Genomic DNA, 57,671 nt, shown 5'->3' with positions numbered 1-57,671 from the left:
GTCCTTTCTAGTGAAGCGAAGGAAATCATCCGGATATGCGACAGAGTCATAGTGATGTATCACGGGACAATCCAGGGCGAAATAATCGGTGAAGAAATGAACGAACATGCGATCATGACACTTGCTACCGGCGGCCGGCTGTCTCAGTAGGAGGGGAGAAGGGGGAATATGGAGTACGCGGGTGAGAAAGCGAAATGGGGCTTTATCGGGTGGTTCAGACAGAAGTGGTCAAGCGATCCGCTGTTCAGCATTGCCATTGCCCTAGTCATAATGGTCATCTTACAGACATTGGTGCTCGGATTTGATTATGATTCATTTGGCAGCTGGTTTCAGTCCTGGATTAACAATTGGATAAATATTTTGCGGAACAATGCGGGGATCGGAATCATTGCGCTCGGCATGACACTCGTCATTATGACGGGAGGAATCGATCTTGCAGTCGGCTCGACACTTGTTCTTACAGGCGCATTCGCCATGATGCTCTTGGACGAAGGAGCGAAAGGGATTTTGGCCGCTGCTGGAATCGCAGGGGCTCCGGCTTTTTTGGTAACGATCGTCCTTGTACTCCTATTCGGGAGCCTGCTCGGTGCGTTGATCGGCGGTACTGTGACAAAGGGGAATGTCCCCCCATTTATCGCCACGCTTGGCGCGATGATGATATTCAGGAGTATTACCCAGCATTTCATGCAAGGCTATAATCCAAAAGTGCCGATTGAATTCTTACAGATTGCCAGCTTCAAAATCGGAAATTATATGATTTTGCCGATCCTTTATTGGGCGGTTATCGCTTATCTGCTTTACTTTATGTCGAAGCGGACAACGTTCGGCAGGCAAATTATCGCCGTCGGTTCGAATGAGAAAGCCGCAAAGCTGTCAGGTGTGAACGTGCAAAAAGTGAAAGTACGTGTCTATGCCTTGATGGGCTTGCTCGTTTCCATCGCGGCGATCATTCAGGTATCCCGGATTGGTTCCATGGATTTCTCGAATGCCGGCAGGGGGATGGAGATGGATGCAATCGCGGCAGCTGTTGTCGGCGGTACGAGCATGATGGGGGGGAGAGGATTTATCCTCGGAACAGTTTACGGCATGCTGATCATTGCGGTCATGAATAATCTTCTAAATTTGTTTGGTGTGCCGCCATTTTTGCGGGAGGCATTTAAAGGGTTTATAGTCATCGCTGCGGTACTGCTGCAGAGAAAGGAAAAAGCTGCTTGAGGATTCACTGCATCATCTTCGAAATCCCGCAGGGGAAACGGCCCAGGCGGGCTTTTTTTTATCCCTATAACTACAACTCTTGGACCAGTCAATCCAGGTTTCAACGGCCAGCAGAGCGGGTATGTGTTTCGTTAGGTGATAGTGAAGGGGGAGCATTTGGATGGGGGATCGAAATCTCACTCGAGAACAGATGAAGAAAGAAAAAAAACAAAAGAAACAAAGCAAAGGGAAGAGACGGCAAGGAATCCTTTACCGGTTACTGATGACGGTGCTGATCATTGGTTTCTTTATCGTTGCCGGTGTCGGAATTACGGTGCTCGCGTATGTAAATGGGGCGCCTACCTTGGATACCGAACAGCTTGAGACACCGCAATCATCGACCCTCTATGATATGGATGGACAGGCCGTCGTTGACTTATCCGGAACGGAATACCGAAAGGCGGTCAAATTGGAGGAAGTTCCGAAACATGTCCAGGATGCGTTCATTGCTGTGGAGGATGTTAGGTTTTGGGAACACAGCGGTATCGATGTAAAGCGGATTGCCGGTGCGGTCGCCGCCAATTTCAAGGATGGGTTCGGTGCCGAAGGGGCAAGCACGATTACGCAGCAACTCGTAAAGCGATCCTTCCTTACTCCGGAAAAATCGATCAAGCGGAAGGTGAACGAAGCGTACCTTGCACTCCAGCTTGAAAAGAAATATACGAAGAAAGAAATACTGGAAATGTACTTGAACAATGTCTATTTTGGCAAGGGTGCGTATGGAGTGGAAACGGCGGCACAAGTATTCTTCAATAAATCTGTCGGTGATCTGGATATAAGTGAGGCAGCATTGTTGGCAGGTCTGCCTCAACGGCCAAGTGGCTACAACCCATATGAACATCCGGAATTGGCGGAGGAACGGCGGAATACTGTTCTGGCGCTCATGCACAAACACGGGATTATCTCGGAAACCGAGCGGAAGTCGGCCCAGGCTGTTCATGTGAATGAGATGATCCATGAACAGAAACGGAAAACGGCATATGACGGATTTATCGATGTGGTGCTGCGCGAATTGAAAACGAAAGGCATCTCCGAAACCGAACTATATACATCCGGCCTGCACGTTTATACAACAATGGATGCCGCTGCCCAACAATTGACCGACAACGTGTTGACGACCGATGAATACATAACGTACCCGGATGATGAGTTCCGGGCGGGAGTGGCGCTCCTGGATACGAAAACAGGGGAAATCCGGGCGATCGGAAGCGATAGGATTCCCGGTGAACAAGACGTACAGCGCGGTTATAACTATGCTGTTCAGCTAAAACGCCCGCCAGGCTCCACGGCAAAACCGATCATGGCGTACGGGCCTGCAATTGAAACAATGAAATGGCCGACAGCAAAAGTGATTACCGACGAAGAACTTGAATTGAACGGAAAAAAGTTTAAGAACTGGGACAACCGTTTCCATGGAGATGTGTCGATCCGGACCGCGCTTCAATGGTCGTATAATATACCCGCGATCAAAGCGATGGAAGAAGCAGGCGAAGAAACAGCGCAAGATTTTGCGTCCAAGCTCGGGATAGAACTTGAGGAAGTCTTCCCTCCGTACGCAATCGGCGGCTTTAAATACGGTGTTTCGCCGCTGCAGCTTGCTGGCGCCTATGCCGCTTTCGGCAATAACGGCATGTACAACAAGCCGCATGCTGTCCGTAAAGTCGTGTATCCAGACGGAAAGGAACTTGAATTCGACAGTAAGCCGGTTAAGGCGATGAGCGACTACACCGCCTACATGATTACCGATATGCTGAAAACTGTTGTACAAGAAGGAACGGGAAAGCTCGCAAACATCGAAGGGCTTCCGCTTGCCGGAAAAACAGGGACGAATGAGCTGCCTGAACATTTCAGCGGCGAAGGAGTGAAAGATTCCTGGTTTGCCGGCTATACGACCAAATATTCGGCAGCAGTCTGGACAGGCTATGACAAAACAACCGAGGAAACGTACGTCAAAGAAAAGGACGAAGACATTGCCAAATTGATTTTTAAAACAATCGTTTCGGAAGTATCAGATGGAGAAGAAACGCCTGAATTTAGGAAGCCGGATTCGATCGTAGAAGTAAAATATGACAAGGAGACCGGGCAAAAGGCGACAAGGTACACACCGGAAAGCCGGGTAGTTAAAGAACTATTCGTCAAGGGCACTTCGCTTGATACAGGACGGGATACGCTGAAAGCACGAAAAAGGCCCGCAAAAGTGAAAACGAATGAGCCTGTTGTAAAACCGGAAAACTCTGCTGATGAGGAAGTATCTGAACCAGCCGAGACAGAGGATGACGAAAAGAAAGAGGAGGATAGCGGGAACGAGGAAAAACCTGACGGCCAGGATAACGAGTACGGTATAAAAAAACCAGATCAGCCGCAGCCGCCAAAAGACGAATCGGACCAAAAAGGAGATTCGGAGAAAGAGCCGCCAGAGAGCCCGTCTCCGGGTAACAGCGGCGGTTCGGGCGGGGCGCCTCCTCCTGCTAAGCCTAAACCTGACCAGCCGGAAGGTTCGGGCACAGTCCCGCCGGAAACAGACCAAACGAATCCGGGAGAGGACCAGAAACCACCGGGAGAAGGCCAATAAATCATGTAAAGAGGGGCCTGTTCCCCTGCATTGGTAAAACGTTGCCATGCAGGAGGGACAGGCTCTTTTCTCATGAAAAATGTTATAATGTTTGCAGATTTTGGTTCGGGGGGGCGATTTGGATGGTGAAGGTGCTCGTAGTGGAGGATGATCCGAAGATTGCGGGGTTGCTCGGGGATTTTATAGAGAAGTATGGATATGAGGCGGTCATCGTCTCTGATTTTGACAATGTGATGGACTTGTTCCGGGCGGCAAAGCCGGATTTGGTTTTGCTTGATATCAATTTGCCGAGGTTCGATGGTTATTACTGGTGTCGGCAGATTCGTATTGAGTCTATTTGCCCGGTCATTTTCATTTCTGCCCGAACGGGAGAGATGGATCAGGTAATGGCACTTGATAATGGCGGTGATGATTTTATTACGAAACCGTTCCACTCCGATGTCGTCATGGCAAAAATTCGCAGCCATTTGCGCAGGGCTTACGGCGAATATGCGGCAAAGCAGGAAGAGCGTGTACTGGAGATGCAAGGCCTGAAGCTGTTTACAGAACGTTTCGAGCTTCGCTACAAAGAGAGAGAAACCCGGCTGACGAAGAAAGAAGCAGACATACTCGAAATGTTGATTGAGCGGTACCCAAGGGTTGCGGGCAGGGAGGATCTCCTGGAAAGGCTTTGGGATGAGCAGGCGTATGTCGACGAGAACACATTGAACGTAAATATGGCCCGCGTCCGTAAAAAATTACAGGAACTCGGAATTGAAAATGGAATTGAAACGGTCAGAGGCGCAGGCTACCGGCTCCGTGACGGCTGGGAGGCAGATGGCGAATGAAGTTATTTTTCCGTGAGCATCTCGTTTTGATAGTATTGGAGCTTTTTCAGCTCGGTATCATTTTTACCGTTTTGGCGCTGGGGGGCTTTCGGGAAATGTCCTTACTTTTTTATGGATTCGGACTATGCCTCTTTTTTTTCACGGGCTATCTTGTATATCAATGGGTAAGCCGGCGCCTCTTTTACGAGCGGCTGTCCAACGGACTTGAAAAAATGGATGATGCACTTAAGGCAGCAGGACACGCTCCTGCTCCGGAGGCGCTTGGAGAACTGCTGAAGTCACAATACAAGCTTTATATGGAAAATATGCTTGCTGCGCAAGACCGGCAGGAAGAGCATTTAACGTTCATGGATCGCTGGGTGCATCAGATGAAAACACCGCTTTCTGTCATTGAACTGACGGCACAGGGATTGGATGAACCAGATTCATCGAACATCCGTGAGGAAACGGAGCGGATGCGGACAGGCTTGAATACGGTCCTGTATATGGCACGGCTTCGGACGATTGAACAGGATTTTCACATCCGCCCTGTCAAGCTGGCAAAATTGGTTCAAGAGGTAAATCTTGATAATAGGAGATATTTTATCAGAAATGAAGTCTACCCCCACCTCTTTGAGGAGAAAGAGGGCCTTACTGTACAGACGGATGAGAAATGGTTATTCTTCATTGTCGGCCAGCTTATCCACAATGCGGTGAAATACTCTGCCGGAAAGAGCAGCCGAGTAAACATCGCGCTTTATGAACGGAATGGAGAGGCGGTGCTGGAGGTGGCAGATGAAGGGATCGGCATCCCGGTGACAGATCAAAAAAGGATATATGATAAATTTTTTACTGGAGAAAACGGCCGGAAATATCGTGAGTCGACAGGAATGGGACTATATTTGGCCCGAGAAGTATGCAACAGGCTCGACCATAGACTGGAAATGGTGAGTGATGCCGGGAAAGGCACGACGTTCCGGATCATTTTCAGCAAAACACAAAACCTTACATGAATGTAAGGCAACTGAAAGGAAGTTCGATGGCAGCCTCTCTGCTCAAAAAGGTAAACTGACAGTAGAAATTGAGCGGAAGGAGAAAGAATGATGCTTGAAATAAAAAAAGTCAGTAAGATTTATGAGGGAAAAGTAGCTTACCGTGCGTTGACAGATATCGATCTCCAAGTTGAAGGAGGAGAGTTTGTCGCCATTATGGGGCCGTCGGGCAGCGGAAAAACAACGCTGCTTAATATGATTGCCACAATCGATGAGCCGACAACCGGCGAGGTGCTGATCGGAGGAAAGAATCCGCACCGGTTGAAGAAAAACGAGATTGCCAAATTCCGCCGCCGTGAACTTGGTTTCGTCTTTCAAGACTTTAACTTGCTCCATACATTGACAGTGGAGGAAAACATCGTCTTGCCGCTTACACTTGACGGGAAGAGCGTAAAAGAGATGAAAGCGAAGGCGAAAGAAATAGCTGAGAAGCTCGGAATTTCAGCGATCATGAACAAGCGCACCTTTGAAATCTCGGGCGGACAGGCGCAGCGGGCGGCTGTTGCCCGTGCGATGATACACAGTCCTTCACTGCTTTTAGCCGATGAACCGACAGGAAACCTTGATTCTAAGTCGTCCAAAGATGTAATGGAGCTCTTGACGAAAATCAATGAACAGGAAAGGACGACGATGCTGCTCGTCACCCATGATCCGCAAGCTGCAAGCTATGCCCAACGGGTTGTGTTCATACGGGACGGCAAACTGTTCTCCGAAATTTACCGCGGTGACAGCCAGAAGGGATTTTTCCAGAACATCATTGATACACTTTCCTTGTTGGGAGGGAATGACCATGACTTTTCGTCAGTTCGCGGTTAATAACGTCCTTCGCAACAAGCGTCTTTACACCGCTTATTTTCTAAGCAGCCTGTTCACCGTGATGGTTTTTTTCACCTTTGCGATGTTCGCCTTTCATCCGGCTTTGCATGGGGGATCGGTGAATGAGAGTGTGATGTACGGCATGAGCGTGGCAGGCGGTATTATTTACGTGTTTTCTTTCTTTTTCGTGATGTATTCGATGAGTTCCTTTTTGCAGTCGCGGAAGAAGGAATTCGGACTGTTGATGATGCAGGGGATGAGTTCGGGACAAATCCGCAAAATGGTGTTTATGGAAAATATGCTGATCGGGTTGTTTGCTACGATAAGCGGGATTTTGCTCGGGTTCGTCTTTTCCAAACTGATTCTCCTCGTCGCGGAGAATGTGCTGCTAATCAGCGAGTCGCTTAATTTTTATCTTCCATGGATGGCGATCATCGTGACGTTTTCGTCATTTGTCATCCTGTTCTTGTCCATTTCGTTTTTCGTCTCGCTCATTTTGCGCACAAGCAAGCTGATTGAATTGATCAAAGGGGATAAAAAAGGAGAAACCTGAGCCGAAATCTTCGATATTTTTATCCATCTTAGCAGCCATACTGCTGTTTTCCGGCTATGCCATTGCCCTTTATGTAGAGGGACTCCAAGTGGTCGTAGCGATGGTTCCGGTTATTCTGCTCGTTGTTTTCGGCACCTATTTTCTGTTTTCACAGTTGAGCGTATTCATCATCAGACGTCTGAAAGGAAATCGCTCTGTTTTTTGGCGGAAAACGAATATGATTCTTTTCTCTGATCTTTCGTATAGGATGAAAGACAATGCCCGCTCGTTTTTCATGGTAGCGATCATTTCGACCGTCGCTTTCAGTGCCATCGGTGCTTTATATGGAACACATTCCTATTTGACGAAAGGCGTCACCGAGGCAAACCCATTCACCTTTGCATATACCCCATTCACGTCACCAGAAAAAGGGACTGCAAATGCGGAGACAGCCGACAGGATGATCCGCGAAGCAGGCATAAAGACGAAAAAGGAAGTAATCAAGGAGAACTTTTATTCGGTTGAAGGAGTCGGAGATGCTAGGATTGTCAGCATTTCTGATTACAACCGGGCTGGGGCTCTTCTCGGAAAAAAACCTTTGTCTTTAGACGGGGCCGATGCGATTGTCGGCAAGCAGAGTGTCGCGAATCTGATGGACGGCAGTCGGGATGAGAAGCTTCTGGCATCACCGATAAAATTACAGGACGGAAGTAAGGTTCGGGCGGAACGCATGGTTGTCGCAGAATCTATGCCAAACGTTTACGGCTATTATATCGTCAGTGATGCAGTCTTTGGAAAATTGCCTGAACCTGCTAGCAGCCTTGATAATTATTTTTGGGTTGCCAGTGATGCATCAAAGGATAAGCTGATTGCAACGGGTGAAAAACTGGAGAACAAATTTGATATGGGTACGTTCATGTCGATAGACTACACGTTATATGAGATTGAGAGGGCATTCGGCCCGATCTTGTTCATCGGTTTGTTTATCGGGATTGTGTTCTTTGTTTCAGCTGGAAGTTTCCTATATTTCAGGCTCTATTCAGACCTGGACGATGACAAACAGAAATTCAGGGCGATTGCGAAAATGGGGCTCACTGTTGGGGAAATGAAAAAGGTCATTAACCGGCAGACCGCCATCCTCTTCTTCGCACCAATGATGGTTGCACTTATTCACGGGGCTGTTGCATTAACAGCATTATCCCATATGTTCGATTTCAACCTGTTTCGGGAATCAGCAACCGTGCTGTCAAGCTTCTTGGTAATCCAGATCATTTACTTTACAATAATGCGATATACCTATATTAAACAAATCAAGCAAACGATATGAGGGGCCTGTCCCCCGCCAAGCTAATGCATTAACGCGTTACTGTGGCGGGGGACAGACCCTTTTTTGGGGAGAAAGACCTATGTAATTGGTTTTGTTTTTTGAGTAATAAGAATTGTGTGATTGTCATTTTTATTTTGTTTGTGTAAAGTGGATTCTTGTAATGGTATGGAAGGAGTTTGAGGTTGTTGAAGAAAGTGAAGGCTTTATTCGTAAGTGCATTGCTGCTAGTCGGGCTGGCGGCTTGCGGAAACAACGAAAATGGAGAGAAGGCCGCGGACAAATCCGCTGTTGCCGGAACGGAAAAGAAACGTAATAGCGAGGCTATGGAGACTAATGATCGTTCAAATACATACCTTTCAGAAGAGGATAGAGGCGAAATGCCGGATTTGGAAGATGGCAAAATCGGCTTGACAATGGATGACTTCAAAGACCGGTTCAATGAACTGGCGGGAAAAAACAATCTGGGTTTTCAAGTTGGAGAGTATGAATGGTTTGACCGTGCCAAAGGGGTCAGTACGGCAGAGGTGAAGTTCAACGATAACTATGTCATCAATGGAATGGTCATAACAGGAGAAGAGGAATTAAAAGCACTCCTGCTCGAAGCCGGGGGTGATACCTTTTCCCGCGAAACAGTTTTGGGTCTGATCCGAACGATGATTGGCACGACTAATCCATCACTGAGCAACGGTGATATTGATGGACTGTTGGAAGACTTGAAACTTATCCCTGATGAAAATGAAGAGGAAACGTTTGCGGAGACGGAAAAAGACGGCTTGAAATATATGGTGAATGAAGAAGGAAACAATGACTCAATCGAATTCATTATCGTAAATGAATCCGACCCTGACTTTGAACAATAACTTGTTTGAGGGTCAGCCCACCGGCTATTTAAAAATGTTTTGTTTTGGCACTTTTTCTGTGAATAGAGGGAATACTGTTAGAAAATGCCGGTTGGGAACAGTTGCCGATAGCCTGCCCATAGCGGATCGAGCAGGCTGCCAACAGGCTAAATACGGAGCAAGGATGATGAATGTATGACGAATAAAGATGGGGAAAGGGTTGTGAAAAAATGGTTTGAGGCATCACCCGAAGCGGTCGTCGTTTACCGGTCGGGAAGCATCCGCTACATTAACAAAGCATGTCTCGACCTTCTGGGCGCGACCGAGAAGGATAAAATTATCGGACGGAAGATCATTGAATTTATGCCCGAGAAATCCCATCACGTCGTCAAGAGGCACGCGGAGGAGCTGGATGAGGAAGGGAAATCTGTCGGACCTGATGAGGAACAGATCATACGGTTGGACGGCTCCATCGTTGATGTGGAAGTGTCAGGGATTGCGATTGACGATGAGGGAGAATTGGCATATTTATTTTTGGTTCATGACCTGACCAAGCAGAAAAAAGCAGCGGAGGCACTTCGGAAAAGTGAGGAGGTCTACCGGATCATCACAGAAAATATGACTGATCTCGTTTGTGTCATCACAAAAGAGGGATATTTTTCATACGCATCCCCTTCACACGAGACGATCCTCGGCTACTCCGGAGAATCCTATCAGGGAAAATGGGCGAAAGAGCTGCTGCATCCGGAGGACCGATTGCCTGTCAGGCAGAAAATGGATGAAATGATAGAGACGAAAGAGCGGGGCGTGCTGCATTTCCGGTTCAGAAACAAAGAAGGTAACTGGGTGTGGCTTGAAGGCAAGGCAACGCCAATATTTGATGATGACGGAAGTTTCCGGCATTTTCTTGTCGTTTCCAGGGATATGACGGAAAGGCTTGCATATGAGGAAAGGCTCTCCTATCTCGCGTATCATGATACTTTGACAGAATTGCCGAACCGGAGGCTTTTCACAATCCAATTTGATCAGGCGCTGAACGAAGCAGAGCAATTCGAGAGAAAGATGGCGCTGCTTTTCATGGATATTGATAAATTTAAAGAGATCAATGACACGTTGGGTCATGATGCCGGTGATGAGTTGTTGAGGCAGTATGCTAAAAGGATCCAGTCTTCCTTGCGAAAAAGCGATCTCTTCTCGAGACAGGGCGGGGATGAATTTATCATATTGCTGACTGAAATTGAGACGGAGCAAGACGCGTTTAACATTACGGAACTGATTTTAGGCTCTCTTCAGGAGGATTGGGAAATTTCAGGGCGGCGTCTTCAGGTGACATCAAGCATCGGCATCGCTTTTTATCCGGAAAACGGTACAACGCGGGATTGTCTGTTAAAAAATGCTGACACCGCTCTATATGCGGCTAAGAAGTCAGGACGGAACAATTACAAGTTTTATACGGGGGGCTAACGAGTAGAGCGGTATTCTGGAAAGAATCAATGAGTGATTATATGATAGAGGGGCTGGCCGCCGGTTTTGACGGCTCTCTGAATTGGGGATGCGAGTATGCAAGAGAAAGAGACGATCAAAAAGCTTCGTTGAGGCATTCCAATTTCGGCATGCAACAAGGCATATGATTGGACGAAAAAAATCAATGCTGAGGATTTCCGGTTTATGGAGACAGGCCGGCTGTCGCCAAGCTGAAGAATCCATCCCGTCCGAAAACACGCAGGCCGAAGTTGTGGATGGATCGAGTAACTAAAGGCTGGCATCTTTACTCACTGTCCGGGAACACTATCCCCAATTAATTCATGCGAAAAATTGAAGGAGTTGTTTACTTTGGCACAATCATTGAATGGAAAAGTAGCATTGGTTACAGGTGCAGGCAGAGGGATTGGCCGTGCGGTTGCAATCGCATTGGCAAAAGAAGGCGTGAACGTCGGCCTTCTCGCAAGATCGGAAAACGAGCTGAAGGAAACGGTTCGCAAAGTCGAAGAGGCTGGTGCGCAGGCAGCTTATGCCACAGCGGACGTTTCTTCGCTGGAACAGGTCGAAAAAGCGATTGCCAAGATCAATGGGGAGCTTGGCAAAGTGGACATCGTCATCAATAATGCAGGCATCGGCAAATTTGTCGCGCTTGCTGAGACCGACCCTGAAGAATGGAAACGGACGATCGAAGTGAATCTGCTTGGACCATACTATGTCACCCGCACCGTTCTTCCCCAGCTGATTGAAAAAAATGGCGGAGACATCATCAATATTTCTTCGACAAACGGCCTTAACGGAGCGGCGACTTCAAGTGCCTACAGCGCATCAAAATTTGGCCTGATCGGCATGACTGAATCGCTCGCCCAGGAAGTACGCCGAAACAATATCCGTGTGACGGCACTCGCGCCAAGCACTGTCGCCACTGAGCTTGCAGAGCAAGGAAATCTCATTCAAGGGGATGAGAGTAAATATATGCAGCCTGAAGACATTGCGGAATTTATCGTAAATCAGCTCAAGATGCACCCTCGCATCTACGTTAAAAATGCGACTTTGATCGGAACAAACCCATTCTAAAACACGAAAAGACCGGTGCACTACAAAGCACCGGTCCTTTTTTATTTCCGTAACTTCAAAGAGCTTTCTCCCCGGGTTGTTAACCGGATTTTTTCGCAAACGGCTGTTTCTTGCCGGATAGGTGGAGGAAAAGGCTTGCAATGGCTTTTGAAAGAAGGAAGACGCCAATATAAACAAACAGTATATGTAAATAGTTCTTCCCCTTTCCAAGCTCGACGAGATCGAGTGCAACAAGGACCGGTTTAAAGAAGAAGGCAAGGACTGCCGACAGCAGGGCGGAGTATATATAAAAATTTTTTTTGTTGTTCAACGTCCATTGATAAACAAGCATATATAATACCGGAATAAGCGATGCCTCCAGTTGGTAGGCCGGAAAAGATGGCACGATAAAATAGGGATACTTGATCCATCCTTGCATATTGCTGTACGTATCGGCATAGCCAAACCAGGAATGTACATTAAAGCCATAGAACCCTATAAGGAGAATGTTTCTTCTGTCAATCACCAGGTAGAGAAGGATAAGCGGCAGCACAAGCATTGCGACGGTAACCCAAAACTGCCATGTATCAAAATAAGAGTATTCCTTCCAATACGCGACGAATTTTTCGTTAACCTTTGTATATAAGGAAAAAATCTGCTCAAAAGCCTGCTCTTGCGACATCTGTTTGCTTCACCTTCCCTTCGAGCGGCATTTATTACGGTAGTATACCTAAAAATATGCTGCGTATGCAGGAAAGCGGCGGATCCCCGCCATCTGTTTGCACGGGCCCAATCATGGATATAATATTAAAAAAGCCAAGGGGTGAATGCTGTGGGCAGTAGTAAGATGGAAATGCCGGCAAAAACCTTCTGGGCCGGTTTTTTATTTGGCGTCGGTCTCATTGCCTTCTTGGATGAAGCGGTATTCCATCAGGTCCTTCATTGGCATCATTTTTATGACGGGGCAACGAAGAACGTCGGCTTGGTATCGGACGGTCTGTTTCATGCTTTCAGCTGGTTTGCTACGATCGGGGGTCTCTTTATGCTCGCCGATTTGCGCAGACGCAATGTATTGCATTGGACAAGATGGTGGGGCAGTGTTTTAATCGGTGCCGGAGCGTTTCAACTGTATGACGGTATTGTCCATCATAAGCTCATGGAAATTCATCAAATCCGCTATGTAGAAAACGTGGTCATTTATGATATCGTTTGGAATTTGGCAGCGGTCATTTTAATGGCGGCAGGGGCGCTAATGATTGCAGCAGACCGGAAAAATTCGCAAAGGGGGAGGTCCGCATAAGCTATATATTTGTTGTTGGACTGGCTGCAGCATATGTGTGGGCAGCACTTCGTACAAGCTCATCTTCTAGGCTGAGGACATGGCCGGTTTGGCGCTATTTGTTTTGGCTATCGGGTCTTGCCTGTACATTTCTTGTATTATTGCCGCCAACAGCGGCTTATTTTCATCAGAATTTCATTGCGCATATGCAAGGGCATCTCCTGCTCGGTATGCTGGGTCCGCTTTTGCTGGTGCTCGCAGCCCCGATAACACTCTTATTGCGTACTCTCCCTGTAAGGTCGGCCAGGATTGTTTCTACCCTTTTGAGGAGCCGCTACGTCCGGTTCATCAGTCATCCGGTCACAGCTTCGATCCTGAATATCGGCGGTCTTTGGCTCTTGTACACGACAAACCTGTTTCCAATGACGCATCACTACCCGACAATCAATTTTCTTGTCCATGTTCATGTCTTTCTCGCCGGCTTTCTATTTACGGTTTCATTGATCTATATCGATCCCATTGCACACAGATATTCGTATATGTATAGGTTGGTTGTCTTTCTTCTCGCTTTGGCGGGTCACGGCATTCTCTCAAAGTTCATCTATGCCTATCCGCCCGCTGGTGTGCCGAAGGAAGAAGCGGAGATCGGGGGAATGCTCATGTACTACGGAGGGGATGCTGTGGATGCGATTCTCATCACGATCCTTTGCTACCAATGGTACAGGCATACTGCACCTGAACGTATCGCAACCGCTGGATGAAAAAAGAAAACGCTTACTGTTGCAATTCATTCAGTTCAATGGTACTATTACGTTAGCAGCTTATAAAATGAATCACATGTTACTGATACGATCAGGCATGGCGGTAACTGATAAGGAAGATTCCCTTATTTCAGGCACCTCCATGCCTTTTTACTGTGGAAGGAGGGGAGGATAAATAGGCGGCTGCTTTGTGGTACACTGATAAAAAAACAGTGTGGATGGGGGAGCTGCGAATGAGAATCAAAAAAATACTCAATAACAATGCAGTTGTCGTCGAGGACGGACAGCAAGAGAAAGTCGCTATCGGATCCGGGATCGCTTTTCACAAAAAGAAAAATGATATTATTAACGTTCATAAAATAGAGAAGCTGTTCAGCATGAAAGAAAATGAAAAACTGCAGCAGCTGTTAAGTCGCATTCCGGAAGAACATTTTTCTGTATCCGAAGAGATTATTTCCTATGCTGAAGAGGTTCTTGGCACAAAGCTGAATGAACACATCCACATCGTACTGACCGATCATGTTTCTTTTGCAATCGAGAGGGCGAGTGAAGAAATTCATTTAAAAAATAAGCTGCTGAACGAAATCAAAATTCTTTATAAGAGGGAATTTGAAATCGGATTATGGGCGATTCAGCATATCAAAAATAAGTTCGGGGTCGAAATGCCTGTCGATGAAGCTGCATTTATTGCCCTTCATATCCATACGATGAAGCCGCAGGGCACGGGGCTGCATCAGACGATTAAGCAGACGACGATTGTTAGGGACATGGTTCAATCGATCAAAGATTGCCTGCAGATTACAATCGAGGAAGATGACATCTCCTATCAGAGGCTGATCACCCATCTTCGGTTTGCTCTCGTCCGCCTGAACCATTATGAGCTTCATGCGATGGATGAGGAAATGCTATCGATGATCAAGCGGAAATTCGTAGAATCATATGAATGTGCCGCCACGGTCGCCAAGGAATTACACCTCCGGCATAACGTAGACTTGCCCGCTGAAGAGCTCGGCTATATTACGCTTCACATTGAAAGATTACGGAAACAATAAAACTCCGAACGGGGGAAGAGAATCATGATGAAATATTTACAAAAGCTCGGCCGCTCCTTGATGCTGCCGGTAGCTGTATTGCCTGCGGCAGCCATTCTAATGGGAATTGGATACTGGATCGATCCCGATGGCTGGGGCGGAGGCAACGCATTTGCTGCATTTATGATCAAAGCCGGCGGATCGATTATCGACAATATACCGATTCTGTTCGCTGTCGGTGTCGCACTTGGCATGTCCAAGGGGAAAGACGGCTCATCCGCTCTCAGCGGTCTTGTCGCCTATCTTGTTGTCACAACGCTTCTATCAACTGATACAGTTGCGATGCTCCAAGGGATTGATCCGGGAGACGTTAACGCTGCGTTCGGAAAAATCGGCAACGCATTTATCGGTATTCTTTCCGGTCTCGTAGCTGCAGGTATGTATAACCGGTTCAGCCATGTCCAGCTGCCGGATGCATTCGCGTTTTTCAGCGGTAAACGGCTCGTGCCGATTATGACAGCCGTATCCATGCTCATTGTTTCAGGCATTTTGTTCTTCTTGTGGCCGGTTGTGTACGGAGGGCTTGTTTCCTTCGGTACGGCGATCAGTAAGCTAGGTTTTGTCGGTGCCGGCCTTTACGGTTTCTTCAACCGCCTGCTGATCCCGACGGGACTTCACCATGCGCTGAATGCCGTATTCTGGTTTGATACAATCGGTATCAACGACATCGGGAAATTCCGCGACGGTACTGGAATCAAAGGTGTGACGGGTATGTATCAGGCCGGATTCTTCCCGATCATGATGTTCGGTCTTCCGGCTGCAGCTCTTGCCATGTACCATACAGCAAAAACAAAGAGGAGAAAGCAGGCTGCTTCCCTTATGCTCGCTGCCGGGTTTGCCGCTTTCTTCACAGGGGTTACAGAACCGCTTGAATTCTCATTCATGTTCTTGGCTCCGGCGCTTTACTTCGTTCACGCCTTGCTGACGGGTATTTCACTCGCAATCGCAGCTTTCTTCCACTGGACCGCAGGTTTCAGCTTCAGTGCCGGTCTGGTTGACTTTGTACTGAGTCTGCGGATTCCGACTGCCAATCAGCCGTGGATGCTGATCGTCCAAGGTTTGGTATTCGCGGTGATCTACTACTTCCTGTTCCGCTTCTTGATCACGAAGTTCGACTTGAAGACACCTGGCCGTGAAGACGACGATCTTGTTGAAGAAGATGCGGAGGCCCCTGCAGCAGGGGAAGGCCGTTTCGATTCAATGGCATCCAAAATCTATGATGGTCTCGGCGGAGATGCAAACGTCAAGTCTATCGACTATTGTGCGACACGCCTTCGTGTTGAAGTCCAAGACATGAATTCTGTCGATCAACAGAAGATCAAATCAACTGGGGTGCCGGGCATCAATGTAGTCGGCCCGAACAGCATCCAGGTCATCGTTGGCACAAACGTACAATTTGTTGCCGATGCAATTGAAAAGAACCGTAAATAATGCCAGCAGGCTCTCTTTATGAGAGCCTGCTTTTTTATGTTGTCTTGAAAAAAATTGTCCGCGCCAGGCCTTTTCAGGAGTCATGACTGTTCATTTAGGGTATGGTATCTTTAGAAAAATAAAAGGAAGTAGACTATCGTGGATCTTTTTATTCTCGTCTTGCTGCTCTTGCTTATTATTGGATTATCCAATTTCATCAATCATTTTGTGCCGTACATTCCTGTGCCAATCATCCAGATTGCTCTCGGGATAGGTGCTGCGTTCATCCAGCCGGGCGAGCACATTATGCTTGAACCCGAACTGTTCTTTGTTTTATTTATCGCACCGCTTCTTTTCCACGACGGGAAAAATGTTCCGAGAACCGCATTATGGAAATACAGGAAGCCGATTTTGCTGCTTGCACTGGGGCTCGTTTTCCTCACGGTCTTTGTCTTGGGACATTTCATCCATTGGCTCATTCCTTCAATACCGCTGCCTGCCGCTTACGCTCTTGCAGCTATCTTATCACCGACAGATGTCGTGGCCGTCGGAGCCATTGCCAAGCGGCTGAACATTCCTGGGAACTTGATGCATATACTTGAAGGCGAAGGGCTGATGAACGATGCTTCGGGCCTTGTTGCGTTTAAGTTTGCCGTCGCTGCTGCGGTAACCGGTGTATTTTCATTCACAGAAGCGAGCATAAGTTTTGTTGTCATATCCTTGGGAGGGCTGATTGCTGGAGCGATCCTTGCGTATTTCCTGATCAGGGTTAGAATGTACATAAGAAAGCTGGGCATGGAAGACGTCACCATCCATATGCTCATCCAAATCCTGTCGCCGTTTTTAATCTTTCTCGTAGCCGAGCATTTCCATTTGTCGGGCATTCTCGCTGTTGTTGCGGGCGGCATCGTCCATGCAATTGAGCGGGATCGGGAAGAAACACCATCGATTGAACTGCAAATCGTGTCAAACAGCACCTGGTCTGTCATCTTATACATTTTAAACGGAATGGTATTTGTTCTTCTCGGCCTTCAACTGCCCGATGTGGCAAAGGAAACATTTGAAAACCCCTTTGTCAGCAACCTGGAGGCGCTGCGGCATGTTCTCCTCATCACCGTTGCTCTCTTGCTTATCCGTTTTATTTGGGTTTCGCTTTCCTGGTTCCTCGGGGCCAAAAAGGACCAGGAGCCGTATCCTACCTTCGTCTCGATCAGCATATTGACCATTTCCGGCGTGCGGGGGGCAGTGACACTGGCCGGAGCCTTTACGATTCCTTATGTAATCGGGGATGGGACCTTGTTTCCTGAACGGTCGCTGATCCTCTTCATTGCAGGCGGTGTCATACTCGCCACCTTGACGATTGCGAGTATCGTACTGCCGATTATTGCCAGGCCCGAAGAAACCGGAGCATCAGCGGATGAGGAGAAAGCAGTGCGAGTACGGGTTTATCAAGCAGCCGAAGCAAGGGTAAGGGAATTGATGACTGAGCAGAACAGGGAAGCGGCGATTGCCGTTCTGGCTTCCTATAATCGAATGATCGCCGATTTGCAATTTGGGCGTGAAAACTTGCGCAGTCCTGCTTATCAGAAAGAAGAGAAACGGCTCCGATTCCTCGCTCTTAAGGCGGAATCGCACTGCATCGCAGGTCTAGTGAAAGAGGGCTTTGTTTCCCGGGATCTGGCTTATTTGCTGGAGGAGCATGTGCGGCGGATGGAAACAGCTGTCTCAAGTGGTTTGAAGTACAGGCTCCTCGTCACCTGGGCATTGATGAAAAGGTGGTTCCTCCTCTTCATCCGTTCTTTTTCCGAAAAGCGGGAGGGCAGGATGGGGCGTGCAAGGCTGAACAGGAAACGACAATGGATCTGCAAAATCAAAATGGCCGAAGCGGCGATCTCGGTATTAAAGGAAGAGACAGATGATTGGAATGGAACAATTTCATTGAATATTATCAGCGAGTACAATAAAATGATAACCGCCTTTAAAAATGCTCAAAATGAAGAGGCTGCCGTCCGATATAATCAAGAGAAGCGGGGAATGGAGATCCAAGCTTTCCAGGCTGAACGGAATGAAATTCAGCGGTTGTATGAGGTCGAGGCTGTTCCTCTTGAAACGGTCAGGAAAATCCGCAGGCAAATTGCCATCCGGCAAGTTTATTGGAATGAAGCACATAGTCTCAAGGAATCTACTTCTGCCCATGAATAGGCGGAAACGCTATGAAAGAAATCTAGATAAGGGGTGCTAACATTGAAAAAATGGTTGATAATCGGCATGATCGCATTGATGGCCTGCTTCCAAGTCCAGCCGGCCGAAGCGGCGTCAGAAGCGACTAATCTGGAAAACAGTTTAAAGTCAGCGCTCAAGCAGAAAAATTGGACAAACGCTGCCATATTCAGCAAGAAGCTCGCAGTTTTGTACGACAAGCAGAAATCTTACGATAAAGCAGCAAAATATTATGATGAGTCAGCGGAATACTGGACAAAGGCCGGGCATCCAAGCTGGGGCATTGAAAACAACATTCGCGCCGATCATATTCGGACAGAGGTTAATCTATACGTTGAGCAGCCGCTCCCTGCCAAACAGAAACTAGGAAAGTTTGAGCCGTCAAGCGGAACCTATCTCGGCTTCTACCTTGCAGGTAAGCGCGAGAAGGCAAATCCGGATAACGTGGAGGGAATATACGGCCGCAGCCATGCCATGTATTTGACGTATTCGCATTGGCGGAAAAAATATGCGGACACCGACACCTACTTCCCGATGACTTTTGCCAAAAAAGCGAAAGAGAACGGGGCGGCTATCCAAGTCGCTTGGGAGCCAAGCAACGGGCTGGACGATGTGAAGGATGATGAATACGTCCGCCAATTTGCACGGGAAGCGAAGGAGAGCGGCGTTCCTGTATTCCTGCGTTTTGCCGGAGAAATGAACGGTGAGTGGGTGCCATGGCACGACACTCCGGAAAAATACAAAGCGAAATTCAAACTGATTCATGACATCATGGCAGAAGAAGCGCCGAATGTGGCAATGGTCTGGTCGCCAAACTTCCTTCCGCGCCATAATATCGACCCTTATTACCCTGGTGATGACGCCGTTGACTGGGTCGGCATGTCCTTGTATACAATCCCATTCTCGCATGGCGAAGAAAAGCCTGGTGGAAATCCGATTGACTACCTGGATCCGCTTTACAAGAAATACAGCCATAAGCCGATGATGGTATCAGAAGGTGCCGTTTCCCACGTCTCCTATGAACAGAAGAAGGATTATTCCCAGTGGGCAGCGAGCCAGATTGGCAATATGTACGGCTTCATGCCGCGGATGTATCCGAAGCTGAAGGCCATCACGTATTTCAATCTCGACAAAAAGACAACAACGTACGACAATCAAAACAACAACTACGACTTGGGAGACAGCCCGATCGTCGACAAAGCGTACCAGCGGATGATCAAAAATCCACACTTTATCGACCAGCTTACCCTAAAATCGAACATTGACAAGATCCAGACGCAGTTTGTTCCCGTCAACACGGCAACTGCTGCATCCGGCAAGCAGAACGCCTTCATGTATGTGAAGCTTCCGCTCGGCAAGCAACCATACTATGTGGCGGCTTATCAAGGCAAAAAGAAGCTAGGAGAATCCTATGCCCAGCCATGGGATATGAAAATCGACTTCAGCAAAGTGGATGCAAGCAAACCATTAACGCTGATCGCTTTCGATAAAAACTTCAAACGCCTCGCAACAAAAGAAGTGAAAATGGCGAAACAAAATCCGAAACTTGCAAAATAATAATGAAGCAGGGGAAGAAAAACGGGACGTTTTCTTCCCCTGCTTTTTCTTTTTTCGGCCTGCCTGTGGTGGTAGTGGCGTGGCTTACGCATTTTCAAAGATAGACACGTGAAGATCTGGATTTTTGATTTCTTGAGGTGTCAAAGAGTAGAGAGACACTGGAAATAAGACTTTTACATAAGAAAAGAGGGCTGCCACACTCAGTGACAGCCCCTTTTTTCAAAAGCTCCCGCCCGCATACCGGCGGGAGTTTGCTTGTTTACGACTGATAGGACATCTGATAAATGGGAACGAGGGTTTCAAAAGTTTTCCTTGTCTCTTCTACAAAGGCTTCTCCTTGTTTGAGAAGCGGGTCATCCTTCATATAATGCCGACCGATCAGCAACTCTGCTTTTTTGACATCGCGGAAACGGACAAGGGTTTTTTCTAAATCCAGCTCATCCATTGACACAGCATCCTTTTTCATATGGTCCATGGACACGACATAATCGCCGGGAATGATTTTTTCCAATTCATCGGCATTGCGGAGGAAAGTGTCTGCCATTCCCACTTTGTTAGGCAACTCATAAATAAAGGCAAGCCAGACGAATACACGGTCATCGAACAATCCTACTTGGAAATGAGGATGCTTCTTATACCCCCGTTTATTGTTCGCAATGGCAAGCCAAGTATCTTTCGGCGGATTCACTGTCCGTCTCGCATGTTTGGCGATGTGGAGAAACATTTCCGTCCCAAGCATTGAGGCTAAGTCCGCTGTCAGCAGGCCGCCGATCTCACGGAATTTCGGCTGGATTCTCGTTTGGATCGCTTCCATTCGATTATCCAATCCATTTATTTCAAACGAGGCAAAATCCTCTGAGGAAAAACCGTTAAAATCCATTCTACCCCTTCTTTCTTCGCTTTCTTCTATTAGAGTATACAATCAGGACAGGGAATATCAAGAAAACAGCTGGGAGTAATTATACTGGAAGATATTACTTATGCAAATATGGTTTTCGCAGAGAAACACTGGGTATAGGAGGGAGGATGATGCAAAGGCGGATAAGCGGATTGAACCTCAAATTACATATATTTAGGAAGAAAGTCAGACTTCTCCGAACCGAAAGAGAGCGGATGATAGACAATGATAATCGAAAAGTCTTATAATATGAACATAAGGTGACTAAGAGGTGTATACATTGTCTTTTACCAGAGTACTTACGGGAATTTGGAGAAACAGCGCTGAAACATCTGATCGTGCAACGGATCCGCGGCTGAAGACCCGCTATTACAAGGCTGGTCGGCGTGATTTGATCGAGAAGATCGGTAAGGTCGTCAATGCGGGAATGCCAGGCTGGAAAATTACCCATACAGATGAAGAGCGAGGGGAAATACTCGCAGAGAAAAAGGGGATCCGGCATTTACAGCTCGTTATTACGGTCTATCAGGTTGAGCCGCGCAAGTGTGCAGTTGATTTGGTTGCGGCCTATCGGGAAGGTTATGGGGATTTGGGGTTGAGTTATTTTGCGACGATGAAATTCTTTGAGGCTTTGAACAAAGAAATCGCACCAATCCAGAACTGAAAAGCCGCTGCATGTCCGCTGGTCGATAAACGCTGGGTACGTTCATCGGCCATGTTCCATTTTCTAACCCTTAAATGACGATGTCATTTTTCGTATATGATTCACAAACTAAGCTAAAAAAGGTGGTTGTCATGGAAAAAACACTCAAGGAAAATATGAGGACTTTCTTCGAGGAAAATAAATCGCAATTCGAAGAGGGATTGTTGAATGAAGCGATTAATGTCCGTGAAAAAATTGAAGAGATCCACCGAATCGGCAATATTAACTTATTGGAAAATGCTTATAAGGTCATCATGTATGTCTTGGATAGGCGAGAAGAGGATTTGGTCGATTTTGCGAAGCAAGAAGGCGAAATCTGGGCCAAGCATTCCATGACCCTCGCTTTTAAGCTGGAGTGGGTGCAGGCGATTTCCAGAACCGCCTGGAGGTTCCTCAAGACGTATTTGAACGATCATCCGGAAGTCATGGATTTCAATGACTTTTTTGATATGGAGAAAAGTGTCAATGAGCAGATTGACCAGTTTCTCAATTGCTTTTTTATCAGCTATACAGAGTATAAAGACCGCCTGCTCGAAAAGCAGCGGGAAATTGTTGAAAACCTTTCTGTTCCTATCATTCCGGTCACAGCAAACACTTCTGTCCTGCCATTGATCGGCATGGTTGACGAATATCGTGCCAATACAATTATGGAAAAAGTACTGATGGAAATTTCCAATAAGCGGATCGGTACACTCATTCTTGACCTGTCAGGGGTTGCCCAGATGGAGGCGATCGTCATCGACCCGCTGATGAAAATGATCGACGGGATTACGATGATGGGCTGCAAGCCGGTCATTACGGGATTGAGACCGGATGTGGTCAAAAACATGATCAGCCTTGGCGTATCCTTCGAAAACAAAGCAGAGCTGAAAGGGACATTAGAAGTAGCACTCAGAAAGTATATTACAGAATAACCGGGAACGACCTGTAAAATAGCAAAAGGCCCTCTTCAAAGGAAGAAGGCCTTTTTTTATCCGATCAATTTATCGAAATTAACTTTTTGATTGATTGCCTTCATCAGCGGCACACCGATTGCCATTACGATGAATTCACCCGCTGCGACAGTCAGCCAAGTAAAGAGGAATGGCAAGCCGAGCGCCAGGTTCAATTCAATCGCGATGATGAACATGGTCACCGTAAAAACAATGGTGTTCACAATCATTCTTTCGGTGATCCCCTTGATGAAACGAGCGCTCAAGATCGTGATAGAGAGGGCTATCAAAGACTGCCCGACCCCGAAAACAAGATCATAGAGGCCAAGCGGGGAAAAAAACAGATTGGTCAGGAACACCCCGACAACAATCCCAAAAAGATATTTCTTGTTGAAGACAACAAGATGGTTGAACATTTCGGATAAACGGAATTGGACATTCGTAAAGCCAAATGGCTGAATAAAGAAAGAAACAGCAATATAAAGGCCGGCAATGATCCCGTTTATCGCAATTGTGCGGATATTCATTTTTGTCACTCCTAGTTTTTTATCGTGGGATGGTTTCGAACCACGTTGAACAAGGGCTATCATATCAAGGTTTATCAGCATTTGTAAAGACTGTGTGTATAAAATATGTAATTCCAGTCTTTCCAATCCATTCAACAATATCCATTTCAAGGTCTCCTCGCCTAATTTGGGCCAATGGCAAACCTTTCAGTTTTTTAGCATTCTCTTATTTTTTTCTCCCTAACCCAATTTACAACAAGTAGGTATTTTGCACTTCCGAAATAGTAAGCGGGGCATACCTTACCAGAGGGCTAAGAATATCATTTTCTTTGGGAGGGGTTTTTTAGTGAGAAAAATGGATACGAATCCATCTAGGCTTTGTAGAGAGTTTGCGAGAATACTTGGTTCTACCCCAAGTGTGGTAAATGGCGTATGTACGGCAACCAGGTCTAGAACGAATCTTCATCCTGTCGTATTGGGACGGCCTGCAGAATCTTTCATGTTTGTACCTCAAGCTTTTTCGTTTGAAAATATGAATAGTAGTGGAAAAGCCTTGTGTCTTGGAGAGACGGTTCTTCTTCAGGAGGAAGTAAATCCATTTATGAGCAAGCTCCGTCAGCACGGCATTATTGTAACTGCTACGCATAACCACTGGCTTTTCGATAAGCCCCGACTCATGTACATGCATTTTGAGTCAATTGACGAGCCGCTTACTTTTGCCCGAAAAGTCAGGGATGCCCTGCGGGTGTTGACTACGCAACAAATTATGGTTGAATCCACTCTTCACCAGGCCGAATCCAAACCAAATATGCTTGAACACGGTTCCCACGAAATTGAATCCGGTATGCATGGATCTTATGAAAAAACAGATGATCAATATGCTAATGCACACATGGCTGGGCAATCGGATGGCAGCCTCTGTGATGAATTTAGCCGGATTCTTTCAGGAGAAATGCATACGTTCGAAGATGATATATGTCTCGTAATGAGATCTCGACATAATATCAGACCAGTCGTTCTAGGCAGACAAGGCCGTTCATTCCTGCTGATACCGCAAATGTTTACTTTTGAATCCATGTCTCCGGACGGCCGTGCACTTTGTGCAGGTGAAACAGTTATTTTACAGGAGGAACTGAATCCTTTTATCAGCAGGCTAAGAGAACAAGGAATTCTGGTCACTGCGTTCCATAATCACTGGTTATTTGAACATCCAAGACTCATGTATATCCACTGGTTATCAATCGACCGGCCGCTGGATTTTGCCAGAAAAACTCGGAGGGCATTACGTGTACTGACAAATCGTCAGGTTAGGTTCGGAAGAGGATAATCCTCTTTAAGCTTTCAGTGGTAAACGGAACGATATTCTTCTTCACCAGAGACCGAATCGGATGAAGAGCGCAATATAGCGATAAGAGGGGATGAATGCCGGTTTGCCGGTTTGGATCTTGACTCGTTCGCAGCGCTCTTTTTTTGTATTTTGGCTCCATATCTGATGTCACCTCATTAAACTCCTTCAAAAATCAGGCATCCCTATTCTATTAATGAATCCTGGCTTTATTGAGTAGAGATACAGTCTACTAACCATATGTTATTCAGTTTCAATAAGTGAGAGAGAAATAATGGAAGCACACTTTTCAACTGTATAATAATCGGCAATGTCAGAAATGTAGCAGGCTATCTGTTGTTTTATCTTTAAAAGTGGAAAGTCAGACGATTATTAATCTGACTTTTAAGGAAACTGGTGCGCTACTGTGGTACACTAACGTAAAGAAGCATGGGAGAAGAGGGGGAGAATGGATGTTTACTACAGTTTTGTTTGATGTGGATGGAGTTCTATTGAGTGAAGAGCGTTATTTTGACGCTTCAGCGCTGACGGTCTGGGAAGTGTTCCATAGCGCTAATTATATTGGACTGGGCCCTGAGAAGTTCAAAGTGGTGTTGACGGATGAAGAAATCCGAAATATCCGGAATGAGGTCTTCATAGGCGATAAAGTTCTCAGTTTCTTAAAATCACATGGATTGAATGCGAACTGGGATATGATTTATCTGACAGTCGGCTGCCAGTTGATCCATCTGTTGACGCAAGTGGATGAGAGTGAAAGGGATCACATTTCCGCTTGGCTGCAAAACGAAATTGACCGGCCAGTTTTATTGGAGATCGGCCGTTTTCTTCAAGAGAAGGACGTATCGCTCGATTTCGGAAAGTTCCTCGAGTATTTTGAAGGTGCGCCGGCTGATAAGCAGGGGCTGCTCGATCATCTTGATCTTCTTGCAAAAGAGAAATTAGGGATCGATACCGAAATGTTCGGCAAAAAGGGAGCATTATGGTCGGTCTGCGAACATATTTCACAGGAGTGGTATGTAGGCGACAGCCATGTTCTCGAATCAACAGGCCGTCCTTCTGTTCAGACAGGAAAAACCGGCTTCATGGAAGAGGAGCAGCCGCTAAGTCCGCCGGAAAAGATCTCTTCCTTGTTTGAAAGTCTCAAGGAAGCAGGAGCCGTTATCGGCATCGGCACCGGGCGGCCGGAGCTTGAAACGATTGAGCCTTTCCGCCATCTAAGCTGGCTTGGCCACTTTGATGAAAAGTATATTGCGACAGCAGATGACGTCCTGAAAGCGGAACGTTCCAACCCAGGTGGACCGGCGCTGGCAAAGCCGCACCCATATACGTATTTGCTCGCACTTTCAGCCAAAGAGAAGAGCCCGGAAGAATGCCTGGCACAACCCTTGCCGGTTGAAGGAGGCAAAGACGTGCTGATCGTCGGCGACTCGCTTGCAGATCTTCTCGCGGCCCGATCGATGGGCTGCACATTCGCCGCAGTCCTCACAGGACTCTCCGGCAAAGCCGCCAGAGCCGAATTCGAAAAGCACAAAGCAGATTATATCCTCGACAGCGTCCTGGACGTGAAAGACCTTGTTGCAACACCTGCTAACTAAGAAAAGCGGAGGCTGCCGTTTAGCGACGTACAGATTGGAAGGATTCTGACGAGATAAAGGAAACACGGCGACGAAGGAGCCGATGTTGACTTATCGTAGGAAGAATCCCGAAATCTGCTAGTCGCTGGCAGCTGAAGCTGGACAGAGAAAAGCGGAGGCACCTTGCCCAGCTGCGACAAGCATAAGGCGGAAACGGAAAAAGGCGCTTTCCAGCCTTTATCCGTTTATGGCTTATGACCTCGAGCCCCTGCCGCCCGAAGCTGGACAAAGAAAAGCGGAGGGGGCCCGCTTATCGACGACAAGCGCTGGAGGAAAAGACTGGGTGGATGATTTCCAATCCACCTGGTCTTTTTCGAAGCGACCTCGAGTCGATGGCCGCCGCAGCTGGACAAAGAAAAGCGGAGGCTGCCGTTTAGCGACGTACAGATTGGAAGGATTCTGACGAGATAAAGGAAACACGGCGACGAAGGAGCCGATGTTGACTTATCGTAGGAAGAATCCTGAAATCTGCTAGTCGCTGGCAGCTGAAGCTGGACACTAGAAAAGCGGAGGCTGCCGTTTAGCGACGTACAGATTGGAAGGATTCTGACGAGATAAAGGAAACACGGCGACGGAGGAGCCGATGTTGACTTATCGTAGGAAGAATCCTGAAATCTGCTAGTCGCTGGCAGCTGAAGCTGGACAGAGAAAAGCGGAGGCGCCTTGCCCAGCTGCGACAAGCATAAGGCGAGAAAGGAAAAAGGCGCTTTTCAGCCTTTATCCTTTCTTGTCTTATGACCTCGAGCAGCTAGGCGCCGGAGCTGGATCAAGAAAAACGGAAAGCGACCGCTACCGTCTAAAAATAAACATACCGAAAAAGCACAACCTCCTGATCCCGCTTCACTCGCGGAACCTGGGGTTGTGCTTATTTTTTGAGCTGATCAAAGCCCGTTTAGCTGTGAACTGGCACACCTTTTTGCGGCAGTTCAAGGAACTGGGCAAATTTGAGTCCTTTCAGGCCAACGAGTTCAGTGATGATTTCTTGCTCGACTTGCCGATCCAGTGTGAGGACCATGATGGCTTCTCCGCCCATGGCAGCACGTCCGACTTGCATCGTGCCGATGTTGACATGGTAGTCGCCGAGAATCGAGCCGACACGTCCGATCATGCCGGGGATGTCATGGTGTTCGATATAGAGCAGATGCGGCTCTGGGCGGACATCCACCCTGTACGAGTTAAGCTTCACAATCCTTGCCCCATATCCATTCAGCATCGTCGCACCGATATTCGCTTGCTTATCTTTTTTATAGAGGGTGAGTTCGACGTAGCTCGCAAATCCTTTGCTGTCCGGGTGTTTGCCGACATTGGAGGCGACGCCCTGGTCTTTCAGGAAATGCAAGCTGTTGATCAAGTTGACCGTATCGCCAAGATGGTGGCTCAAAACACCAGTGATGATGGTTCGGGTCAGAAGATCTGTGTTTTCTTTCGCCAGCTCGCCATGGTAATTGATTTCCAGACGATCCGGGGCTTCCTGTAAAAGCTGAATGCCGAGCATGCCCATTTGTTCCCCGAGTTCAAGGAAGGGTTGCAGTTTCTTCTGCGTTTCGCTGGAAATCTGCGGCATGTTGACAGCGTGTCGGATCGTCTGTGTTTCGAAAATATCGACCAGTTCTTCGCTCACTTCATGCGCTACTTTCTCCTGTGCTTCAACAGTCGACGCTCCAAGGTGAGGGGTGACAATCACATTTGGGTGCTGCAGCAGTTCTGTGTTCGCTGAAGGCTCGGATTCAAATACATCAAGTGCGGCCCCTGCCACTTTGCCCGAATTCAGCGCCCTGAGGAGCGCCGCTTCGTCAATGATTCCTCCACGTGCACAGTTGATGATTCTTACTCCGGTTTTCATTGAAGCGAGGTAATCATCATTGACAAGCCCGCGTGTTTCTTTCGTAAGCGGAGTGTGCAAGGTGATGAAGTCCGAATGCTCGGCGATGACGGCAAGCGAAGCTTTCTGGATGCCAAGCTGGTTTGCCCGCTCAGCCGTTAAGTATGGATCATAACCGAGAATGCTCATGCCGAAGCTTTTCGCTCTTTTCGCCACTTCAGTCCCGATTTTTCCCATTCCGACAACTCCAAGCGTCTTGCTGTACAGTTCAACGCCCTTAAAGGCGCTCCGTTCCCATTTGCCGGTAGAAGTCGACATATGTGCATGCGGAATGCTGCGGGCAAGAGAGAGCATCATTGCCATCGTCAATTCTGCTGCAGAGATGGTATTCCCGCCGGGTGCATTGATGACGATGACTCCTTTTTCGGTTGCCGCCTGGACATCGATATTGTCGATACCCACCCCGGCACGAGCAATGACCCGGAGACGGTCGGCGTTATTCAGGATGTCCGCCGTCACTTGTGTCTGGCTTCTGATGATCAGAGCGTCATAATTCGGCATAATCTCTTTTAATTCTTCAGGCGAAAGTCCCGGGCGTTTATCAACAACAAAATCAGGATGTTCTGTTAAAGCGGTCAGTCCATTGTCACTTATCTGATCGGATACCAATACATTATACATAGTCCAGCCAGACCTCCTCGGCTCTTTTTACGGCGATGCCCAATTTATTTTTGCCTTCCGCTTTGCTTGCGGCCATTTCAATTCCGCTCAAAACGCGTAGTACATCAAAAGGTGTGCTGTAGCCCATATGGCCAATCCGGAAAATCTGGCCTTTCAGCTTCTGCTGCCCCTCTCCGAATGAGAAAGAAAATTGCTCTTGCATAATCGATGTCAGTTTATCGGCCAAGCCTTCAGGCGGCTTGACGGCTGTGACAGTTGGCGAACCGTCTTCATCAGAAGTGAGCAGCTCATAGCCAAGCGCTTTAATGCCTTCCCTCGTCATCTTTTTCAACAGCTGATGGCGTTTAATGACGTTCTCAAAGCCTTCCTCCTCGAACATTGCGCAAACTTCCTGGGCACCGTAAATCAAGGAAACAGGCGGGGTGAACGGAGTTGAATGCTCTTTGTCATAGGAATTGAAGTAAGCATTCAGATTCAGATAGAAACGGTCGGAATCATTCTTTTTGATCACATCTCTTGCCCTGTCATTTGCTGCGACAAAGGCGAGTCCCGGCGGCAGCATCAGTGCTTTTTGCGAGCCAGAGACTAGGATGTCGATGTTCCAGCCTTTCATATCGACAGGAACGGCGCCGATGCAGCTTACTCCATCCACGATGAAAAGTGCGTCGGTCTTCGTTCTCGTCACTGCGCCTAGCTCTTTAATTGGATTGATCAGGGCTGTCGAAGTCTCGCAATAGGTAGCAAAAACGGCTTTGATGTTCTCGTCCGTCTTTTTAAGAAAGGCTTCAAGTTCGTCTCCGCTGCATGGTTTGCCCCACTCAGTCTCAAGCCGGTGTACATTGGCACCGAACGCTTCACATATTTTCGCAAATCGCTCTCCGAATGCACCTGTGACGATAACGACGACATGATCACCGTTTTCGACGATATTGGCAGCGGCTGCCTCCAAGGCGCCTGTACCGCTTGTTGAAAGCAGTGTGACTGGGTGCTCAGAGCCGAATACGGGCTGGAGCCTTGTCGCAACATTTTCTAGCAAAACCGGAAAAGCGCTGCTCCTATGTCCGATCATCGGGCGGTTCATCGCAGTTTTTACGCGGTCAGGTATAGGGGTTGGCCCCGGTGTAAACAAGTATTCTTGGTTCAACAGCATATTTCCTCATCCTTTCAAATGAATTTCTTTTTAGTCCAAAAAAAATGAAAACGCCCTCATAACGGAAGCATTATGCTTCGTTATGAGGGACGTATCATCGTGGTGCCACCCTCGTTCACCGGAAATAGGACAACAATGTGCCTCATTTCCGATCTCGAGTCGATAACGGCGGTTGCCGGGTCAAATGACCGGTTCAAAAGTGCTGGGCGATTTGCTGGAAAAACATCGGTTCACACCAACCACCGATTCTCTGGGGAATTTCCAGCAAGCCTTCTTTATCATGACCTTTTCCTTTATAATATACAGAACATTCTACCACATGTATTTCAGGAGGGGAAGGGATGACACACGGAAATTTAGAAAAAATTATATTGTAGACTTTACTTACGTATGCAACAGGGTATCCGACCCAAGCAAAAGCAAGAGAGCGTACGAACTCTTTATGGACAAAGTGGTGTAGAGGCAGGCTTCAAGCATGCAGATATAAGGAAAATGAAATATAGTTAACGGTATAGAGAAGAAGCTAAGGAGTGAGTGTATTGATCCGTTTTGGAATTGTCGGAACGAACTTTATAACTGAGCGCATGCTGGAAGCTGTTAAGGAACTCGATGATTTTACCCTCGCCGCAGTCTTTTCGCGGACGGAGGAGAAAGCTGCAAAGTTTGCAGAACGCTACGGAGTTAGCGAAATTTTTACGAGCCTGGAGGAAATGGCGAAGAGCGACAAGATTGATGCCGTATATATTGCCAGTCCGAATGCGTATCATGCGCCGCAATCGATTCTTTTCCTTGAACACGGGAAGCATGTGCTTTGTGAAAAACCTCTCGCTTCAAACGAGAAGGAAGTAAGAGCAATGATCGATGCCGCAAAGAAAGGAAATGCGCTGCTGATGGAGGCAATGAAGCCGACATTGCTGCCAAGCTTTGCTTCCGTCAAAGCCAATTTACCAAAAATCGGAAAAGTCCGCCGTTACGTATCCAGCTACTGCCAGTATTCTTCAAGATATGACGCTTACCGAAATGGCGAAGTGCTGAATGCGTTTAAGCCCGAGCTTTCAAATGGAAGTTTGATGGATCTTGGTGTGTATTGCCTTTATCCGCTGATCGCTCTTTTGGGAGAACCGCAAAGCGTGAAGGCGAATGCAGTCATGCTTGATTCAGGTGTTGACGGGGAAGGCAGCATCCTGATGGGCTATGACGGGTTCGAAGCGGTGATCATGTACTCGAAAATTACCGACTCAAAGTTACCGACGGAAATTCAGGGCGAGGATGGCACGATTGTCATCGAGCGGATTTCAGAAATGGCAAACCCGTTTATCAGGTACCGTGACGGGTCGGAGGAAAGGATTGCCATCGAAGAGGAGCATCCTACGATGTACTATGAGATGGAGGAATTCATCCGTTTGATCAAAGAGGGCAAAACGGAATCTTCCATTAATACATTTGAAACGTCGGCTATCACGCTGAAGGTTGCCGACCAAGTGAGAAAACAGATCGGCTTGGAATATCCGGCAGACCGGGTGGAATAGAAATGATATGTGTAATTATATGAATGGCGGGTGACCTGAATGGAAAAAGAAGAGAGACTTCTGCAGAAAACCTTCTATGAAGAAGCATTTTTAGGAAATAGCCAGGAGGAACCGGTGCAACTGCTTGGCCGGATGTTTTTTCAGGAGCAGCAGGAGGAAATGCCGGATTTGTCCGCAATCAGGTTTGCTCAAGGGGAAGTGTATTTCCATGCACAGGATTATGAGGCGGCAATTTATAAATGGGAACATGTCCATAATGAACTGATGCCATGGGCAAAAAAGAACATTGCGGATACTTATATGGAGCTTGAACTATGGGATGCGGCGGAACCTGTCTATAAGAGCATTGAGGCCGATTCTCCGACGTTGACAGCTGAAGTGGCGCTTCAACTATTCACATTGTACCTTGAGCAGGGAAGAATGGATGAGGCGGACAGCTTGATCAAGAACACGGTTGCGATGTATCCGGATTACCCAAATGTGACAAAATTGGCGAGGGCCTTTTTTGAGGAAAGACAGGACTGGGAGAGTGCGATCCAGCTTGCGTCTGATGAATCTATCCGTACGAAGCGGGTCTACTGGTTTGATGTGCTCGAGTTTTACGCCGAACAGGGAAAGACGAACATTTTCGCTCCTGATTTTTTCATGCCAGTCTTAAAAGTCTGGGCGGAAATGGACCGTTCCCAATTCGAAAAGAAAGCGGCAGCACTTTGGCTTGCTTATGGGAATGGACGCGAGGAGCTTGACTGGCTGGGTGCGTTCAACCGGCTGATTGAAGAGGAGGATGGAATGGCTGAGCACCGTTGGCCGCTTCTGTCATCTTTATATAGACAGGCTTTTGGCAGATTGGTTTGCGGGTTGTATCCGATTGAGGAGACAAAAGAGCATATGCCGCCTCTCCTCCATGCATGGCTTTCAATCGCAGCCAATGAGGACCGCTTTTATGCGGCTGCAGCGGCTCTAGCGTGGAATGACCAGTTTCCGGAAACGATCGGAAGAGGAACTGTTCCGATTGCAGAAAGGATTTTATCCGACTCAGATCCAAGCGGCGATCTCCATGTACAGGCACTTGCTCTGTTTGCCGATGTGGAAAAATGGGCGAAGGACAACCAGCTCGATGTTGATCCTTTACAAAAATGGGCGGTGGCCAAGCTTGCCTCTGCTGGCGAAACAGTTGCGATTGCCGGACTTCCGGGGAACGGAAAAGACAAGGTGCTTGACTTGCTTCTACCGGTTTCCGGCCAACCGGCATTTGAGGATCGCTCTGCCATTATGTATGAAGATAGAGAAGGAACTGCCGACATCAACGGAGATGTAGTAGAGACCAGTTCTTTGAATTCCGTATTGAGTCAAAATGGATTATCCGTGCTCGATGTGAAAAATCTTGATTGGCTCGATGACGGTACGCTGCCCGACTACCTATACTTGCCACAAAGTCTGGTATTTGTCCTTGGCTCCCAGGCGCCGTTCACCAATCATGAGCGCAGCCTGCTGATGGCAGTAAGGGAGCAGCAGCCCCAATTGCCGATCCATTTCATCTTGAGCGTTGAAGTGGCAATGGATGAAGAAGCGATTAGACTGCTCAATGAAGAAACGGCGCAGCGCATAGGCGTTTACTTCCCTGAATCCCAACTGCTTGCCGTCCCGGAAGGAATCGGGCGAGACAACCAAGGGCTTATCGAATGGGTAAAACAAACGATCCCTGGTCAAATGGTACAGAGCTTGAAGACAGGGATGATCTTGATCCAGACACGCCGGGCGATTTCCGGCCTGCTCGGTCAGCAGGAGAAAGTGGAGCGAGAACTGGCCGAAACAATCGAGTACCAAGGTGAAATTTTGAGCAGGCTGCAAGGCTCTGTCCATCAATTGCAAGACATGGAGGAAGAGAAAATTTCCTCGATCAGAACCGCCTATCGTTCGATTATGGAGGAGATCAAGCCGGCGATCCTGAAGAAAATCCCTTCGATTTTAAGAGGCACAGCCGAACTGGTTACCGATGACCGTGATTTCCGTAATCTGCATCTTGAGCTGAATAGTGAGATGAATAATCGGATTACGGCGTATTTAGAGACGGAAATATTGCCGATTTATACGAGCTCCCTTCAAGACTGGATTGAATTTGCGAGAGCCGAGCTTGACGTCGGTCAGGCCCAGCTTTTCGAATGGCAGGAAAGCTTTAATGCGATGCTCGAAGGGGAAGCAGTCCGTCTTGACTGCGATTATCAGATCTTTACAGACTGGAAGCGAGATGCAGATCGAATGATGAGCAGTGTCATTCTCGATCAAGAGAATATCTTGCTGAGACGAACGCCCGGACAGGTACTGCTGAAGGGTGCCGGAAAACTGTTTGGCGCTTTGCCGAAAAACAATTCCATGCTTGTCAACTCGTATAAAAGCTTTGTAGAAAACGAACCATATGAAGATACAGCGGAATCCGTCGCGAAAAGTTTCTTTTCCCAATTTGAACTATTTGAAAAAGGAATTGCACGGGACATTTCCTTTTTCTTCAGAGATCCTGCAGCTGAATTGAGGAGGGCGGTAAAAGAGAAAGAAGCTGAGGCCGAAGCGAATAAGGCGGCACTATCAAAAATGCTGGCCAACCCCGACGCTTTCCGCAGCCCGATTCTCCTTTTTGAAATGAGGCTCCGGCAATACGAATGGATGAATGCCGCAGAACAGGCGAATTTACGGATCGGCCAAAGAATGAAAAGCAGGTGAGATAATGAATATCGCATTGATTGCCCACGATGAAAAAAAAGATGATCTTGTCCAGTTTGTGCAAAAATACCGGCATGTTTTCGAGCGTCATTCGCTGTTCGGAACGGGAACGACCGGAAAAAGAATCATTGATGAAACAGGACTTGATGTCGAAAGGTTTCAGTCCGGTCCGCTTGGAGGCGACCAGCAGATCGGCGCCTCGATCGCCAAGCAGGAAATGGACATGATTTTCTTTTTCCGCGACCCGCTGACAGCACAGCCGCACGAGCCGGATGTCTCCGCCCTGATGAGGCTTTGTGACGTGTACGGAGTACCGCTTGCAAGCAACACAGGGACCGCTGAATTGCTTATAAAGGCCGTAGAATCAAGGGGTTGAGCTTTTCTTCCATCTTCATGAAAAATTCATATATTTTATGCTGACCTAGTCCTTTTGCAGTGCTATACTAGAGGCTAGATTGATATTTTAGAAGGAGATGGAAGAGTGAAATCCAATTCAAAAATCACATCGAAGATCGTTCCTCTAGCCATGGGTCTTGCTTTAATTTTGTCTGTAATCGTGTGGGCAGCCGTGGCAGCCAATAAAGGGACTGTCATCCCGTTTTCAGCACTTGAAAAAACCATTCAAGCGCAAAACGGAAAAGTGGTTACTTTGAAAGAGAATCCGGACGGCACAATTTATTTGACGACACCAAACGGCAAGTTCGTCTCCCACTTCAGGCCAAACAGCCCAAAGGTGGAGGAACTCGTCGGTAAATATAATGTAAAATACACTTATTCAAACGGCAGCCAGGCAGGTAACTGGATCATCGGCGGCCTGGTCCTTGCTTTGATCGCGGGCGTTTTCATTGCCCAGAAAAAAGGGGGAATCGGCATGGCGAAAATGAAGAACACCACTTCAAAATCCTTGCCGCTTCCATCCATTTCGCTCGATGATATCGGCGGTCTTCCGAAAGAGATGATTGATGAGATTCATCAAACATTGGAAATCATTAAAAATCCGGACCGTTCTGCAAAAATCGGTATCAAGGCGCCGAAAGGGATTTTGCTCTACGGACCTCCGGGAACGGGGAAAACATTGCTCGCTCAAGCGATAGCAAAAGAACTAGGCGCAAGCTTTTTCTCTGCCAGCGGATCGGCCTTCACAGAACTGTTCGTCGGCGTCGGAGCTTCCCGTGTAAGAGGGCTGTTCGAAAACGCGCGCAAAGAATCTCCGGCAGTTATTTTCATCGATGAGGTCGATGCGTTAGCTGGAAAACGGAAACAGCATGGCGGCGAAGAAGCGGAGAAGACACTGACAGAGCTGCTCGTACAGCTGGACGGCGGACATTCTAACGATGGCATTCTTTTCATCGCTGCGACGAATCGGAAAGACATGCTGGACGACGCGTTCCTACGTCCGGGCAGGATCGATTTCACATTCCAAGTGCCGCTTCCTGATACGCAGGGACGGAAGGAAATCATTGACATCCATACGAAAGGCAAGCGACTTGCTCCTGAAGTGGCCGCATCGCTTGATACACTGGCTGAGAGCACGACAGGCTTTTCAGGTGCAGAAATCAGTTCGCTGTTTGAAACAGCAAGCCGGAAAGCGGTCCGTGAGGGAAAAGACGAAGTCAGCATGGAAGATCTTGACTACGCGATTGACCGGACGATCCTCGGCAGCACTTCAAGGACGCTTAACGATGCCGATACGAAGCGGCGCGTTGCAATCCATGAATCCGGTCACGCCCTTATCCAAGCGCTGACCAAACCGGGCACCGTCCGCAAAGCGACAATCATTCCGCGCGGACAGGCACTCGGGTATGTGGCTCCATTGCAAAAGGAAATGCACTTGTCCACAACGAGCGAATTGCTGGATCAGGTAAGCATGATCGTCGCTGGTGGTGTTGCTGAGCGGATGTACCTTGGTGAACATAGTATCGGTGTAAGCGGCGATGTTCAGCAGGCAAAGCAGCTCCTCGAGCAGATGGTGGATACCGGCATGCTGCAGGATGGCTTTGCGCTCACTTTCCATAAGCAGGAAAAGGACACGAAAATGCAGGAGCTATTCACACAGGCGGTTGAGAAAACCGAGCTGATGATCGACTCGCATCGTCAGGAGTTCGATCAATTGATTGAAGCCCTCTTGAAAAAAGAAACATTGGATGGGGAAGAAGTGCAAGAGATTGTCGACGGCCGCAGATTGCCGGCAGAAGATGAACTTGCGTACATCTGAGCCCGATGCTAAAAACCCGTGCTGCGGTGCGCGGGTTTTTTTGCATGGCAGGGGCAAGTACACTTCACTTCTATTTCACATTTTTTTGGTATTCTGGAGAGAGAATGGTTTGAGGGTGAATAGATTGCGAAATTTGTTAACGCTATGCCTGGTTTTGCTGCTGGCAGTTACAGGGTGCAGCAGGGAGGAGACATTCCCTGCTATTCCGGCGGATGCTCCGTTCGTTGCCACGCTTAATATACGTGAGGGCAGCATCAGTTTTCTTGATAAAAATGGGGATTTGCTGACAAAGTGGAAACTGGACAAGGCTTATACTGGCGGAACGCTTTTAGAAGACGGGGACACCTTGCTTTTATACGGAACAGAGCTTGAACAGACAGATCTGTATTCGTTGAAGGAAGGGGGAAAAATTGGAGAATTTGATACGGGCAAAGGGATTGTAAATGGCCTCTACCTTGGGGACCAGGGACTTTTCGCGTTTGCGGATAAAAATAAAAATGAAATCCGCTTCTTTGCCAAAGACGGCAAAAAGGCAACCGCGGTCGGGACGGAGAGTTATCCGATGTCGTTGGCGGCGGACGGCAATAGATTATATGTTGCTTCTTATAAAGGGGATTGCCTGCAAGTCATTAATATGAAAACAATGAAAGTGGAGTCTTCTATTCCGATTCACCCATCGGCGGCAGGCATGCTGCTGCGGCCGGAGGAGAGGGAAGTTTGGATTGGCGGGCATGGAAGCGGAGACAGGCCACAATCCTCGATTTATATTTATTCGCTAGATGACCTGTCGCTGAAAAAAGAACTGCCAGCCCCGTTGATGCCGGTGAATTTTTTTGAAAATGAACATGGCATATATGCGCTCAGTCATGGAACAAACAAGCTGTATCGTTTTAACCGTGATCGAGAACTCATCCAGTCGCTCGAAGTCGGGGCGAATCCATTCTCCGTCGGATTTTTTGACGGAAAAGTGGTCGTTGCCGGTTATGATAGCGATGAATTGTATTGGATTGATGCAGAGCGCCTGCGTTTGACGAGGCAAGTAAAGGTCGGAAAAGGGCCGTTTATTATTTTTTCCCGTGAGAAGGTGAACTGATTGGCGACCATTTTGATTGTCGATGATGAAGAGGATATGAGGCATTTGATAGAGATGTACTTGAATAATTCCGGCTTTGCGACCTTTGAGGCTGAAAATGGGGAGCAAATGGCGGATGTTTTGGCTAAGGAGGAAATCGACCTTGTCTTGCTAGATATTATGCTTCCCGGTGAAGATGGATTTGAGCTCTGTGCAAAAATCAGGGAGAAGAGCAGCATTCCAATCATTTTTTTATCCGCAAAGGGGGAGGAATGGGACAAGGTGAAAGGGTTCGGGCTCGGCGGCGATGATTATATTGTGAAGCCATTCGCTCCAGGGGAGCTTGTTGCAAGGATTGGCGCTGTCCTCCGGAGAGTTCCCGTCTCCCGTGCAACCGAAGACATCCGCCTCGGCCCCGTCATTTTGAACGTTGAGCAGCGGACCGTTACGGTAGACGGTGAGCAGATCCATGTGACATATAAGGAGTTCGAATTGCTCGCGTTGATGATGAAACGGCCCGGCAAGGTGTTCACAAGGGAGGAGCTTCTTGACAGGGTCTGGGGGATGGACTATCAGGGCGGCCTGAGAACGGTTGATACCCATATCAAAACATTGCGGATGAAACTTGGCAAAAAGGCTGAGGGCTGCGTCAGAACCGTCTGGGGCAGCGGATATAAGTTCGAGGAAGAAGGCTGAAATGGCGCTGTCACGGAAAATTTCACTCGCCATGCTGGCAGCTCTGCTCGTTTTCATTCTGTACGGCTTGTTTTTATCTTACCTTTTATATGAAAAGCTGTATGTTGACAATATGGAAAAGGAAATGCTGGAGACAGGCGAACGGCTCGCCGCTCTTTATCCCGGTGGCCCGGTCGAGGATGCATTCATCAAGGAAATTGAGTCATATGGATTTCTGTCCAAGTTTGAAGTGTTTGCAGTTCGGAATCCGCGGGAGCTTAGCATGTGTGTTCCATTCGAAATGGATTATGAAGCGCTCATCAGCGGGGAGGAACGGGAAGAGCTTCTTGCAGGGAAGTCGATTTTTTCAAAAGGCCATGTGGACAGGCTCAAACGGGATGTCATTTCCGGAGCCATCCCTTTATTGAATGAAAAACGGCTTGAAGGCATCATTTATCTATATTATCCTCTGGAAAATGTGAGCGAGGTCACCTTCACTTATGCGTTCTATTGGCTTGTCGGGGCAATCGTATTCCTGCTCCTGCTGTTCACCCTCGGGGCAAAGTGGATCGCTTCTCTGATGAAGCCGCTGCGGGAGATGAAAACGGCAGCCGAGCAGCTGTCGGAAGGGAAGCTATCTGTCCGGGTTCCGACATATCCGGATGATGAAATTGGACAGCTTGCTCGTACATTCAACGGGATGGCGGAGTCGATGCAGAGAGAAGATGAGGAGCAGAAAGAATTCCTGGCAAACGTATCACATGAGTTGCGGACGCCGATTAGCTATATTCAAGGATACATGGAAGCGATCCAAACAGGCGTGGCCAAGGAGAAAGACATCCGCACATACCAGGACATCATTTTACGGGAATCAAAACGGATGGAACGCTTGGTCGATGACCTCCTGGATTTGGCCAAGCTGGAGTCGAAAGAATTCAAGCTGGAGAGAATGCCGATTGCTATTGCCCAGACAATTGAAGATGCAGTGGAGAAGGCAGAGCAGAAACTCTCAGAAAAAGCGATCCGGCTGGAAAAAGATCTTGATTTCTCTCTTATCGCGGAAGTGGATGAGGGCCGTTTGATGCAGATGTTTCTGAATCTACTCGATAACGCGATTCGCTATACGGATGAGGGTGGATCTATCCGAGTGAAGCTGCTGGACTGGGGAGGAGAAGCGCTGATCTCTGTTGCCGACAGCGGCAAAGGCATTCCTGAGGAAGAGCTTGCTCATCTTACAAAGCGTTTCTACAGGGTGAACAAAGCAAGAACCCGAAACCAGGGCGGCACAGGGCTCGGGCTTGCGATTGTCGAAAAGCTTGCCGGACTTCATGGCGGAACGCTGGAAATTCGCAGCACCCCGGGTATCGGTACTGAAGTGCTCATCACCCTTCCGCTGCTGCGGGAATAAAACCGCCGTCAACAAATGGAAACAACCGCTTCACAACTTCCTCACATCCGTTTGCTAAAGTGGATAATAGACACTGCTATGATGCAGAAGTGTACGAAATGTATTTATTATATAGGTTGGAGGAGAACTGAATTGAAGAAGTTAGGGTTTGGACTAATGATCGCATGTATCGTGGCGGTATTGGCGGCATGCGGAGGCAAAAATGAAAATGCACCCGCAGATGAGATACCGGAAATTCTTGCGGTCGATTTGACTGTTCCTGAAAAGGCAGATCCGGGAGAAAAGGTCGTCTTTGCAGCAACAGTCACACAGGGCAATGAAAAGGTCAAAGATGCCGATGAAGTAGAATTTGAGATATGGGCAGAAGGAAAGAAAGACGAAAGTGAAATGATCAAGGCGGAGAACAAGAAAAACGGAACGTATGAACTAGAAAAAAGCTTCAATCAGGATGGCATCTATACTGTCCAGGTCCATGTGACAGCACGCGGCCAGCACAATATGCCGAAAAAGACGATCGCTGTCGGAGAGGCAACCGCTCCGGTTGAAGAAAGTGGAACTGAACATGGAGAGCAGGAGGAGCATGCTCATAGCACAGAAGTTTCCATGCATTTCATGAAACCGGAGGACATCAAAGCAGGAACGAAAACGGATATGGTCGTTCACTTGCAGAACAAGGAAGCACCGCTTGAAAAGGCTGACGTCCGCTTTGAAATCTGGAATGAGGCAAACCCGGACAAGCATGAATGGATTGATGCTTCTGAAACGAAAGCCGGTGAATATTCCGCGAGCTATGATTTTCCTGAGACAGGGGAGCATACAGTACGGATCCATGTAGAAAACGATGAAGGTCTTCACGAACATGAAGAACATGCCGTCACAGTAAAGTAAAATGACAACACCCCGGAATGCGAGCAGTTTGATCTGCACACCCGGGGTGTTGTTTTTTCTAAAGAAAAATCAAAGTGAGTTTTCGTAAATGGCGGTTACATCATCCGCCTCAAGCGTGGCGAACTTGCCGAATGGTCCGTTGGCCATCGCTCTCTCTGTCATAAGCGGAATGCTTGAGCGGTCTATGCCGTAATCAGCCAAAGAAGATGGGGCACCGATGCTGTTCCAGAATTCGCGCAGCTTCGCAATCGCCTCGAGTGCGATTTCTTCATCCTCTTTGCCGGTCGGATCAACGTCGAATACACGAACGGCAAGCTGGTGGAAACGGGCCGGTTTTTCGGCTGCTACATGCTTCATCCAGTTCGGGAAGAGAATGGCGAGGCCGCCGCCGTGCGGTATATCATGCACAGCTGATACCGCATGCTCGATATTGTGGGTTGCCCAGTCACCCTGATAACCCATATTGAGAATGCCGTTCAACGCCATCGTTCCGCAATACAGGATGGTTGCGCGATGTTCATAGCTTTCCAAATCCGCCAACAGTTTCGGAGCCGTTTCCATCACGGTCTGCAGGACGGATTCACACATCCTGTCCTGGAGCTGTGTATTTTCGGTCAAATGGAAGTAATGCTCAAACACATGGGACATCATGTCGACGATCCCGTATATCGTCTGATCCTTTGGAACACTCACTGTGTTCTGCGGATCGAGTATTGAAAACTTCGGAAAAACTGCGGGACTGCCCCAGCCATATTTTTCATTTGTTTCCCAGTTTGTAATGACGGAACCTGAATTCATTTCTGATCCGGTCGCGGCCAATGTGAGAATCGTGCCGAACGGCAATGCCTCACTGGCAAAGGCCTTCTTCGTCACAAGATCCCATGCGTCGCCAGTATATTTTGCACCGGCTGCAATCGCTTTTGTGCAGTCGATGACACTGCCGCCGCCGACAGCGAGGAGAAAATCAATTCCTTCTCTTTTGCAGATTTCCACACCTTTGCGGACAGTGGAGAGACGGGGATTCGGCTCAACGCCGGATAGTTCATGAACGTCTGCGCCAATTTCCGCGAGCTCGCGCTTCACGTCGTCATACAGGCCATTCTTTTTGATGCTGCCGCCGCCATAGACGAGAAGTACTTTCTTACCGTATTTCGGTACTTCATTTTTCAGCTCGGCCACCTGGCCTTTTCCGAAAATCAGCTTTGTCGGGTTCCAGAATGTAAAATTGTTCATGATAGATCAGCCTCCTTCATTGTCATTATCGTGGAAGAAAGGGGAGATTGCAAAAAAGACGGACCGCTAAGCGATCCGCCAATATCTGTCATGTAAATCGTTGTGCACCTTCCAGGTCAACACCGATCGCTTCGACTGTATGGGCGGGAAAATCAGACGCAAGTTTCCTGGCTATCTCTTCCCCTTTTCCAGGAGGCACGAAGGAGATCATCGTTGGGCCGGCACCGCTGATCACGGTTCCGAACGCACCGGCTGATTTTGCTTTCTCCCTTATCTCTTCGTATTGAGGAATGAGACGGGAACGATACGGCTCATGGAAAAGATCTGCTTCCATCATCCGGCCCGCACTTTCATAATCGCCGGTCAAGAGCGCTGCAATCATCACATTGCCGATCGCACTGGCAGATGCAGCCTCTTTCCGCAAAAAATGTTCGGGAAGCACCCTGCGAGCATCCTCAGTCTTTAATTCGAAATCAGGTATGCAGATGACGAGTTCAGGAAGTTTTTCATTCCAGCGGATACATTCCGTTTCTCCGCCTGGAAGCTGCGCCGAAATGACGAGGCCCCCATAAAGTGCCGGAGCGACATTGTCCGGATGGCCTTCACAGGAGACGGCAAGGGCAAGCTTCTCCTTTTGGGAAAGAGAAAGCCTGCACAGCTCATTGGCAAGCTCAATCCCAGCGACAACAGCTGAAGCACTGCTTCCAAGCCCACGGGCAAGAGGGATTTCGCTTTCTACAATGACGCGGCAAGGCGGTAACTCCGTGCTGTATGTATCAGCAGCCTGCTTGGCAGACTGGTAGATCAAATGGTGTTCATAACCGTCCGCTTCGGGCAGATGAACGGAACGGTGGACAAATGACCATGCGTCCGCACGCTCTGCATGAAGCGTCACATAACGGGCAAGGGCGATTCCAGCTGAGTCGAAGCCAGGGCCAAGATTCGCTGTACTTGCCGGGACGCGGATGGAGAAATCACTCATCGCGCGACCACACCTTCAATATAGTCCAAAACGGTTTTCTCATCATTTGGCAGGGAGACCGTTTCAATATTAATCTCTGATATGGCCGTCTGTGGATCTTTCAAGCCGTTTCCGGTCAGGACGGCGACAACTTTGCTTCCTTTTTCAATGGCGCCGCTGTTCAGCTGCTGAAGCACGCCAGCGATAGAGGCGCAAGAAGCCGGCTCAGCAAAAATTCCTTCTGTGCTGGCAAGCAGTTTAAAGGCTTCAAGAATTTCCGGATCGGAGACTGATTCAATCGTACCGCCGGATTCATCTCTTGCTGCTGTTGCCAGGTTCCAGCTCGCCGGGTTTCCGATCCGGATTGCTGTTGCCACTGTTTCCGGAGCTGCAATCGGTGCCCCTTGCACGATTGCCGCAGCTCCTTCCGCTTCAAAACCGAACATTTTCGGCAGGCCTGTCTTTTTCGCCTCGTCGTATTCCTTAAAGCCTTTCCAATAGGCACTGATATTGCCGGCATTGCCGACAGGGATGGCAAGGATGTCAGGTGCATTTCCAAGCTGGTCACAAATCTCGAACGCGGCAGTTTTTTGACCTTCAAGTCTGTAGGGATTCACAGAGTTTACGAGCGTTACTGCCGAGGTTTCGCTGATTGTGCGCACCATATTGAGTGCTTCATCAAAGTTGCCGTCAATTTCTACGATTTCCGCACCGTACATCATCGCCTGAGCAAGTTTGCCAAGTGCGACTTTTCCCTTAGGAATGACGATGATGGCGCGGATGCCAGCACGGGCCGCATAGGCGGCAGCCGCAGCCGACGTATTTCCGGTCGAGGCACAGATGATCGACTTGCTTCGGGACTCGACCGCCTTGGCAACCGCCATGACCATACCGCGGTCTTTAAAGGAGCCAGTCGGATTGGCGCCCTCAATTTTCGCATAGAGTTCAATCCCCAGTTTTTTCGACAAATTGACGAGGTGGACGAGCGGCGTATTGCCTTCCTGCAGCGTCAGCTCGGGTGTATTCTCATTAATTGGTAAATAGTCTTTGTAGTGTGCTAGCAGTCCCGGCCAGTTCATTTGGCTCCATTCCCTTCTACGCGATAGTGACTGATTACTTCTTTGACGACTGGCAAATCGCGCAGTTCCATCAAAGCTTTTTCAAAACGATCAAGTGAAATCTTGTGAGTGACAATGATAATCTCTGCCAGTTCATCTTTGCTGAGAGGTGTCTGCAAAATTTTCTCAAAGGAGATGTCGAGCTCATTGAACAGGGAAGTGATCTGAGAGAACGCTCCGACCTGGTCTTTCAAATGCAGACGGTAGTAGAATTTTCCAAAGCGCTGATCAGCCTTCTTCAATTCACTTTCGAATCTTGGAGCGACAACACTTTTTCCTGTCACACCAAGACGCATGTTTTTGATGACGGCTACGACGTCTGACATGACGGCTGTCGCTGTCGGCAGACTGCCGGCACCTGGTCCGTAAAACATTGTTTCCCCTACGGCCTCACCGTTTACATAGATGGCGTTATACTCGTTTTTCACGCCTGCAAGGGGATGGCTTGTAGCAAGGAATGTCGGCTCAACGCTCACTTCCAGCTTTTGGCCGGCAAGATTGGCAAGCCCGATCAGTTTCATCGTGTAACCGAGCTTCTGTCCGTAATGAAGATCTTCCACGGCAATCCCGCTGATCCCGCTCACTTCCACGTCGTCAAGGTCAACATTTGTAGAGAATGCCAGACGGGCGAGGATCGCCATTTTTCTTGCGGCGTCGAGTCCTTCAACATCGGCTGTCGGATCGCTTTCCGCAAAACCTAGTTCCTGTGCCTTTTTCAATGCTTCCTCATAGGACCAGCCTTCTTCGTCCATCTTTGTCAAAATGTAGTTCGTCGTCCCGTTAACGATCCCCATCAGCTTATGGATCCGGTCGGACACAAGCCCGTCTGCCAGCCCGCGCAGGATTGGGATTCCGCCGGCGACGCTCGCTTCATAAAACAAGTCGCAGCCGTTTTGGACGGCGGCCTTCTGCAGTTCAGGTCCATGGAGGGCAATCAAATCTTTATTTGCAGTCACCACATGTTTTTTTGCTTCCAGTGCTTTCGTTATATGTTCACGGGCTTCTTCAATCCCGCCCATTACCTCTACTACAATATCAATCTCCGGATCTTCTAAAACGTCGCTTGCCGAAGTGGTGAGGAGCTCCTGGTCGAATTCCACTGACCGGTTCTTCTCCGCATCACGAACCAAAATTCTTTTCACCTTCACGTCACAGCCGACCTGGTGAACGAGTTCCTCTTGATGATTCTGGATAAGTTTCACAACGCCGGAGCCGACTGTTCCTAAGCCGAGCAATCCGATCGATACATAATTTTTCATATTCTCCTCACCTCGTATGTCTTTCTGTAAGATACATTTGTTTTTATATAGTAGACAGAAAAGAAGTAAAAGTCAAGGGATGTTTTTCCATTTTTCTGCCTCTCATAGAGCTTCTTCAAGCAAAAAGCAGGGAAAAAGCCGACGGAGAAAGAATAGGATTATAAGAGTTCATGTGGATGATTGCGATTACAAACATATCAGAAAAATTGTACATCATCAACTTGAAAAAATTTTAAAAATTAGGGGGATACAATGGAACAAAGAGTGAGAACGACGGGGGGAACTCCCCACATCGGGCCGCGAAAAAGAAACAAGAAAAAAATAGCCATTATTACGGTACTTTCCGTTTTGCTATTAGCTGTTGCGGCTTGCATTGCCATTTCCGTATATGTCGGTACCAATTTAACAAAGCCAGCCAAAAAGCCGATTGAGGCTTCGCCAGCGGATTACAATCTTCCGTTTGAGGACATTACTTTTTTGAGCAGAGATGGAGAAACAAAATTGGCCGGGTGGGTGCTCGAACCGAAAGAACCAGCGAAAATGAACATCGTGCTCGCGCATGGCTACCGCGGAAATCGTTACCAGGACAATATTCCATTTTTGCCGATGTCGAGTGAATTATTGGATCGCGGCTACCGGGTCATCATGTTTGACTTCCGCTATTCAGGTGAATCGGGCGGCGAAATGACGACAATCGGTGCAAAAGAAAAATGGGATCTATTAGGCGCAGTCGATTGGACAAAGGAACATTACGACGAGCCGATCAGCCTTCTGGGCGTATCAATGGGAGCAGCAACTTCACTTCTCGCTGCCGCGGAAACAGAGGATGTCACAGCAGTCGTTGCGGACAGTCCGTTCAGCGACCTTAATGATTACTTAAAGGAAAACATGCCAGTATGGACAAATTTGCCGAATTTTCCTTTCACGCCTCTTATTATGACGATCATTCCAATCATGGCCGATCTGGATGTCAAAGAAGCGAGCCCTGTCAGCGTCCTCGATAAAGTGGCAACGAGGCCGGTCCTCTTTATTCATAATAAAGGAGACGACGCGATTCCTTATACGGAAAGCGAACTGATGGCAAGCAAATATCCCGATCAATTTTCACTGTGGCTGACAGAAGGAGAAGGCCACGTAAAATCATACGAACAAAATTCAGAGGAATACATTGAAAAGGTTGATGCGTTTTTCCGCAAGGCATTGGGGGAAAACTAATCAAGAGATGACGGATTGGAGGGGGCGAGCATGAAAGAACTTCAGCCGGTGAAAAGGGAATTTTTCCACCAGCCAACACTGGAACTGGCGCAGTCCTTGCTCGGCTGCCTCCTCGTGAAAGAAACGGAGGAAGGTCTGGCAGCCGGAAGGATTGTCGAGACAGAGGCATATTTGGGAGCGAAGGACCGGGCTGCCCACAGCTTTGGCAACCGACGCACCAAACGGACAGAGGTCATGTTCGGGGAACCGGGCCTTGTGTATACGTATGTGATGCACACTCATTGCCTCGTCAACGTCGTCAGCAATGAGGAAGGTACGCCTGAAGCGGTCCTCATCCGGGCAGTCGAGCCAGTGGAAGGAATCGAAGGAATGCTTGCCCGCCGCCCGGTCGATAAGCTGCAAAACCTGACAAGCGGACCCGGAAAGCTTACAAAAGCACTGGGAATCACGATGGAGGACTACGGGCGAAAATTCTACGAGCGGCCGCTATTTATTGCAGAGGGGGAGGCTCCAGCTGAGGTTGCGGTTGGAACGAGGATTGGAATCGGCGGGTCGGGAGAGGCACAGGCATACCCCTACCGATACTGGGAAAAAGGCAACCGGTTCGTCTCTAAGTGATTGTGAAGTAAGAAGGCGCGATGAAACATTCATCGCGCCTTCTTTTTGTTTGCTGCGGAGGCGGAGTGACAGAGGGCGTGTCTCAATCGGTGAGTAGGGTGTTTCAATGTGCTCGAGGGAATGCTCATGTCGTCGCGAGGGTCACATAGAAGGTTTCAATGTGCCCGAGGGAGTGCCCACACCGACGCGAGGGTCACATAGAAGTTCTCGATGCGCCCAAAGGATTGCCAGCACCGACGCGAGGGTCACATAGGAGTCCTCAAAGTGCCCGAGGGCCCGCTTGCACCGTTGCGAGGGTCACGTAGAAGGTCCCAATGTGCCCGAGGGCCCGCCCACCCCGACGCGTCGGTCACATAGAAGTCTCCAATGTGCCCGAAATATCGCGTCGGTTACATAGGCGTTCCCGACATGACCGGCTACCTAGTTCCCACTCCTATCAATCACAAAAAACTCATCCCCAACAATCGAGCCACCAAAAAACCCCACTCATGTTTCTCTTTTTTTCAAAAATGCATTGACATGTATTTGAGTACTAGTGTACTATCTAAATAACACACTAATACAAGAAGATACTGGAGGTTCTCTTTATGAACGCTTTTGCTGGATTGCTGAAAAAGGATTTGGCTCTCGTCAAGTTCTTATTTATCGTCTGGATGGCTGTCCATGTACTTGGAATGATTGCGAGCTGGGTGATCGCAGAGACGCTGGGAGACGTGACATCGCTGGTTCCGTTTACCGCCATGTTCATTTCAACTCAATTTATTTTTATGCCGATCTTGATGATCACCTTGCTCCGACTGGAGGGGAAGACGCAGCTTTGGCTGTACAATCCGCAGAGCAGCTGGAAATTGGCGCTTAGCAAGCTTTGTTCCATTTCAATCATGCAGCTCTGTTCCCAAGTACTGGTCGCTTTGTATACCGTTTTAGCTACTGCCCATATGCAATCAAGCGGGTTTATCAGTAAGAACGCCCTGCCGCTTTTCCAAGGGATGGTGCTTCATGCCGGACTATTTGCTACTGCTTTTTATCTTTCTGTCATCGTTTTTTTTCTTTGGACACTTTACCACTCGATGGGTGCGTATCCGGCAATCAGGCGATATCGTATTTTGCTGATCGGACTGCTCATCATTCTCTATAATTCGTTTGAGACCTTTTTGAAATATAGGGTGGATAAAGGAAACCTGTCTGCCAGCCTGGACATTTCTCCGAAAATGCATTACATGCAAGGCCATGGTTGGGAAATCACATATACAGCCCTGAATATTCCGATTATCCCATTGCTCTATTATGTGCTGTTCACTGCAGTCATTTTCTTCTTGGCGGGCTGGATGCTTGACAAGAAAGTTGAGGTGTAATCCATGACGAAAGATTTCGAAGCAACGAAGCCGATTTATATACAAATCGCCGAGCAGATTTTTCAAAAGATCGTCCGCGGAGATATCCTGCCCGGCGAGAAGCTGCCGTCTGTCCGTGAAATGGCGATTCAATCAGGGGTGAACCCGAATACAATCCAAAGAACATATGGAGAAATGGAGAGGATGGGAGTCGTGGAAACGAAAAGGGGCCAAGGAACATTTGTTGTCGAAGAGGGTGCGATTGTCATCGAATTGAAGAATCGGATGCAGACGGAGATTATCGGTCAGTTTGTGAAAAGTATGGAAGAAATCGGATACACACACAGCCAGATGGTGGAAGGGCTGGAAGCTTATCTGAAGGAGGGCACGACCGATGATCGAGCTTAAAAATGTAACGAAAAAATACGGAAAAGATACGGCTCTGAATGGGATCAATATCCAATTCGAGCCTGGGAAAATATATGGGCTTCTCGGTCCAAATGGAAGCGGAAAATCGACAACGCTGAAAATGATCACCGGTCTTGTTTATCCAAGCAGCGGGACGGTGGAAGTGAAGGGCAAAGCGGCTACAAGGAGGACATGCGAGCAAGTCGCCTATCTGACAGAGCTGGATATGTTCTACGATTATTTAACGGTTGCCGGAATGGTTGATTTTTATGCGTCGCAATTCGGGGATTTCAACCGGACAAAGGCGGAACAGATTTTGGCGGATATGCAGCTTCCAAGAGAAAAAAAACTGCGGCAGCTTTCAAAAGGGAACCGCGGCAGGCTGAAGCTCGTCATCACGCTGGCAAGGGAGGCCCCGGTCATTTTACTGGACGAACCGTTCTCTGGTCTTGATCCGATGGTCAGGGATTCGATCATCAAAAGTCTTCTCACCTATATTGACTTTGAAACACAGACTGTCATCATTGCCACCCATGAAATCGACGAAATCGAACCGATCCTGGATGAAGTGATCGTGATTGCTGGCGGGACGATTTTAGGACGAGAAAATGTCGAGGAGCTGCGTGAAAGAAACGGTCAATCTGTATTGAAATGGTTCAAAGAAACTCTTTATGAAAAAGGAAGTGACAAAGCATGAAATCGATCGTCGAACTAACAAATGTGTCAAAAGTGATTGGCAAGAGAAAAATCATTGATGATCTCAGTTTCTCGGTTCAGGAAGGGGAAGTGTTCGGATTTCTCGGACCGAACGGAGCCGGAAAGACGACAACAATCCGGATGATTGCAGGACTCATTGGCATCAGTTCTGGAAAAATCACAGTCTGCGGAAACGATGTCGAGAAGGAATTTGAACAATCGATGGAGCAAATCGGCGCGATTGTCGAGAATCCGGAAATGTATAAGTTTTTGAGCGGTTACGAAAACCTGCAGCAGGCAGCACGGCTTCATAAGAAAGTGACAAAGGCTAAAATCAATGAGGTAATTGAATTGGTTGGCCTTGAGGAGAGGATTCACGATAAAGTGAAAACTTATTCGCTAGGGATGAGGCAGCGGCTCGGGATCGCCCAAAGCCTTCTCCATGACCCGAAAGTCTTGATTTTGGATGAGCCGACGAATGGGCTCGACCCGGCCGGGATCCGGGAAATCCGCGATTATTTGCGGACACTGGCGAAGGAACGAGGCATGGCAATCATTGTATCAAGCCATTTATTATCTGAAATGGAAATGATGTGTGACCGGATCGCCATTTTGCAAAAGGGCCGGCTTGTCGACGTCCAAATGGTCAAAACAGAATCGGAAGATCAAAGCGTATATGCGATCCAGGCGGAAAACGATCAGGCGGTCCTTACCTATCTGAACAATAAAGGACTCGCAGCAGAAAAAGTGAAAGGCTCTATCGAAGTGACACTGGATAAAGCCGCTGTTCCTGACTTCGTGATCGATCTGGTGCAAAACGGAGCGAGGCTGACAGAATTCAAACGGGTTAACAAATCATTGGAAGACCGCTTCCTTGAAATTACGAACGGAGCAGAGGTGAAGAAGCATGCGTAATTTAGTTCTGAATGAATGGGTGAAAATCTTCCGGCAAAAAGGGACATGGGCAATGCTCGGGCTTTTGTTCGTCGTCATCATCGGTTTTGCCGGCATTTCGAAATACGTGGAGACGATAATGGTAGAGCCCTCGGCCAATTGGAAAACTGAGCTGGAGAATGTGAACCGTTCCTTAGAAGAAAACTTGAAGGGAGCCGGATATGCTGCTCCATCCCTTAAAGAGCATACAGAAAGGACCATTGCCATCAACGAGTATCGCATCAAGCACGATCTTGCTCCTAAAACAGAATACAGCGGCTGGTCGTTTCTGCAAGATTCTTCAACTCTAATCTCTTTTGCCGGCCTCTTAGTTATTATTGTAGCAGCCGGGATTGTCGCTAATGAATTTTCATGGGGGACCATAAAGGTGCTTCTGACGAAACCATACAGGCGCTGGAAAGTTCTATTAGCTAAATACATTACGGTCAACTTGTTTTTAGCATTAGTGCTGGTCATCCTCTTCGCCAGTTCGCTTGCGCTCGGCTTTATTCTGTTCGGAACAGGAGAAGAAGCAAGCCGCATTCATCTTGCGTTTGTTAACGGAGAGGTTGTCGAACAGAGCCAATTGCTTTACCTGATGAAGGTATATATTTTTAGTAGTTTAAGCGCATTTATGCTGACGGCAATGGCCTTCATGATTTCTGCCGTATTCCGCAACAGCGGGCTTGCGATCGGCATCTCGATCTTCCTGCTGCTCATGGGCGACACGGTAACGAATCTGCTTGCAGGAAAGTTCGATTGGGCGAAATACAGCCTGTTTGCCAACACGAACCTGATTCAATACTTCGACGGAATGCCGCTTGTCGAAGGAATGACGATGACGTTCTCTATCGTTATGCTGCTGCTTTACTTTGCCATCTTTCAGACAATGGCATTCCTTGTCTTTTCGAAACGGGATATAGCCGGATAATAAAAGAGACACCCCAAAAAGGGCGGTCCATAGAAATCAGTGTTCACTGGTTCTTGGTCCGTCCTTTTTACATTCCATGCTTAAACAGGTTGACTTCCTTTTTCTTTCTATGGTAAAGTAATAGAAATTTTAAGAAAATACTTTAGTGTGGTAGAGTGATAATGTAGTAAAGTAAAGGGTGGCGATGATATGTTTTTACCGGCAGGAAGCAGGGATGAGACCGGGGTTTCGGTCAGCCGGCGGTATTTTGTCAATGAAGTATTCAGCGGGCTTGCCGCAGGCCGGGGGTTTCGGGATCTGTCCACTCCGGTAGTGGAATTTGCGGATACATTTACAAATGAACATGTGGGAATGAAATTGCAGGACATGTTGAAATGGTTCAACGAGGAAGGCGAGATCGAGGTACTGCGGCCGGATTGGACGGTAGCAATTGCGAGAGCGCTTGCCAATCAGGAAGCAAAGCCGCAGAAATGGGCCTACCAGGGCTCGATTTTCAAAAGAAGCCGGCCAGGCGTGGAGGATCATCAGGCGGGTGTGGAATTGATCCACTATCCTGAGATTTTAGGGGAGAGCGAGTGTCTTTTTCTCGCCGCTGAGCTTCTGCAAAAGCTAGGAATCCCTGCCTTTACGATTGAACTCGGACATACGGAAATCTTTGAAATTCTTGCTTCGCGTCTGAAGCTGACTGACGAGCAAGCGGGTCGACTGCGCCAGGCGATGCATGATAAGCGCCAGGACGAGGTGTATCAAATCGCAAAGCGGCATGGCGATGAAGGAACGGCGAAAGAGCTGGCTGCGCTCGTTCAGGCATTCGGTTCAGCAGATATGATCGAGGAGTACGAACAGCGCTGGCAGGGCGAAAAGGAGATTCTCAAAAGCCTAGCCGAAGTGAAAAGGCTTCACTCCGTCCTGAAAGATTCAGGGGCCGGCGATGTCCTTGTTGATCTCGGCAGGGTGAAAAACCTTCCGTACTACTCAGGAATGATGTTTCGCGGATTCTTAAATGAGACAGGGGAAATCTGCTTTTCAGGCGGCCGTTATGACCAGCTGTATCAACAATACGGGAAAAAGGTTTCAGCTGTCGGTCTCGCTTTTGATGTTGAAGTGCTGGCCGGCCAGGCGAAAAAGGATGAAAAGCGGAAACGGATTTGCCTGATGGCTGAGGAAGGTTCACTTTCTTTTGCAGAAAATGCCCGTTCCGAATTTGGGAATGACGTTGTTGATGTCCTGTTCCGCGGCATGGAGACATCCAGCTATGATGAGGTGTACGAAGTGAAGGAAGAGAATGGCAAGTATAAGGTGGTGTCCCGATGAAACCGATGATCGTACTGACAAAAGGCAGGCTGGAAAAGCAGTTTACCGAATTTTTGCGGGAACGCGGCTATGACGTGTCTCCGCTTGTGGACAAAGGAAGAAAGCTGCAGGTAGAAACGGACGATTTTTTTGCCATCTTTGCGAAAGGTCCTGACGTTGCGACATATGTCGAGTATGGCATCGCAGATCTTGGCATCATCGGTGAGGATATCATGCTTGAAGTTCAGCCGGATGTATTCGATCTTTTGCCGCTGCCGTTCGGGAAATGCCGCTTTGCCGTTGCAGGGGAGCCTGGGACCGGTGATGAGCAACGCAAGCAAAGGATTGCGACGAAATATCCAAACATTACGACTCGATATTTCCGTGAACAGGGAAAATCGGTGGATATTGTTAAACTTGAAGGGTCCGTCGAACTGGCGCCTCTGCTTGGGCTTGCCGATGATATTGTCGATATTGTCGAGACAGGGAATACGCTCAAGGAAAACGGGCTTGTCGTCAAAGAGGAAATGTTCACCTTGACGGCACGGTGCATCGCGAACCGGAATTCGCTCAAGCTGAAAAAAGATGTTCTGACACCGATCATCGATTCATTCCGCGTCGGGGAGGCGATCCGATGATCCGTCAGTTTACGGTAGAAGAGTTCCGATCTGCCTACATTGATAAAAAGACGAAGAAAGCCGCATTTGACGCGGAAATCCTAGATACAGTGAAAGAAGTGCTGGATAACATCCGCAGCCGGGGAGACGAGGCCGTCCGGGAATACGCAGAAAAATTCGATGGCTTTGCCCCGGAGCGTTGGGAAGTGACAGCAGAAGAGCGGGAAGCGGCATGGAAACAGGTGCCGGAGAATTTAATCGAATCGCTCCGATTGGCTGCCGAAAACATTCGTCGTTTTCACGCAAAACAGCTGCAGACATCAAGAGTGATGGACATGAATGGGGAGATCATTTCCGGACAGCTGTTTCGACCCCTGGAAAAGGTCGGCATCTATGTGCCTGGCGGAAAAGCGACGTATCCGTCGACTGTTTTAATGAATGCGATTCCGGCTGTTTTGGCTGGGGTTGAGAACATTATCATGGTCACACCAGCTGACAAGGAAGGGGAAATTCAGCCTCTTCTTCTCGTTGCAGCGGACATTGCCGGCGTCACAACAGTAATGAAGGCCGGGGGAAGCCAGGCAATAGCAGCACTTGCATACGGAACCGAGACAATTCCGTCTGTCGATAAAATTGTCGGTCCTGGCAATGCTTATGTGGCAGCTGCCAAATCGCTCGTGTTCGGAGATGTCGGGATCGATATGGTCGCAGGCCCGTCTGAAGTGGCCATCATCGCTGACGAAACGGCAAACCCTGCCTATATCGCCGCTGATCTGCTGGCACAGGCGGAGCATGATGAAAAGGCGAGGACTTTCCTGTTTTCAACGAGCAGCCAACTGATCCTTGATGTGGCAGATGAAGTGGCGAAGCAGTGTGAGGAGCTCCCGCGGAAAGACATCGCCCGAGTTTCGCTTGAAAGGGAAAGTGCTGCCGTTTACGCCGCTTCCTTGCAAGAGGCGTTTGAGCTCGCCAATGCGCTCGCACCGGAGCATTTGGAAATCCAGACTGCGAATGCCTACGATCAGCTGCGCCATGTAAAAAATGCCGGCTCCGTCTTTATCGGCAGCCACACACCAGAAGCGGCGGGGGATTATTTTGCCGGTCCGAACCATGTACTGCCAACAGGCGGAACTGCGCGCTTTTCTTCCGGCTTGTCTGTCGATGATTTTATCAAAAAAACGACGTATCTCTATTACTCGGAACTGGCTTTAGAGCATGCCGCTCCACATATTGAGAACATTGCAAACGCCGAGGGCCTGCAAGGACATGCGAAAGCTGTGAAAGTGAGGGTGCGAAGATGAGAACATCATTATCGGCAATGAAGCCATATAAAGTGAAGCCGGAGGGACATATGATCCGGCTCGATAATAACGAAGCGTTTAGGAGCGTCCTGTCATCCGTAGACTTTTCGCAGCTGGAAAAGACGCTGATCAATCGCTATCCTGCCGAAAGTTCCGAAAAGCTCATTGAGGCGTTCAGCGCTTTCTCGGGATTTCCGGCTAAAAACATCCTTCCGGGAAACGGATCTGATGAATTGATTTCGCTTATTTGCCAATGGGCTCTCGATCCAAAAGACCGTGTGATCGTGCTGGAGCCTGACTTTTCCATGTACGAAAAGAACGCGGTGATCATGGGAGCAGAGGTTATAAAAGTTCAATTGCAAGAGGATTTCACTTTGCCGATGGCTGAGCTGGAGAATGCGATCTTGAATGGCAGCCCGAAGCTGCTGTTCCTTTCCAACCCGAATAATCCGACAGGCATGCTGTACCCTCCGGAAGAGTTGGAGCGACTGATCAGCGGGATGGCCGGTCATGGCGGCATTGTCATCCTTGATGAAGCGTATATGGACTTCGCCGGAGATTCGGCTTTTGAAGGAAAGGTACTGGATTATGAGAATGTGATCATCCTGAGGACCGCCTCCAAGGCACTCGGCATGGCTGCACTCCGGCTCGGTTTCCTGATTGCGAATGACAGCATCATCGACGGCATCAGCTGCATCAAACCGCCATACAACGTGAACACCGTCTCTGCTGAAATCGGGCGGCAGCTTCTGGAACAGCCGCTCGTGCTCGATCAGTTCCTGCTTCACCAGTTTGAACAGGTTGCCGAACTGGAGGAGATCGTCCAGGAGTATTTGTCCGATATCGACGGCGCGGTCATTTACCCGAGCAGCGCCAATTTCTTCTTGATCAAGCTGCCTCCGGCTAAGGGGCTATTCGAGTTCCTTTACGAAAAAGGAATAAAAATCCGCCTGTTTGAAGAAATGGGAGCCATCCGCATTTCCCCCGGGTCTAAGGAAGAGCATGAACTGTTGAAAAAGGCATTGACGGAATGGAAAGAAAACGTGGAAATACGAAGTTTTGAAGCGCAGAATAGTTAAAGGAGACAGGCGTGCTTGGGAGTTATCCTGAGGCATGCCTGTTTTTTTGTTTAAAAAGAAACCTTCATTTGATCGATAGCGTCCTTAATAATAAGAGAAGTTGTCAGGGCTGAGCAAATCAATAAGAAAAAGGAGTGGGACTTTGGATAACTCTGAGAATAAAACTTTAGGCTGGGGAAGCTTTTCACTGCTTTTATTTGCAGCGGGTTTTTTATTTTCATACTTATCCGTTGGTAAAAAGTCAGCAGGAGAACATGTACTAGAGTACATTAAACTGAATAGTATTGTGGCTGTTGTTACGGTCGTGTTGCTTTTGATAGCAGTTACGTTAGGCAAACGGTTTAAACAGCACCTGTTTGCGAAATCAGGGAGGGTTTTGTCGATCATATTACTAAGTATGTTTGCTTTAGCAATAATCGTGGGTTTAATTAAAGTTTTAATTCAGCTGTTTTAGCTTTCTTTTTTTGCTTCTTCTTTGCACGCCTGTTTTCTGCACGAAGTAAGAACTTTATTCCGTTGGGTGACGTGTATACTGGTGAGAAGATTTTTGGAGAGGAAAGAGATGGCTGAGCTAAAGTTTTTCATCGAACTGTTTCAAGCAAAATGGAATGGAGTGCAGCAGCGGTATACCGACAATATTATCTTCATGTCTATCCTAACACAGCACAGTTGTTCATAAATGATCGTCATTGGGCAGGGAATATCAAGGAGCATCAAATCGCCGCTGTAAATGATGTCAATGTCAAAACAAAGGAAGTACTTGTCACGGTCATAGCTGCTAAATCATCTGGAAACAGGAGCACGGTAGACAGGCAATTTTTGAAAAAGCAAAAGAACGAGTGGCTGATTGACGAGTTTGTATCTGGGACACAGCCTGAGTTGCCATAATTCCAAAGGGACACTGTAGAAAGTTTTGGACTTAAAAGGAGCAATAGGCCAGCAACAAAAGATAATTTTTATGAAATCAAAACTCTAAGTATGCTAATAACGTCAATGTGTATGAAAGGGAGACGTGATCTATCATTTTTAAAAAACTTGGTGAAGGTGAAATCGGATGAAAAAATCCATCTTTATGTTGCCGGTGCTTTGCATTCTCATTATTGGCTGTTCTGCCTCCATTTCATTTGAGGGTTCCATTATAGAAGTGATACCAGCTGACAAACAAATATTGGTTGAAGATGTGCAAGGAGACCAGATTCTTTTCAGAATAAAAAAGTCGTCATCTGAAAATTTTCAGGTCGGACAGCAAGTAATCGTATGGTATAACGGCAGTCTCAAAGAATCATTGCCGCCTCAAGCTGCTGCTGAAAAGGTAAGGATGAGACCTAAATAAATAAATGATCAACATCCCGAAAGGACAGCCCAAATGAAATTCAAAATGATACCAGTGTTCGTTCTCTTTATTTTGCTCATTTCGTCAATAGTTCCGAACGCCGCTTCTGCAGCTACATTAAACATGAATATGCTGCAATTGATGAATAGCGGAAATCGGGCAAAATTAGGATCGGTCGATCCGGATAAGATGATTGTTGCTGAAATGGAGGAGGACGATAATTACTATTATTTTTTACTGGCGGATGAATCGACAAGTAAAGGGTTTTCTGTATTATACGTTAACAAAGCTAATTTCACCGTTTCAAAGGTGATTAGTGTTATATGATACAGCGAGCTTAAAAGGTTTTGAAATAAAATCTATGAAGGCCGGAAACAACGGGGTTCTGTGGATGGATTTATGGGGAAAAGACCGCAAAAGAGCAGTGAAAATTGGAAGCAACGAAATCTCTACTGAGGATTATCCAGCTCGTTCAAACGCAAAATATGGAGCAGACAGTATTCTTTGGCTAGAACATGAAGGCGGGATCATCAAGAGGTGGAATGGAGAACAAACAGAACTGTATAAAATACAAAACCAAAATGTAATAGATTTTGCCGAGCATGAGAGGCAAGTTTACTATTTGGATAAGGGCGGTAATATTGGGTTAGTCACACAAAATAATGAAGAAATAATCGCGAACTTACTCTCCTTACTTCATATCCAAGAAGATAAGCTTGATACTGGATACATTGTTAGTGCCGGCGGAAAACTATGGGCAGCTGCCGGAGTTTTATTCCACTTCGATACCCCTTTAATCAATCTATCTGATAATAGAACGATAAATGGCACTAAGGTGGGAACGATTTATAAAGTGAAGGAAAACGCTGATGGAACCCTAAATTTTTTGGTTCAACCGTTTTTCCCTATCCTTCCAAACCAACCTCCTGGTGGGGATGAATTACAACAGATCACTCTTTCAAAAGGTTCAGTGCTACAAAGCCAAACAGTAAAAGGTAATTGGGGATCTATTGAACAAAGCTACAAAGACCAGCTAGGGAACAATTGGATCTTTAATCGTCGTGGCAACAATAAAGGACTGCTGATGAAATCTCCCGATGAGACGAGCATCCAAT

At 47.9% G+C, this 57,671-nt stretch carries 54 protein-coding genes and 1 riboswitch (2 of these 55 cut by a window edge); of the genes, 45 read left to right on the top strand and 9 right to left on the bottom strand.

Annotated features, from left to right (window positions below):
* The 11 genes from AC0TWI_RS16115 to AC0TWI_RS16065 all read left to right on the top strand — a co-directional run.
* Positions 1–150 carry the final stretch of a sugar ABC transporter ATP-binding protein gene (locus tag AC0TWI_RS16115; protein WP_488127359.1) on the top strand. It extends 1,341 nt beyond the left edge of the window, so 150 of the gene's 1,491 nt are visible here — the last part of the coding sequence; the start codon falls outside the window, past its left edge; its stop codon occupies positions 148–150.
* 18 nt (positions 151–168) lie between these two features.
* Positions 169–1,215 (top strand): ABC transporter permease, encoded by a 1,047-nt coding sequence (locus AC0TWI_RS16110; RefSeq protein ID WP_488127358.1) that lies wholly within the window; start codon positions 169–171, stop codon positions 1,213–1,215.
* 160 nt (positions 1,216–1,375) lie between these two features.
* Complete coding sequence (locus tag AC0TWI_RS16105) at positions 1,376–3,826, top strand: transglycosylase domain-containing protein (protein ID WP_488127357.1); 2,451 nt, start codon at positions 1,376–1,378, stop codon at positions 3,824–3,826.
* Positions 3,827–3,948: 122 nt separating this feature from the next.
* Complete coding sequence (locus tag AC0TWI_RS16100) at positions 3,949–4,653, top strand: response regulator transcription factor (RefSeq protein ID WP_488127356.1); 705 nt, start codon at positions 3,949–3,951, stop codon at positions 4,651–4,653.
* On the top strand, positions 4,650–5,645 hold the full coding sequence (locus tag AC0TWI_RS16095; RefSeq protein ID WP_488127355.1) for a sensor histidine kinase: 996 nt from the start codon (positions 4,650–4,652) through the stop codon (positions 5,643–5,645). The genes AC0TWI_RS16100 and AC0TWI_RS16095 overlap by 4 nt, the downstream gene beginning before the upstream one ends.
* Positions 5,646–5,735: 90 nt before the next feature.
* Positions 5,736–6,500, top strand: a complete 765-nt coding sequence (locus AC0TWI_RS16090) for an ABC transporter ATP-binding protein (RefSeq protein WP_488127354.1) — start codon at positions 5,736–5,738, stop codon at positions 6,498–6,500.
* The gene (locus tag AC0TWI_RS16085) at positions 6,475–7,053 is read left to right on the top strand and encodes an ABC transporter permease (protein WP_488127353.1); all 579 of its coding nucleotides are present in this window, start codon (positions 6,475–6,477) and stop codon (positions 7,051–7,053) included. The genes AC0TWI_RS16090 and AC0TWI_RS16085 overlap by 26 nt, the downstream gene beginning before the upstream one ends.
* 88 nt (positions 7,054–7,141) lie before the next feature.
* Positions 7,142–8,359: a hypothetical protein gene (locus AC0TWI_RS16080; protein WP_488127352.1), complete on the top strand. Its 1,218-nt coding sequence runs from the start codon at positions 7,142–7,144 to the stop codon at positions 8,357–8,359.
* Positions 8,360–8,544: 185 nt separating this feature from the next.
* The gene (locus AC0TWI_RS16075) at positions 8,545–9,219 is read left to right on the top strand and encodes a hypothetical protein (RefSeq protein ID WP_488127351.1); all 675 of its coding nucleotides are present in this window, start codon (positions 8,545–8,547) and stop codon (positions 9,217–9,219) included.
* Positions 9,220–9,393: 174 nt separating this feature from the next.
* Positions 9,394–10,662, top strand: coding sequence for a diguanylate cyclase domain-containing protein (locus AC0TWI_RS16070; protein ID WP_488127350.1), 1,269 nt, complete (start codon positions 9,394–9,396; stop codon positions 10,660–10,662).
* Between the two features lie 369 nt (positions 10,663–11,031).
* Positions 11,032–11,754, top strand: coding sequence for a 3-ketoacyl-ACP reductase (locus tag AC0TWI_RS16065; protein WP_488127349.1), 723 nt, complete (start codon positions 11,032–11,034; stop codon positions 11,752–11,754).
* 79 nt (positions 11,755–11,833) lie between these two features.
* Here AC0TWI_RS16065 and AC0TWI_RS16060 read toward each other — a convergent pair whose 3' ends face one another.
* On the bottom strand, positions 11,834–12,415 hold the full coding sequence (locus AC0TWI_RS16060) for a hypothetical protein (RefSeq protein ID WP_488127348.1): 582 nt from the start codon (positions 12,413–12,415) through the stop codon (positions 11,834–11,836).
* Between the two features lie 165 nt (positions 12,416–12,580).
* Between AC0TWI_RS16060 and AC0TWI_RS16055 the strand changes: the two genes are divergently transcribed.
* From AC0TWI_RS16055 to AC0TWI_RS16030, 6 genes are all read left to right on the top strand, one after another.
* Positions 12,581–13,033: a DUF2243 domain-containing protein gene (locus AC0TWI_RS16055; protein ID WP_488127389.1), complete on the top strand. Its 453-nt coding sequence runs from the start codon at positions 12,581–12,583 to the stop codon at positions 13,031–13,033.
* Positions 13,034–13,068: 35 nt separating this feature from the next.
* Positions 13,069–13,773, top strand: a complete 705-nt coding sequence (locus AC0TWI_RS16050; RefSeq protein WP_488127347.1) for a cytochrome c oxidase assembly protein — start codon at positions 13,069–13,071, stop codon at positions 13,771–13,773.
* Positions 13,774–14,006: 233 nt separating this feature from the next.
* The gene (locus AC0TWI_RS16045; RefSeq protein ID WP_488127346.1) at positions 14,007–14,825 is read left to right on the top strand and encodes a PRD domain-containing protein; all 819 of its coding nucleotides are present in this window, start codon (positions 14,007–14,009) and stop codon (positions 14,823–14,825) included.
* Positions 14,826–14,849: 24 nt separating this feature from the next.
* Complete coding sequence (gene nagE, locus AC0TWI_RS16040) at positions 14,850–16,295, top strand: N-acetylglucosamine-specific PTS transporter subunit IIBC (protein WP_488127345.1); 1,446 nt, start codon at positions 14,850–14,852, stop codon at positions 16,293–16,295.
* 138 nt (positions 16,296–16,433) lie between these two features.
* Complete coding sequence (locus AC0TWI_RS16035; RefSeq protein ID WP_488127344.1) at positions 16,434–18,476, top strand: Na+/H+ antiporter; 2,043 nt, start codon at positions 16,434–16,436, stop codon at positions 18,474–18,476.
* Positions 18,477–18,518: 42 nt separating this feature from the next.
* Positions 18,519–20,051: a glycoside hydrolase family 26 protein gene (locus AC0TWI_RS16030; RefSeq protein ID WP_488127343.1), complete on the top strand. Its 1,533-nt coding sequence runs from the start codon at positions 18,519–18,521 to the stop codon at positions 20,049–20,051.
* A 259-nt stretch (positions 20,052–20,310) separates the two neighbouring features.
* On the opposite strand, the gene AC0TWI_RS16025 is transcribed toward AC0TWI_RS16030, so the two are convergent.
* Positions 20,311–20,931, bottom strand: coding sequence for a YktB family protein (locus AC0TWI_RS16025; RefSeq protein ID WP_488127342.1), 621 nt, complete (start codon positions 20,929–20,931; stop codon positions 20,311–20,313).
* 298 nt (positions 20,932–21,229) lie between these two features.
* Between AC0TWI_RS16025 and AC0TWI_RS16020 the strand changes: the two genes are divergently transcribed.
* Positions 21,230–21,613 carry a DUF1499 domain-containing protein gene (locus tag AC0TWI_RS16020; RefSeq protein WP_488127341.1) on the top strand — a complete coding sequence of 128 codons (384 nt, stop codon included), beginning with the start codon at positions 21,230–21,232 and terminating at the stop codon, positions 21,611–21,613.
* Between the two features lie 131 nt (positions 21,614–21,744).
* Positions 21,745–22,566, top strand: a complete 822-nt coding sequence (locus tag AC0TWI_RS16015) for an STAS domain-containing protein (RefSeq protein WP_488127340.1) — start codon at positions 21,745–21,747, stop codon at positions 22,564–22,566.
* Positions 22,567–22,622: 56 nt separating this feature from the next.
* On the opposite strand, the gene AC0TWI_RS16010 is transcribed toward AC0TWI_RS16015, so the two are convergent.
* Positions 22,623–23,111 (bottom strand): QueT transporter family protein, encoded by a 489-nt coding sequence (locus tag AC0TWI_RS16010; RefSeq protein WP_488127339.1) that lies wholly within the window; start codon positions 23,109–23,111, stop codon positions 22,623–22,625.
* A 5-nt stretch (positions 23,112–23,116) separates the two neighbouring features.
* A riboswitch (PreQ1 riboswitch) is annotated at positions 23,117–23,161 on the bottom strand.
* Positions 23,162–23,445: 284 nt separating this feature from the next.
* On the opposite strand from AC0TWI_RS16010, the gene AC0TWI_RS16005 reads away from it, so the two are divergent.
* Positions 23,446–24,417, top strand: a complete 972-nt coding sequence (locus AC0TWI_RS16005; protein WP_488127388.1) for a DUF1259 domain-containing protein — start codon at positions 23,446–23,448, stop codon at positions 24,415–24,417.
* Between the two features lie 470 nt (positions 24,418–24,887).
* Positions 24,888–26,030, top strand: a complete 1,143-nt coding sequence (locus tag AC0TWI_RS16000) for an HAD family hydrolase (protein ID WP_488127338.1) — start codon at positions 24,888–24,890, stop codon at positions 26,028–26,030.
* A 931-nt stretch (positions 26,031–26,961) separates the two neighbouring features.
* Here AC0TWI_RS16000 and serA read toward each other — a convergent pair.
* Entirely contained in the window at positions 26,962–28,572 is a 1,611-nt protein-coding gene (gene serA, locus AC0TWI_RS15995) for a phosphoglycerate dehydrogenase (protein ID WP_488127337.1), read from the bottom strand.
* Positions 28,565–29,722, bottom strand: a complete 1,158-nt coding sequence (locus tag AC0TWI_RS15990) for a pyridoxal-phosphate-dependent aminotransferase family protein (RefSeq protein ID WP_488127336.1) — start codon at positions 29,720–29,722, stop codon at positions 28,565–28,567. The genes serA and AC0TWI_RS15990 overlap by 8 nt, the downstream gene beginning before the upstream one ends.
* Before the next feature lie 539 nt (positions 29,723–30,261).
* On the opposite strand from AC0TWI_RS15990, the gene AC0TWI_RS15985 reads away from it, so the two are divergent.
* The 8 genes from AC0TWI_RS15985 to AC0TWI_RS15950 all read left to right on the top strand — a co-directional run bounded on the left by AC0TWI_RS15985 (position 30,262) and on the right by AC0TWI_RS15950 (position 40,227).
* Positions 30,262–31,251 (top strand): Gfo/Idh/MocA family protein, encoded by a 990-nt coding sequence (locus AC0TWI_RS15985; protein WP_488127335.1) that lies wholly within the window; start codon positions 30,262–30,264, stop codon positions 31,249–31,251.
* Positions 31,252–31,290: 39 nt separating this feature from the next.
* Positions 31,291–33,969 carry a tetratricopeptide repeat protein gene (locus AC0TWI_RS15980; RefSeq protein ID WP_488127334.1) on the top strand — a complete coding sequence of 893 codons (2,679 nt, stop codon included), beginning with the start codon at positions 31,291–31,293 and terminating at the stop codon, positions 33,967–33,969.
* Positions 33,970–33,973: 4 nt separating this feature from the next.
* Positions 33,974–34,345 carry a methylglyoxal synthase gene (gene mgsA / locus AC0TWI_RS15975; protein ID WP_488127333.1) on the top strand — a complete coding sequence of 124 codons (372 nt, stop codon included), beginning with the start codon at positions 33,974–33,976 and terminating at the stop codon, positions 34,343–34,345.
* Between the two features lie 105 nt (positions 34,346–34,450).
* Entirely contained in the window at positions 34,451–36,184 is a 1,734-nt protein-coding gene (locus AC0TWI_RS15970) for an AAA family ATPase (RefSeq protein WP_488127332.1), read from the top strand.
* A gap of 124 nt (positions 36,185–36,308) precedes the next feature.
* Positions 36,309–37,277, top strand: a complete 969-nt coding sequence (locus AC0TWI_RS15965; RefSeq protein WP_488127331.1) for a YncE family protein — start codon at positions 36,309–36,311, stop codon at positions 37,275–37,277.
* Entirely contained in the window at positions 37,278–37,952 is a 675-nt protein-coding gene (locus AC0TWI_RS15960; RefSeq protein ID WP_488127330.1) for a response regulator transcription factor, read from the top strand.
* Between the two features lies 1 nt (position 37,953).
* Entirely contained in the window at positions 37,954–39,339 is a 1,386-nt protein-coding gene (locus tag AC0TWI_RS15955; protein ID WP_488127329.1) for a sensor histidine kinase, read from the top strand.
* Between the two features lie 132 nt (positions 39,340–39,471).
* Positions 39,472–40,227 carry a FixH family protein gene (locus AC0TWI_RS15950; RefSeq protein WP_488127328.1) on the top strand — a complete coding sequence of 252 codons (756 nt, stop codon included), beginning with the start codon at positions 39,472–39,474 and terminating at the stop codon, positions 40,225–40,227.
* A gap of 69 nt (positions 40,228–40,296) precedes the next feature.
* On the opposite strand, the gene AC0TWI_RS15945 is transcribed toward AC0TWI_RS15950, so the two are convergent.
* The 4 genes from AC0TWI_RS15945 to AC0TWI_RS15930 all read right to left on the bottom strand — a co-directional run bounded on the left by AC0TWI_RS15945 (position 40,297) and on the right by AC0TWI_RS15930 (position 44,798).
* The gene (locus tag AC0TWI_RS15945) at positions 40,297–41,460 is read right to left on the bottom strand and encodes an iron-containing alcohol dehydrogenase (protein ID WP_488127327.1); all 1,164 of its coding nucleotides are present in this window, start codon (positions 41,458–41,460) and stop codon (positions 40,297–40,299) included.
* 88 nt (positions 41,461–41,548) lie between these two features.
* A complete protein-coding gene (gene thrB / locus AC0TWI_RS15940; protein WP_488127326.1) occupies positions 41,549–42,442 on the bottom strand; it encodes a homoserine kinase in 894 nt (297 codons plus the stop codon).
* A complete protein-coding gene (thrC, locus tag AC0TWI_RS15935; protein WP_488127325.1) occupies positions 42,439–43,500 on the bottom strand; it encodes a threonine synthase in 1,062 nt (353 codons plus the stop codon). Before thrC ends, thrB begins: the two co-directional genes overlap by 4 nt.
* Complete coding sequence (locus AC0TWI_RS15930) at positions 43,497–44,798, bottom strand: homoserine dehydrogenase (RefSeq protein ID WP_488127324.1); 1,302 nt, start codon at positions 44,796–44,798, stop codon at positions 43,497–43,499. The genes thrC and AC0TWI_RS15930 overlap by 4 nt, the downstream gene beginning before the upstream one ends.
* A gap of 252 nt (positions 44,799–45,050) precedes the next feature.
* Between AC0TWI_RS15930 and AC0TWI_RS15925 the strand changes: the two genes are divergently transcribed.
* The 16 genes from AC0TWI_RS15925 to AC0TWI_RS15850 form a co-directional block, all read left to right on the top strand.
* Positions 45,051–46,013 (top strand): alpha/beta hydrolase, encoded by a 963-nt coding sequence (locus AC0TWI_RS15925; RefSeq protein WP_488127323.1) that lies wholly within the window; start codon positions 45,051–45,053, stop codon positions 46,011–46,013.
* A gap of 30 nt (positions 46,014–46,043) precedes the next feature.
* Positions 46,044–46,631: a DNA-3-methyladenine glycosylase gene (locus tag AC0TWI_RS15920; protein ID WP_488127322.1), complete on the top strand. Its 588-nt coding sequence runs from the start codon at positions 46,044–46,046 to the stop codon at positions 46,629–46,631.
* 587 nt (positions 46,632–47,218) lie between these two features.
* A complete protein-coding gene (locus AC0TWI_RS15915) occupies positions 47,219–47,986 on the top strand; it encodes a hypothetical protein (protein WP_488127321.1) in 768 nt (255 codons plus the stop codon).
* 3 nt (positions 47,987–47,989) lie between these two features.
* Entirely contained in the window at positions 47,990–48,373 is a 384-nt protein-coding gene (locus tag AC0TWI_RS15910; RefSeq protein WP_488127320.1) for a GntR family transcriptional regulator, read from the top strand.
* The gene (locus AC0TWI_RS15905; protein ID WP_488127319.1) at positions 48,360–49,070 is read left to right on the top strand and encodes an ABC transporter ATP-binding protein; all 711 of its coding nucleotides are present in this window, start codon (positions 48,360–48,362) and stop codon (positions 49,068–49,070) included. The genes AC0TWI_RS15910 and AC0TWI_RS15905 overlap by 14 nt, the downstream gene beginning before the upstream one ends.
* On the top strand, positions 49,067–49,984 hold the full coding sequence (locus AC0TWI_RS15900) for an ABC transporter ATP-binding protein (RefSeq protein WP_488127318.1): 918 nt from the start codon (positions 49,067–49,069) through the stop codon (positions 49,982–49,984). The genes AC0TWI_RS15905 and AC0TWI_RS15900 overlap by 4 nt, the downstream gene beginning before the upstream one ends.
* Positions 49,977–50,933, top strand: a complete 957-nt coding sequence (locus AC0TWI_RS15895) for an ABC transporter permease (RefSeq protein ID WP_488127317.1) — start codon at positions 49,977–49,979, stop codon at positions 50,931–50,933. Before AC0TWI_RS15900 ends, AC0TWI_RS15895 begins: the two co-directional genes overlap by 8 nt.
* 189 nt (positions 50,934–51,122) lie before the next feature.
* Positions 51,123–52,247, top strand: coding sequence for an ATP phosphoribosyltransferase regulatory subunit (locus tag AC0TWI_RS15890; RefSeq protein WP_488127316.1), 1,125 nt, complete (start codon positions 51,123–51,125; stop codon positions 52,245–52,247).
* Positions 52,244–52,864, top strand: a complete 621-nt coding sequence (gene hisG, locus AC0TWI_RS15885; protein ID WP_488127315.1) for an ATP phosphoribosyltransferase — start codon at positions 52,244–52,246, stop codon at positions 52,862–52,864. The genes AC0TWI_RS15890 and hisG overlap by 4 nt, the downstream gene beginning before the upstream one ends.
* Complete coding sequence (gene hisD, locus AC0TWI_RS15880) at positions 52,861–54,144, top strand: histidinol dehydrogenase (RefSeq protein ID WP_488127314.1); 1,284 nt, start codon at positions 52,861–52,863, stop codon at positions 54,142–54,144. Before hisG ends, hisD begins: the two co-directional genes overlap by 4 nt.
* Positions 54,141–55,223 (top strand): pyridoxal phosphate-dependent aminotransferase, encoded by a 1,083-nt coding sequence (locus AC0TWI_RS15875; RefSeq protein ID WP_488127313.1) that lies wholly within the window; start codon positions 54,141–54,143, stop codon positions 55,221–55,223. The genes hisD and AC0TWI_RS15875 overlap by 4 nt, the downstream gene beginning before the upstream one ends.
* Positions 55,224–55,365: 142 nt before the next feature.
* Entirely contained in the window at positions 55,366–55,677 is a 312-nt protein-coding gene (locus AC0TWI_RS15870) for a hypothetical protein (RefSeq protein WP_488127312.1), read from the top strand.
* A 149-nt stretch (positions 55,678–55,826) separates the two neighbouring features.
* Positions 55,827–56,111 carry a hypothetical protein gene (locus AC0TWI_RS15865; RefSeq protein ID WP_488127311.1) on the top strand — a complete coding sequence of 95 codons (285 nt, stop codon included), beginning with the start codon at positions 55,827–55,829 and terminating at the stop codon, positions 56,109–56,111.
* A 166-nt stretch (positions 56,112–56,277) separates the two neighbouring features.
* Positions 56,278–56,556, top strand: coding sequence for a DUF3221 domain-containing protein (locus AC0TWI_RS15860; RefSeq protein ID WP_488127310.1), 279 nt, complete (start codon positions 56,278–56,280; stop codon positions 56,554–56,556).
* 33 nt (positions 56,557–56,589) lie between these two features.
* Positions 56,590–56,883: a hypothetical protein gene (locus tag AC0TWI_RS15855; protein WP_488127309.1), complete on the top strand. Its 294-nt coding sequence runs from the start codon at positions 56,590–56,592 to the stop codon at positions 56,881–56,883.
* A gap of 64 nt (positions 56,884–56,947) precedes the next feature.
* Positions 56,948–57,671: the 5' portion of a copper amine oxidase N-terminal domain-containing protein gene (locus AC0TWI_RS15850; RefSeq protein ID WP_488127308.1), read on the top strand. Its footprint extends 299 nt past the window's final position; 724 of the gene's 1,023 nt are visible here — the first part of the coding sequence; the start codon lies at positions 56,948–56,950; the stop codon falls past the right edge of the window.

The sequence above is a fragment of the Lederbergia sp. B243.17 genome (assembly GCF_057657925.1).
The sequence above is the reverse complement of the archived record's forward strand: the minus strand, read 5'-3'. Positions and strand labels throughout refer to the sequence as shown.

Excerpts from the sequence above, each read along its gene's own strand:
- AC0TWI_RS16110 (WP_488127358.1), top strand. The coding sequence starts at position 169 with ATGGAGTACGCGGGTGAGAAAGCGAAATGGGGCTTTATCGGGTGGTTC.
- AC0TWI_RS16105 (WP_488127357.1), top strand. The coding sequence starts at position 1,376 with ATGGGGGATCGAAATCTCACTCGAGAACAGATGAAGAAAGAAAAAAAA.
- AC0TWI_RS16100 (WP_488127356.1), top strand. The coding sequence starts at position 3,949 with ATGGTGAAGGTGCTCGTAGTGGAGGATGATCCGAAGATTGCGGGGTTG.
- AC0TWI_RS16095 (WP_488127355.1), top strand. The coding sequence starts at position 4,650 with ATGAAGTTATTTTTCCGTGAGCATCTCGTTTTGATAGTATTGGAGCTT.
- AC0TWI_RS16090 (WP_488127354.1), top strand. The coding sequence starts at position 5,736 with ATGCTTGAAATAAAAAAAGTCAGTAAGATTTATGAGGGAAAAGTAGCT.
- AC0TWI_RS16085 (WP_488127353.1), top strand. The coding sequence starts at position 6,475 with ATGACTTTTCGTCAGTTCGCGGTTAATAACGTCCTTCGCAACAAGCGT.
- AC0TWI_RS16070 (WP_488127350.1), top strand. The coding sequence starts at position 9,394 with ATGACGAATAAAGATGGGGAAAGGGTTGTGAAAAAATGGTTTGAGGCA.
- AC0TWI_RS16060 (WP_488127348.1), bottom strand. The coding sequence starts at position 12,415 with ATGTCGCAAGAGCAGGCTTTTGAGCAGATTTTTTCCTTATATACAAAG.
- AC0TWI_RS16055 (WP_488127389.1), top strand. The coding sequence starts at position 12,581 with ATGGAAATGCCGGCAAAAACCTTCTGGGCCGGTTTTTTATTTGGCGTC.
- AC0TWI_RS16045 (WP_488127346.1), top strand. The coding sequence starts at position 14,007 with ATGAGAATCAAAAAAATACTCAATAACAATGCAGTTGTCGTCGAGGAC.
- nagE (WP_488127345.1), top strand. The coding sequence starts at position 14,850 with ATGATGAAATATTTACAAAAGCTCGGCCGCTCCTTGATGCTGCCGGTA.
- AC0TWI_RS16025 (WP_488127342.1), bottom strand. The coding sequence starts at position 20,931 with ATGGATTTTAACGGTTTTTCCTCAGAGGATTTTGCCTCGTTTGAAATA.
- AC0TWI_RS16015 (WP_488127340.1), top strand. The coding sequence starts at position 21,745 with ATGGAAAAAACACTCAAGGAAAATATGAGGACTTTCTTCGAGGAAAAT.
- AC0TWI_RS16010 (WP_488127339.1), bottom strand. The coding sequence starts at position 23,111 with ATGAATATCCGCACAATTGCGATAAACGGGATCATTGCCGGCCTTTAT.
- AC0TWI_RS16005 (WP_488127388.1), top strand. The coding sequence starts at position 23,446 with ATGGATACGAATCCATCTAGGCTTTGTAGAGAGTTTGCGAGAATACTT.
- AC0TWI_RS16000 (WP_488127338.1), top strand. The coding sequence starts at position 24,888 with ATGTTTACTACAGTTTTGTTTGATGTGGATGGAGTTCTATTGAGTGAA.
- serA (WP_488127337.1), bottom strand. The coding sequence starts at position 28,572 with ATGTATAATGTATTGGTATCCGATCAGATAAGTGACAATGGACTGACC.
- AC0TWI_RS15990 (WP_488127336.1), bottom strand. The coding sequence starts at position 29,722 with ATGCTGTTGAACCAAGAATACTTGTTTACACCGGGGCCAACCCCTATA.
- AC0TWI_RS15980 (WP_488127334.1), top strand. The coding sequence starts at position 31,291 with ATGGAAAAAGAAGAGAGACTTCTGCAGAAAACCTTCTATGAAGAAGCA.
- mgsA (WP_488127333.1), top strand. The coding sequence starts at position 33,974 with ATGAATATCGCATTGATTGCCCACGATGAAAAAAAAGATGATCTTGTC.
- AC0TWI_RS15955 (WP_488127329.1), top strand. The coding sequence starts at position 37,954 with ATGGCGCTGTCACGGAAAATTTCACTCGCCATGCTGGCAGCTCTGCTC.
- AC0TWI_RS15945 (WP_488127327.1), bottom strand. The coding sequence starts at position 41,460 with ATGAACAATTTTACATTCTGGAACCCGACAAAGCTGATTTTCGGAAAA.
- thrB (WP_488127326.1), bottom strand. The coding sequence starts at position 42,442 with ATGAGTGATTTCTCCATCCGCGTCCCGGCAAGTACAGCGAATCTTGGC.
- thrC (WP_488127325.1), bottom strand. The coding sequence starts at position 43,500 with ATGAACTGGCCGGGACTGCTAGCACACTACAAAGACTATTTACCAATT.
- AC0TWI_RS15930 (WP_488127324.1), bottom strand. The coding sequence starts at position 44,798 with ATGAAAAATTATGTATCGATCGGATTGCTCGGCTTAGGAACAGTCGGC.
- AC0TWI_RS15925 (WP_488127323.1), top strand. The coding sequence starts at position 45,051 with ATGGAACAAAGAGTGAGAACGACGGGGGGAACTCCCCACATCGGGCCG.
- AC0TWI_RS15920 (WP_488127322.1), top strand. The coding sequence starts at position 46,044 with ATGAAAGAACTTCAGCCGGTGAAAAGGGAATTTTTCCACCAGCCAACA.
- AC0TWI_RS15915 (WP_488127321.1), top strand. The coding sequence starts at position 47,219 with ATGAACGCTTTTGCTGGATTGCTGAAAAAGGATTTGGCTCTCGTCAAG.
- AC0TWI_RS15910 (WP_488127320.1), top strand. The coding sequence starts at position 47,990 with ATGACGAAAGATTTCGAAGCAACGAAGCCGATTTATATACAAATCGCC.
- AC0TWI_RS15905 (WP_488127319.1), top strand. The coding sequence starts at position 48,360 with ATGATCGAGCTTAAAAATGTAACGAAAAAATACGGAAAAGATACGGCT.
- AC0TWI_RS15900 (WP_488127318.1), top strand. The coding sequence starts at position 49,067 with ATGAAATCGATCGTCGAACTAACAAATGTGTCAAAAGTGATTGGCAAG.
- AC0TWI_RS15895 (WP_488127317.1), top strand. The coding sequence starts at position 49,977 with ATGCGTAATTTAGTTCTGAATGAATGGGTGAAAATCTTCCGGCAAAAA.
- AC0TWI_RS15890 (WP_488127316.1), top strand. The coding sequence starts at position 51,123 with ATGTTTTTACCGGCAGGAAGCAGGGATGAGACCGGGGTTTCGGTCAGC.
- hisG (WP_488127315.1), top strand. The coding sequence starts at position 52,244 with ATGAAACCGATGATCGTACTGACAAAAGGCAGGCTGGAAAAGCAGTTT.
- hisD (WP_488127314.1), top strand. The coding sequence starts at position 52,861 with ATGATCCGTCAGTTTACGGTAGAAGAGTTCCGATCTGCCTACATTGAT.
- AC0TWI_RS15875 (WP_488127313.1), top strand. The coding sequence starts at position 54,141 with ATGAGAACATCATTATCGGCAATGAAGCCATATAAAGTGAAGCCGGAG.
- AC0TWI_RS15865 (WP_488127311.1), top strand. The coding sequence starts at position 55,827 with ATGGAATGGAGTGCAGCAGCGGTATACCGACAATATTATCTTCATGTC.
- AC0TWI_RS15860 (WP_488127310.1), top strand. The coding sequence starts at position 56,278 with ATGAAAAAATCCATCTTTATGTTGCCGGTGCTTTGCATTCTCATTATT.
- AC0TWI_RS15855 (WP_488127309.1), top strand. The coding sequence starts at position 56,590 with ATGAAATTCAAAATGATACCAGTGTTCGTTCTCTTTATTTTGCTCATT.